53 protein-coding genes and 1 pseudogene (1 of these 54 running past the window's edge) are annotated in these 57,671 nt (G+C 33.4%); 27 read left to right on the top strand and 27 right to left on the bottom strand.

The window, feature by feature from the left end:
• Positions 1-165: 165 nt before the first annotated feature.
• The 5 genes from CLU83_RS10135 (at position 166) to CLU83_RS10160 (ending at position 6,683) form a co-directional block, all read left to right on the top strand.
• Positions 166-1,227, top strand: a complete 1,062-nt coding sequence (locus tag CLU83_RS10135; protein WP_100431501.1) for a HEAT repeat domain-containing protein — start codon at positions 166-168, stop codon at positions 1,225-1,227.
• On the top strand, positions 1,224-2,654 hold the full coding sequence (locus CLU83_RS10140) for a glycosyltransferase family 2 protein (protein ID WP_100431502.1): 1,431 nt from the start codon (positions 1,224-1,226) through the stop codon (positions 2,652-2,654). The genes CLU83_RS10135 and CLU83_RS10140 overlap by 4 nt, the downstream gene beginning before the upstream one ends.
• A 2-nt stretch (positions 2,655-2,656) precedes the next feature.
• Positions 2,657-3,928, top strand: a complete 1,272-nt coding sequence (locus CLU83_RS10145) for a YaiO family outer membrane beta-barrel protein (protein WP_100431503.1) — start codon at positions 2,657-2,659, stop codon at positions 3,926-3,928.
• Positions 3,929-4,750: 822 nt separating this feature from the next.
• Positions 4,751-5,176: a response regulator transcription factor gene (locus CLU83_RS10155; protein ID WP_100431505.1), complete on the top strand. Its 426-nt coding sequence runs from the start codon at positions 4,751-4,753 to the stop codon at positions 5,174-5,176.
• A 157-nt stretch (positions 5,177-5,333) separates the two neighbouring features.
• Positions 5,334-6,683 carry a DEAD/DEAH box helicase gene (locus CLU83_RS10160; protein WP_100431506.1) on the top strand — a complete coding sequence of 450 codons (1,350 nt, stop codon included), beginning with the start codon at positions 5,334-5,336 and terminating at the stop codon, positions 6,681-6,683.
• Between the two features lie 80 nt (positions 6,684-6,763).
• Here the strand turns inward: CLU83_RS10160 and CLU83_RS10165 are convergent, their stop codons facing one another.
• Genes CLU83_RS10165 through CLU83_RS10175 form a run of 3 tightly spaced genes read right to left on the bottom strand, consistent with a single transcriptional unit; the run spans position 6,764 to position 9,471 of the window.
• Positions 6,764-7,900 carry a lactonase family protein gene (locus CLU83_RS10165; protein ID WP_100431507.1) on the bottom strand — a complete coding sequence of 379 codons (1,137 nt, stop codon included), beginning with the start codon at positions 7,898-7,900 and terminating at the stop codon, positions 6,764-6,766.
• Positions 7,901-7,932: 32 nt separating this feature from the next.
• The gene (locus CLU83_RS10170; protein ID WP_100431508.1) at positions 7,933-8,754 is read right to left on the bottom strand and encodes a Bro-N domain-containing protein; all 822 of its coding nucleotides are present in this window, start codon (positions 8,752-8,754) and stop codon (positions 7,933-7,935) included.
• Between the two features lie 60 nt (positions 8,755-8,814).
• Entirely contained in the window at positions 8,815-9,471 is a 657-nt protein-coding gene (locus CLU83_RS10175) for an ion transporter (protein ID WP_100431509.1), read from the bottom strand.
• A gap of 108 nt (positions 9,472-9,579) precedes the next feature.
• On the opposite strand from CLU83_RS10175, the gene CLU83_RS10180 reads away from it, so the two are divergent.
• From CLU83_RS10180 to CLU83_RS10195, 4 genes are all read left to right on the top strand, one after another.
• A complete protein-coding gene (locus CLU83_RS10180) occupies positions 9,580-11,508 on the top strand; it encodes a BatA and WFA domain-containing protein (protein ID WP_100431510.1) in 1,929 nt (642 codons plus the stop codon).
• Positions 11,509-11,639: 131 nt separating this feature from the next.
• Positions 11,640-12,893: a dihydroorotase family protein gene (locus CLU83_RS10185; protein WP_100431511.1), complete on the top strand. Its 1,254-nt coding sequence runs from the start codon at positions 11,640-11,642 to the stop codon at positions 12,891-12,893.
• Positions 12,894-12,902: 9 nt separating this feature from the next.
• Positions 12,903-13,229: a hypothetical protein gene (locus CLU83_RS10190; protein WP_100431512.1), complete on the top strand. Its 327-nt coding sequence runs from the start codon at positions 12,903-12,905 to the stop codon at positions 13,227-13,229.
• 53 nt (positions 13,230-13,282) lie between these two features.
• Complete coding sequence (locus tag CLU83_RS10195; RefSeq protein WP_100431513.1) at positions 13,283-13,930, top strand: alpha/beta hydrolase; 648 nt, start codon at positions 13,283-13,285, stop codon at positions 13,928-13,930.
• A 58-nt stretch (positions 13,931-13,988) separates the two neighbouring features.
• Here the strand turns inward: CLU83_RS10195 and CLU83_RS10200 are convergent, their stop codons facing one another.
• Entirely contained in the window at positions 13,989-14,489 is a 501-nt protein-coding gene (locus CLU83_RS10200; RefSeq protein WP_100431514.1) for a hypothetical protein, read from the bottom strand.
• Positions 14,490-14,496: 7 nt separating this feature from the next.
• Positions 14,497-15,261: an MBL fold metallo-hydrolase gene (locus tag CLU83_RS10205; protein WP_100431515.1), complete on the bottom strand. Its 765-nt coding sequence runs from the start codon at positions 15,259-15,261 to the stop codon at positions 14,497-14,499.
• A 97-nt stretch (positions 15,262-15,358) separates the two neighbouring features.
• Here CLU83_RS10205 and CLU83_RS10210 point away from each other — a divergent pair, with 97 nt between their 5' ends.
• Both CLU83_RS10210 and CLU83_RS10215 read left to right on the top strand, forming a co-directional pair.
• Entirely contained in the window at positions 15,359-16,822 is a 1,464-nt protein-coding gene (locus CLU83_RS10210) for a nicotinate-nucleotide adenylyltransferase (RefSeq protein WP_100431516.1), read from the top strand.
• 364 nt (positions 16,823-17,186) lie between these two features.
• Positions 17,187-17,591, top strand: a complete 405-nt coding sequence (locus CLU83_RS10215) for a hypothetical protein (RefSeq protein ID WP_198512277.1) — start codon at positions 17,187-17,189, stop codon at positions 17,589-17,591.
• A gap of 38 nt (positions 17,592-17,629) precedes the next feature.
• Here CLU83_RS10215 and bcp read toward each other — a convergent pair whose 3' ends face one another.
• On the bottom strand, positions 17,630-18,082 hold the full coding sequence (bcp, locus tag CLU83_RS10220; RefSeq protein WP_100431518.1) for a thioredoxin-dependent thiol peroxidase: 453 nt from the start codon (positions 18,080-18,082) through the stop codon (positions 17,630-17,632).
• Between the two features lie 143 nt (positions 18,083-18,225).
• On the opposite strand from bcp, the gene nth reads away from it, so the two are divergent.
• Positions 18,226-18,876: an endonuclease III gene (gene nth / locus CLU83_RS10225; protein WP_100431519.1), complete on the top strand. Its 651-nt coding sequence runs from the start codon at positions 18,226-18,228 to the stop codon at positions 18,874-18,876.
• Positions 18,877-18,972: 96 nt separating this feature from the next.
• On the opposite strand, the gene CLU83_RS22260 is transcribed toward nth, so the two are convergent.
• A complete protein-coding gene (locus CLU83_RS22260; protein WP_198512278.1) occupies positions 18,973-19,116 on the bottom strand; it encodes a hypothetical protein in 144 nt (47 codons plus the stop codon).
• A gap of 46 nt (positions 19,117-19,162) precedes the next feature.
• Positions 19,163-19,747, bottom strand: coding sequence for an RNA polymerase sigma factor (locus CLU83_RS10230; RefSeq protein ID WP_100431520.1), 585 nt, complete (start codon positions 19,745-19,747; stop codon positions 19,163-19,165).
• Between the two features lie 509 nt (positions 19,748-20,256).
• Here CLU83_RS10230 and uvrA point away from each other — a divergent pair.
• Positions 20,257-23,052: an excinuclease ABC subunit UvrA gene (uvrA, locus tag CLU83_RS10235; protein WP_100431521.1), complete on the top strand. Its 2,796-nt coding sequence runs from the start codon at positions 20,257-20,259 to the stop codon at positions 23,050-23,052.
• Positions 23,053-23,234: 182 nt separating this feature from the next.
• Here the strand turns inward: uvrA and CLU83_RS10240 are convergent, their stop codons facing one another.
• The 7 genes from CLU83_RS10240 to CLU83_RS10265 form a co-directional block, all read right to left on the bottom strand.
• On the bottom strand, positions 23,235-23,531 hold the full coding sequence (locus CLU83_RS10240) for a hypothetical protein (RefSeq protein ID WP_100431522.1): 297 nt from the start codon (positions 23,529-23,531) through the stop codon (positions 23,235-23,237).
• A gap of 626 nt (positions 23,532-24,157) precedes the next feature.
• Positions 24,158-25,627 carry an oligosaccharide flippase family protein gene (locus CLU83_RS10245; RefSeq protein ID WP_100431523.1) on the bottom strand — a complete coding sequence of 490 codons (1,470 nt, stop codon included), beginning with the start codon at positions 25,625-25,627 and terminating at the stop codon, positions 24,158-24,160.
• 48 nt (positions 25,628-25,675) lie between these two features.
• The gene (locus CLU83_RS10250) at positions 25,676-26,968 is read right to left on the bottom strand and encodes a glycosyltransferase (RefSeq protein ID WP_100431524.1); all 1,293 of its coding nucleotides are present in this window, start codon (positions 26,966-26,968) and stop codon (positions 25,676-25,678) included.
• Positions 26,969-27,085: 117 nt separating this feature from the next.
• Entirely contained in the window at positions 27,086-27,550 is a 465-nt protein-coding gene (locus CLU83_RS10255) for a hypothetical protein (RefSeq protein WP_100431525.1), read from the bottom strand.
• Positions 27,547-27,714: a hypothetical protein gene (locus CLU83_RS22090; protein ID WP_198512279.1), complete on the bottom strand. Its 168-nt coding sequence runs from the start codon at positions 27,712-27,714 to the stop codon at positions 27,547-27,549. The genes CLU83_RS10255 and CLU83_RS22090 overlap by 4 nt, the downstream gene beginning before the upstream one ends.
• Before the next feature lie 65 nt (positions 27,715-27,779).
• A complete protein-coding gene (locus tag CLU83_RS10260) occupies positions 27,780-30,194 on the bottom strand; it encodes a YfhO family protein (RefSeq protein WP_100431526.1) in 2,415 nt (804 codons plus the stop codon).
• Positions 30,195-30,340: 146 nt separating this feature from the next.
• On the bottom strand, positions 30,341-30,625 hold the full coding sequence (locus CLU83_RS10265) for a DUF4834 family protein (RefSeq protein WP_100433694.1): 285 nt from the start codon (positions 30,623-30,625) through the stop codon (positions 30,341-30,343).
• 384 nt (positions 30,626-31,009) lie between these two features.
• Between CLU83_RS10265 and CLU83_RS10270 the strand changes: the two genes are divergently transcribed.
• Both CLU83_RS10270 and CLU83_RS10275 read left to right on the top strand, forming a co-directional pair.
• Entirely contained in the window at positions 31,010-32,941 is a 1,932-nt protein-coding gene (locus tag CLU83_RS10270; RefSeq protein WP_100431527.1) for a DEAD/DEAH box helicase, read from the top strand.
• A 287-nt stretch (positions 32,942-33,228) separates the two neighbouring features.
• Positions 33,229-33,996 (top strand): carboxypeptidase-like regulatory domain-containing protein, encoded by a 768-nt coding sequence (locus tag CLU83_RS10275; protein WP_100431528.1) that lies wholly within the window; start codon positions 33,229-33,231, stop codon positions 33,994-33,996.
• Positions 33,997-34,271: 275 nt separating this feature from the next.
• Here the strand turns inward: CLU83_RS10275 and CLU83_RS10280 are convergent, their stop codons facing one another.
• A complete protein-coding gene (locus tag CLU83_RS10280) occupies positions 34,272-35,147 on the bottom strand; it encodes a phosphotransferase (RefSeq protein ID WP_232727050.1) in 876 nt (291 codons plus the stop codon).
• 151 nt (positions 35,148-35,298) lie between these two features.
• Complete coding sequence (locus CLU83_RS10285) at positions 35,299-35,958, bottom strand: RNA methyltransferase (protein ID WP_100431529.1); 660 nt, start codon at positions 35,956-35,958, stop codon at positions 35,299-35,301.
• Positions 35,959-36,022: 64 nt separating this feature from the next.
• On the opposite strand from CLU83_RS10285, the gene CLU83_RS10290 reads away from it, so the two are divergent.
• Positions 36,023-36,715 carry an NAD-dependent deacylase gene (locus CLU83_RS10290; protein ID WP_100431530.1) on the top strand — a complete coding sequence of 231 codons (693 nt, stop codon included), beginning with the start codon at positions 36,023-36,025 and terminating at the stop codon, positions 36,713-36,715.
• On the opposite strand, the gene CLU83_RS10295 is transcribed toward CLU83_RS10290, so the two are convergent.
• Positions 36,705-37,667, bottom strand: a complete 963-nt coding sequence (locus tag CLU83_RS10295; protein ID WP_100431531.1) for an ion channel — start codon at positions 37,665-37,667, stop codon at positions 36,705-36,707. The two genes, CLU83_RS10290 and CLU83_RS10295, sit on opposite strands and share 11 nt — an antisense overlap.
• 194 nt (positions 37,668-37,861) lie before the next feature.
• Here CLU83_RS10295 and CLU83_RS10300 point away from each other — a divergent pair, with 194 nt between their 5' ends.
• The 4 genes from CLU83_RS10300 to CLU83_RS10315 all read left to right on the top strand — a co-directional run bounded on the left by CLU83_RS10300 (position 37,862) and on the right by CLU83_RS10315 (position 42,818).
• Positions 37,862-39,775, top strand: a complete 1,914-nt coding sequence (locus CLU83_RS10300) for an SPFH domain-containing protein (protein WP_100431532.1) — start codon at positions 37,862-37,864, stop codon at positions 39,773-39,775.
• A 281-nt stretch (positions 39,776-40,056) separates the two neighbouring features.
• Positions 40,057-40,824 carry a hypothetical protein gene (locus CLU83_RS10305; RefSeq protein WP_157802061.1) on the top strand — a complete coding sequence of 256 codons (768 nt, stop codon included), beginning with the start codon at positions 40,057-40,059 and terminating at the stop codon, positions 40,822-40,824.
• 158 nt (positions 40,825-40,982) lie between these two features.
• The gene (pepT, locus tag CLU83_RS10310) at positions 40,983-42,236 is read left to right on the top strand and encodes a peptidase T (protein WP_100431534.1); all 1,254 of its coding nucleotides are present in this window, start codon (positions 40,983-40,985) and stop codon (positions 42,234-42,236) included.
• 18 nt (positions 42,237-42,254) lie between these two features.
• The gene (locus CLU83_RS10315) at positions 42,255-42,818 is read left to right on the top strand and encodes a YdeI family protein (RefSeq protein ID WP_100431535.1); all 564 of its coding nucleotides are present in this window, start codon (positions 42,255-42,257) and stop codon (positions 42,816-42,818) included.
• A 263-nt stretch (positions 42,819-43,081) separates the two neighbouring features.
• Here CLU83_RS10315 and CLU83_RS22095 read toward each other — a convergent pair whose 3' ends face one another.
• The 4 genes from CLU83_RS22095 to CLU83_RS10335 form a co-directional block, all read right to left on the bottom strand.
• A complete protein-coding gene (locus CLU83_RS22095; RefSeq protein WP_157802063.1) occupies positions 43,082-43,378 on the bottom strand; it encodes a hypothetical protein in 297 nt (98 codons plus the stop codon).
• Between the two features lie 349 nt (positions 43,379-43,727).
• On the bottom strand, positions 43,728-44,003 hold the full coding sequence (gene yajC / locus CLU83_RS10325) for a preprotein translocase subunit YajC (protein WP_100431537.1): 276 nt from the start codon (positions 44,001-44,003) through the stop codon (positions 43,728-43,730).
• A 61-nt stretch (positions 44,004-44,064) separates the two neighbouring features.
• Entirely contained in the window at positions 44,065-44,976 is a 912-nt protein-coding gene (gene nusB, locus CLU83_RS10330) for a transcription antitermination factor NusB (RefSeq protein ID WP_100433695.1), read from the bottom strand.
• A 261-nt stretch (positions 44,977-45,237) separates the two neighbouring features.
• A complete protein-coding gene (locus tag CLU83_RS10335; protein WP_100431538.1) occupies positions 45,238-46,344 on the bottom strand; it encodes a Glu/Leu/Phe/Val dehydrogenase in 1,107 nt (368 codons plus the stop codon).
• 201 nt (positions 46,345-46,545) lie between these two features.
• Here CLU83_RS10335 and CLU83_RS10340 point away from each other — a divergent pair, with 201 nt between their 5' ends.
• The 3 genes from CLU83_RS10340 (at position 46,546) to CLU83_RS10350 (ending at position 49,322) form a co-directional block, all read left to right on the top strand.
• Entirely contained in the window at positions 46,546-48,306 is a 1,761-nt protein-coding gene (locus CLU83_RS10340; RefSeq protein ID WP_100431539.1) for an ABC transporter ATP-binding protein, read from the top strand.
• 66 nt (positions 48,307-48,372) lie between these two features.
• Positions 48,373-48,753, top strand: coding sequence for a PUR family DNA/RNA-binding protein (locus CLU83_RS10345; protein WP_100431540.1), 381 nt, complete (start codon positions 48,373-48,375; stop codon positions 48,751-48,753).
• A gap of 248 nt (positions 48,754-49,001) precedes the next feature.
• The gene (locus CLU83_RS10350; protein ID WP_100431541.1) at positions 49,002-49,322 is read left to right on the top strand and encodes a panthothenate synthetase; all 321 of its coding nucleotides are present in this window, start codon (positions 49,002-49,004) and stop codon (positions 49,320-49,322) included.
• Between the two features lie 79 nt (positions 49,323-49,401).
• On the opposite strand, the pseudogene CLU83_RS10355 reads toward CLU83_RS10350, so the two are convergent.
• The 3 genes and pseudogenes from CLU83_RS10355 to CLU83_RS10365 form a co-directional block, all read right to left on the bottom strand.
• Positions 49,402-50,519, bottom strand: a pseudogene (locus CLU83_RS10355) (GTP cyclohydrolase).
• 23 nt (positions 50,520-50,542) lie between these two features.
• Positions 50,543-51,493, bottom strand: a complete 951-nt coding sequence (locus CLU83_RS10360) for a transporter (protein WP_100431542.1) — start codon at positions 51,491-51,493, stop codon at positions 50,543-50,545.
• 98 nt (positions 51,494-51,591) lie between these two features.
• A complete protein-coding gene (locus CLU83_RS10365) occupies positions 51,592-52,173 on the bottom strand; it encodes a non-canonical purine NTP diphosphatase (protein ID WP_100431543.1) in 582 nt (193 codons plus the stop codon).
• Between the two features lie 125 nt (positions 52,174-52,298).
• Here CLU83_RS10365 and CLU83_RS10370 point away from each other — a divergent pair, with 125 nt between their 5' ends.
• Positions 52,299-52,745, top strand: a complete 447-nt coding sequence (locus tag CLU83_RS10370; RefSeq protein WP_100431544.1) for a YhcH/YjgK/YiaL family protein — start codon at positions 52,299-52,301, stop codon at positions 52,743-52,745.
• Between the two features lie 277 nt (positions 52,746-53,022).
• Here CLU83_RS10370 and CLU83_RS10375 read toward each other — a convergent pair whose 3' ends face one another.
• The gene (locus tag CLU83_RS10375; protein ID WP_100431545.1) at positions 53,023-54,531 is read right to left on the bottom strand and encodes an FMN-binding glutamate synthase family protein; all 1,509 of its coding nucleotides are present in this window, start codon (positions 54,529-54,531) and stop codon (positions 53,023-53,025) included.
• A gap of 217 nt (positions 54,532-54,748) precedes the next feature.
• Positions 54,749-55,555 carry an NYN domain-containing protein gene (locus tag CLU83_RS10380; RefSeq protein ID WP_100431546.1) on the bottom strand — a complete coding sequence of 269 codons (807 nt, stop codon included), beginning with the start codon at positions 55,553-55,555 and terminating at the stop codon, positions 54,749-54,751.
• 47 nt (positions 55,556-55,602) lie between these two features.
• Here CLU83_RS10380 and CLU83_RS10385 point away from each other — a divergent pair, with 47 nt between their 5' ends.
• From CLU83_RS10385 to CLU83_RS10395, 3 genes are all read left to right on the top strand, one after another.
• Positions 55,603-55,794 carry a hypothetical protein gene (locus CLU83_RS10385; RefSeq protein WP_157802065.1) on the top strand — a complete coding sequence of 64 codons (192 nt, stop codon included), beginning with the start codon at positions 55,603-55,605 and terminating at the stop codon, positions 55,792-55,794.
• A gap of 149 nt (positions 55,795-55,943) precedes the next feature.
• On the top strand, positions 55,944-57,206 hold the full coding sequence (locus tag CLU83_RS10390; RefSeq protein ID WP_100431548.1) for an aminotransferase class I/II-fold pyridoxal phosphate-dependent enzyme: 1,263 nt from the start codon (positions 55,944-55,946) through the stop codon (positions 57,204-57,206).
• A gap of 257 nt (positions 57,207-57,463) precedes the next feature.
• Positions 57,464-57,671: the 5' end (the start) of an alpha/beta hydrolase gene (locus CLU83_RS10395; protein WP_100431549.1), read on the top strand. 341 nt of this gene lie beyond the right edge of the window; the window shows 208 of its 549 coding nt (coding positions 1-208); it begins with the start codon at positions 57,464-57,466; its stop codon lies off the right edge, out of view.

A 57,671-nucleotide genomic window follows, 5' to 3' on the forward strand; every position in this document is an offset into this window, starting at 1 on the left:
TAATACTCACAAAAAAAATCTATCCTAAATTCATTCTAATTTAGAATATGCTGTTTTTAATTTATACCTTTAAAATATTGATTATCTTTATGTAAATCTTAACTAAAGAAGAATAGAATTTTTGTTACATTTTTAAGTTAACAGCCGAAAACGAAATTTTTATTAATGGAAGTATCTGTCTATTACTTTATCCGAATCTTATTGCCCATACTAATTTTCGGGTGCATTATATTAATAGCAGTTTTAATTGGTAATAGATATAATTACGACCTATTCAAACCAAAATTTGAAGCGACAAAAAATGAAATTGAGAACTTCTTAACCAATATAATTTTTTCGTCTTTTGATGAAATACAAATTCAAACTGAAATAAAACAGTTTAAAAAAACAATTCCTTTTGATAAAAATTGGTGCAAAAAATTATTGCTTAATCAGATTATTTTTTTAAAACTAAATTTGAAAGGAAATATCACTAATAAATTTCATTTTATATACGAACAATTTGATCTGTTTAGGTATACCAAAAGACTTTTAAAAAGCCGTCGCTATTATTTAAAATGTCTCGGATTATTTCAATTGGAATCTTTGAATTATAAAAAAGGAAAAGACTACATTGCCCCTCTATTAAATCATAAAAACAGAAATATAAAATCTAGGGCTTTTTTGTCAATAATCTCATTAAGACCTAATAAACTAGAATCATTAATTGATTTCTCACATCAGATTACCACTGCAGAAGAAATCAATATTATGGACATTTTACACCATAAAAAAACAAAAATGCCAGCCAATCTGCATGAATGGATTGTTTCAGAAAATGATTCTATAGTTAAATTAGGAATTAAACTAATGATGTTTTACAACTATACCAATGAGAATGAAACTATTGTTAAATTATTAAAGCATAACAATAAATCTATTCGTTATGAAGCAATTACTGCTGTATCTTTTTTATTCATTCATGAAGCTGAAGATGAACTGATTGAACAATTTAGTAATGAAGACACCCAAAATAAATTAGAAATTTTCAGCACTCTTTCTAAAATTGGAACAACAGAATCCGAGAATTTTATCGCCCAATTATTAGAAAATAAAACAGATGAAAACATCAAACTAGATGCAGTTTATTGTCTCAACAAAATAAATTCCAGCTATTTTGATAATCACTTTTTGAATAATGAAGATGTAAAAAAAATGGTTAAACATGTTAAAACAATTAACAGATGATACATGATATCTTATCCGTATATGCTAATTTTATAGGTGTGTTTTCAATCACTTACATTATCTTTTATTCTATATTAGCCGGATTATCCTATTATGCAATAAAGAAAAACCTTAATACAAAATATTTTATTCCTAATAATGTCATTATAAAATCCAATTATATACCTGGTGTTTCTGTTGTGGCACCAGCATTCAACGAAGGGGCTACTGTTGTCAATAATGTTAAATCATTGCTTTCATTAACCTATCCCAAATTTGAAGTTGTGTTAGTAAACGATGGCAGTTCAGACGATACACTACAAAAATTAATTGACGAATTCGAACTCATCAAAGTTGATTTTTATTATCAGGAAAAAATTAAAACCGCTGCAATTAGAGGTCATTATAAATCTACTAATCCCCTTTATTATAAATTATTAGTCGTTGATAAAGAAAATGCAAAAAGTAAAGCTGATGCAGCCAATGCCGGAATTAATTCGACCAAATATCCTTTGTTTATCTGCACTGACGTGGATTGTATCTTAAAAAATGATACCATTATCAAATTAGCAAAACCATTTATAGAAGCCCAAAAAAGAGTTATTGCAACTGGCGCGGGTATAAGGATATCCAATTCCTGCGAAGTAAAAAATGGTTTTTTGGTAAAAATCCATTTCCCAAAAGGCTGGTATCCAAGGTTTCAGGAATTGGAATATGTCCGTGCTTTTCTTTTTGGCAGAATGGCTTGGAGTCAGATTAACGGATTACTGTTAGTTTCGGGCGGTTTAGGCATGTTTGACAAAGAAATTGCGGTTGCCGCTGGTGGTTATTGGCATAAATCATTAGGGGAAGATATGGAACTTGTAACCCGAATGAGAAAATATATGTATGATAATAAATTGCCTTTTTCCATACAATACATACCAGAATCACTTTGCTGGACAGAAGTTCCATCGACAAAAGAGGTTCTGATTCGGCAGCGTGTACGCTGGTCTCGAGGATTAATACAAACATTATACTTGCATAAAAATGTTTTTTTCAATCCAAAATACCAAAGAACAGGATTCCTAATATTTCCTTATTTCTTTTTCTTTGAGTTTCTAATTCCAATTTTAGAAGTTATTGGAGTCATTGTCTTAATTATTGGTTTTTTTATTTACCATGTGGATTACGCTAATTTCCTCTACCTAACGCTGACAATCTATTTATTTTATATCATTATAACTTTTATATCTATCCTATTAGATGATATTATTTATAAAAATTATGCCAATGCCAAGGAAATTGTCACTCTGGTAATGATGGCAATAATAGAGCCTTTTTGCTATCACCCTGTGAATGTATATGCCTCAATAAAAGGATATTACCATTTTTTTAGACAAAAGGAACAAGTTTGGGGAAATATGCAGCGGCAAGGTTTTAGTAACCCAACCGAAAAGAAAAAATAAGCATGAAAAAACGCCGCTACACTAAAACATTTTTTATTCTATTGCTACTTTTAGGAGTGGCAGAGAACAATTCAGTTTGGTCACAAAAAACAGACGTTGACAGTCTTTTGAATGCAGCAATTAATGAAGTCAATAAGGATAAAAATTATGATTCGGCTTTAAAGAAAACCCATAAAGGAATAAAATTAGCCCCTGATTATTTAGATTTTCATTTGCTGGCAGGAAGAATTCACCAATTAAACAATACAAAAGACAGTGCCAGATACTATTACAATTATGTCATCGACAGGAATCCTGTTTATGAAGATGCTTTTTCCTATCTCATCAATATGGATATTGAAGATAAAAATTACAGTGATGCCGAAATCACTGTGAATAAAGCCATTGAAGCACATTCTGGCAAAAAAGATTTTAGATACAAAAAACTCGCTATCTATGAACTTCAGGGCGAAAAGAAAAAAAGCGAAGATTACTTAAAAGAAATGCAGGCTCAATACCCAAAAGACACTGGTTTTAAACTGCATTACTTTATTGCGGACACTCGACAAAAATCGGATCGCATTGGTGTAAATTACAATTTCACAACGTTTGACAGATCTGGGTATGGTCCTTGGCATTATGGAAGTGCACAATACATCAGACAACGAGATTGGGGTTCTGCCATTGCCAGAATAAATTATTCAAACCGATATGCTGATGGTCAAACCGTTGCCGAAGGATTACAATACGAGGCCGAATCTTACTTATTTACTGGCAAAAACAGTTATTCTTATATTGGCGGCAGTTATAGCAATGATCCGGTATTTCCAAAATTCAGGCTTGGATATTCTTTTTTTCATAATTTCGAAAAAGGCTGGGAAGGCGATCTGGGAATTAGATATATTGATACCAAAGATTCTGGAATTACTACTGCAGTTGCTGGAGTTGGTAAGTATTTAGGTTCATATTGGCTTAATTTAAGATCCTTTTTTCAATTTAATGAAAGTGATATGTATCCTGCCTTTACATTAACAGCCCGCTATTATTTCAACACTCGATTTGATTACATAACATTGATAGCTGGATATGGAACTTCCCCAGACGAACGAACAACAATTGGCCAAATACAACCGCGCCTTTCATTAGATTCTTACAGACTTGGAGCTGGCTATTATAAAATCATTGGAGGTCATTATATAACAGGGCTTCAATTGAATTATAACAATCAAGAATATACTCCTGACAAAAAGCAAAACGAAACCGAAATTGCATTGATGTTCCAATATCAATTCTAAAAAAATGCAGACGAAACAATTTATTATCTCCATTATTGTTTTTTCCTGTTTTTTTCAAATTGCAAAATTATGGCTGAAAACTTCTTAAAATTAACAAATTCAAAAAGAAGCGAAGTCATTATCTATTCATCTGGGATGATACTAAAGAATCTGCTGCATTATTAAATAAAACATAATTTAGTATAGAAAAATCATTACAGTGAAGGTATTTGTTTCAAAAAAAATGTGAAAAAATTTGCATAAAAAAATTAAAAAACGTAATTTTAACGGTGTTTCAATACATTTTAAAGATTAAATAGAAAATTCCTAAGGAATGTAATTACAAAACTCTAATTTTTATTTATAGGCATTGACTTAAGAAATCATTCATTTTCCGCAGTTTTATTTCAAATAAAAATTAGTTACCCCCACTTTGTAAAAACTCTATTTAATCAAACTAATTCATACATATTGTCTATTTAGTTTACAGCCCAATGATTAAATCATTGAACTGCATAATTAAAAATCCATGCTTTTATAAATATTAGCAGCATTTTATTTTACTATTTAAAACCAAGTGAAAAAACATTCTCAGATACAATTTTTGAGAAAATATTTTGTTTTATGATTATTTCTGCCAAAAAAGAAAACACTAACGCCATTAATAGAAATTTCAACAACATAATTAATAAACAACGATTTAAACTTAAACAAAACATAAAAATCATTTTGGCACAGTTGCTAAAAACAACCGAAACTATAGTTTTCAAAAAATGTTCTTTTCCATTTTTTAAAACATGCTAATCCAGAAAAGAGGGATTAAAAACATTAAAAGAAAAAAACATGAACAATTCAGACATCAAAATATTAATTGCTGAAGATGACATATTAATGATTAAAATTCTTGAATTCATCCTTAAAAAAGAAGGTTATCAAGTGGTCTCCTGTAAAGATGGTTTGAGTGCTATCGAAAAAATACCTGTGCTCATACCCGACTTAGTTATTACTGATATTATGCTGCCATTTCGCTCTGGATTAGAAATAATAAGCTATTCAAAAGAACATTTTGGAAGCATCCCAGTTATCGTAGTTTCATCATTAGGAGAAGAAGAAAGCACTGTTGTTGAAGCATTTAATCTTGGTGCAGATGATTTTGTTTCTAAACCATTTAATCCGAATGAATTGTTGCTGAGAGTAAAGCGATTATTCGCCAAAACAAAGCATAGCATAAAACCAAATGAAATTTCTACTATAAATATTAGTGCCTAAAAAAAACTAATTTCATAAAAATCATCAGCCTCTATACGCTATCTCAAAATAGTAGCATAGAGGTTTTTTTTATCTCAATTTCGAAATAAAGTCAAAGTTTGCATGACTTTCTAACCTTAGTTTCAAAAAACCTATCTTTGCACAAAATTTACATACAATGAGCACTTTCGAACAATTCAATCTCCCTAAATCAGTACAAAAAGCAATTGATGATTTAGGCTTTACGACCCCGACTCCTATTCAGGAAAAGACTTTTTCTGTGATAATGTCTGGTCGTGATATGATGGGAATTGCACAAACGGGTACGGGTAAAACATTTGCCTATTTACTGCCTTTATTAAAATTATACAAATTCACTCCTGGTCATACTCCAAAAATTGTAATCCTTGTGCCGACACGCGAGCTGGTTGTCCAGGTTGTGGAAGAGGTTGAAAAACTGACTAAATATATGTCGGTCCGAACCATAGGGATTTTTGGCGGTGTCAACATCAATACACAAAAAACGACTGTTTATCAGGGTTGCGATATCTTGGTGGGAACTCCTGGAAGAATTATGGATTTAACGCTGGATAATGTAATCCGCTTTGAAGAAATGCAAAAACTGGTTATTGACGAGTTTGACGAAATGCTGAATTTAGGTTTTCGCACGCAGTTAACTTCAATCTTGGCTATGATGCCAAAAAAGCGCCAAAACATATTGTTCTCGGCAACAATGACCGATGAAGTTGATGCGATTTTGAATGATTATTTTGATTATCCGGAAGAAATTACGCTTTCAGCATCTGGAACTCCTCTTGAAAACATTACCCAAATTACCTATCAGATTCCTAATTTCAATACCAAAATCAATCTTTTAAAACATTTATTGGAAACCAATGAAGACATGAGCCGCGTATTGGTTTTTGTGAACAACAAAAAGATTTCCGACATGGTTCACCAACGCATTGAGGAAGATTTTGAAGGTCAGTTTGGTGTTATCCACTCCAATAAATCACAGAATTACCGTTTGAGTACGATGGCTGAATTTCAGGAAGGAAATCTCCGCGGATTAATTACCACCGACATTATGGCGAGAGGTTTGGATATTTCGAATATCACGCACGTCGTCAACTTTGAAATGCCGGAATTACCAGAATTATATATGCACCGTATTGGTAGAACAGGCCGTGCAGATGCAACCGGTACAGCCATAAGTCTAATTACTCCTCGTGAAGAAGAATCAAAAATTGCCATTGAAATTTTGATGGATACCGAATTACCTATTGAATCTTTCCCTGAAGAAGTTGAAGTTTCGGCTAAATTAATCGAACCTGAGAAAGACAGACAGCCCATTAAGTTTTTGATGAAAAAACAAAAACTGGAAGGTGATGGGGCTTTTCACGAAAAAAGCAAAAAGAATAAAAAAGTCAATTTAGGTGGTCCTGGTGTTACCAAGAAAAAAACACATGGCTCAGTAAATAGAAATATGCTGAAAAACCAAGCTAAAAAGAGGAAAGATAAGAAATAGAATTTCTGTTTTTCTTTAAAAAAATAACCCGTGATCGATCGAATCACGGGTTATTTTTTTAAAGAAAATGTATTATCCTTTTATTTCCTTTTTTTAACGTCAGTCACAGTCTCACCAAAAATCAAACAGACAGGAGAACACAAATCAAAACTTTTTCCTGAATCTGTTAATGTTCCTTTGCTTTCGTTAATCTTAAAAATTACAATATTGTTAGTATATTGATGTCCAACCAAAAGAAATTTTCCTGTAGGGTCAATTACAAAACTCCTTGGCCCTTTGCCTAATGTACCGGTTTGCCCTTTCAATTGCAATTTTCCTTTCTTTAAAATCTTAAAAACTGAAATATTGTTTGCTTCTCCTCTATTGGATGCATATAAAAACTTTCCATTTGGAGAAATTTCAATAGCTGCAGAGCTAAATGCACCCTTAAAATCTTTTGCCAAAACTGTCGTTTCAAAAACTTTTGCAAGCTTTCCGTCCTTATAGCTGAAAGAAGTTATTGAACCATCTAATTCTTGCAATAGATATACATATTTTCCGTTTTTACTAAACTTTAGATGCCTAGGACCACTTCCAGAAGTTACAGAAACACTATCTTTTAGCGTTAAAACATCGGTAGGAGCAGTGGCATTATAGTTATACACGTAAACTTTGTCAGTACCTAAATCATTGCTCAAGACATATTTTTTATCTGGCGAAAAATAAACCATGTGTACATGTGCTTTTTCTTGCCGATCAGGATTTACTCCTTTCCCATAATGCTGCACTACTTGCTTAGCTTCGGTTAAGCTGCCATCTGCATTTTTTCCAAAAACAGCAATATTTCCTCCTGAATAATTAGCTACAATCACATTATTATCATCATTGATAAGATAACAGGGATCTGCACCTTTAGAGTCAACTTTATTTATAGAGCTTGGTTTTCCGCTTGCCGGATCAAAACTAAAAGAACTTACCGTACTATCATTTCCGTTTTCATTAACTGCGTATAAAAACTTACCATCTTTAGAAAGCGATACATAACTAGGGCTGGAAATACTATCTGAACTTTTTTTCAATCGGATTTGAGCGTTTTTAGTATTAAACTCATATACATAAATTCCCCTGCTGCTGCATGAATTAGTATAAGTCCCAACAATAAGATTTAGGATGTTTTTTTGAGCCTGCATTGAGACAACCGAAGAAATTAATAGAATAAATAAATAGATTTGTTTCATTTGCTGTTGAAATTGTTATTGAAATTGATTTTTTATTGATTGTCCAAAAGTTTTTTAGCAGAAATATCCGTTATAACTTTTTTTCCTGTTTTAGCTTCCAATTCTTTCAAAGCAACTTTAGCTACATTTCCACCTTGTTGTGCAACTTTCTGACTTTCTTGAAATGATTTTGGATTAACCGCTTGTGAAATATCTTTGGTAGAAGCTTCGGCAAGCATATTTAAAATTAATTCGGTATTTGTCATATTGTCCCGAAGATTTTCCTTTTTCAATCCTTTCAAAATTTTATATTCTTTAGTCGTTTTATCGGACCACGCTTTGGTTATAATATCGGTTAATATAGCAAATTGGCTTCCTTCTTTTAACCCTCGGCTTTTCCATTCATCAGTAAGTTCTTTTCGAATTTCAATACTTTTTAAGCGCTGATTAATCCAACTTTCTGAATAGCCTAATTGCAGATAATGCTGTAATGCTCTGTCTATGCCTATTTCTGGATCCTGCATTTCATCAAGTCGTTCGCTCCCCACTTGAGCCAACCAAAGTTTGAAAGGTTCTGCTTTTGGAGAAGGGACAGATTGAATTAATCTAAATAATTGTTCAGTATCAGCAACATCTGTTTTATAATATTTACCATCAGATGAAACCATTTTCAGTTGGTTACAATTTGTAACCAACTGACTTCCTTCTTTTTTTAGACGGTTTTTCAAAACTTTCCAATAATTATTCGGATTTGGGCTTTCGGATAATATCCCAATAACATCAACAATAGAAAAATACCATTTCTCCACCTCTTCGTTCCATAAAGAACGAACTTGCTTTTGTTCAAATAATTGCAATGCGGTTTCTTTTGTCATAATTACGTAATATTAATATTTTTAGTATTAAAAACATGACTTTTTAAAGAATATTATTTATTACTCACTCTTTTTCCCTTCCACAAACAAAGATGATGCATAAGCCGTAAAGGTTCCGAAAAGTCCTACTCCTGCTGTCATTAATATAACTGCAATAATTCTTCCTTCCGTTGTTACCGGGAATTTATCTCCATAACCAACAGTCGTTATCGTAACATACGCCCACCACAAAGCATCTTCAGCCGTTTTTATATTTCCATCATTTGTATTTTCAACCTGTAAAATTGCTATTGATGAAAATATTATCAACATTATAGCAAAAATTGAAACAGTTGTAAGTGCCCCTTTTGCCCTATTTTTAAAAATATGATTTAAAAGTAATCTTGAAGAACGGAAAGCTCTAACAATTCTGAACAACCTAATTAATCTTAATAATCTTCCTGTTCTAAAAAAATTTATCATAGGAATACTCGAAATTAAATCAATCCAACCCCAACGCATAAATCTTAATTTATTATCTGCCTTAAAAAATCGAACTGTAAAATCAATAAAGAAGATTAAACAAATAGCATTATCGATAAACTTTAAAAGTTTGGAAGTTTCTGATGGCAGAACAAAAATTGTTTCTAATAATAAAGCACTTAAAACATAAATTGTAAGAACCATTATTACAATATTAAAGTATCCTAATTTATCACTATTTTCAGTTGTATTCATTAATTATTAAATTTATTCTTCAAATATAACCTAAATCCGAACAAAATCTGAAATCCGAATTCTGAAATCTTAATTCAAAATACTATCTTTGACAAACTCATTTTCAGAATGCATTTTAAACAACCCGAAATTCTATACTTTCTTTTCCTGTTGATTGTTCCAATTTTGGTGCATTTATTCCAATTAAGACGTTTCAAAAAAGAATATTTTACCAATGTCCGATTTCTAAAAGCCCTTTCGATCCAAACCCGAAAAAGTTCTAAAATCAAAAAATGGTTACTTTTGGCATGCCGTCTTCTTTTATTGACATGTATAATTCTGGCTTTTACACAGCCTTTTTTCGAATCCAAAGACAGTAAAAACGTTAACAATGAAATGTATATTATTCTGGACAATTCCTTTAGTATGCAGGCCAAAGGAAAAAAAGGGGAATTATTAAAACGGGCAATTCAAGAACTATTAGAAGAAACTCCTGAAAACGCTAACTTTTCATTACTTACCAATACCGACAGTTACTGGGATACTGATATCAGAACTATTCGGAATGAGCTGCAAAACCTGAAATACAGTGCAGTCCCCTTTCAATTAGACAATATTTTAGCTAAAGTAAAAGCACATAAATCGGCATTCAAAAAAGATATTGTGGTAATTACTGATGCTGTGGGGCTAACTCCAAATCAATTAAAGAATATTGAAACAGATGATATTCCGTATTTCATTATTCCAAAGGCAGAACAAAAAAACAATGTAGCAATAGACAGTGTTTTTATCCGTCAAACTCTTGATGATTTTTACGAATTAAGCATCAATACAACCAATTACAGTGAGGATTTCAAACCTGTTTCAATGGCTTTATACAATCAAAACAAACTGATTGCAAAAACCATCATTAATTTTAAAAATAAAAAAGAAACCATCAATTTCACTATTCCAAAACAAGCTTTTCACGGATATGTCTCCATTGAAGACAATGATTTAGGATATGATAATAAATTATTTTTTAGTATTTCAAAAATCAAAAAGAATAACATCATCAGTATTGGAACACCCGAAAAAAATAATTTCCTGAGCCGAATTTACACCAATGATGAATTCAATTATAGTTCATTTACGTTAAATACTTTGGATTACAACAGTATCGAAAAGCAAGATGCTATTATTTTAAATGAATTGGACGAAATTCCTCAAGCACTGCAAACCACTTTGAAAGCATTTGTCAAAAAAGGAGGAAACCTAATTGTAATTCCATCAGAAACAGCGTCAGTTTCTAGTTTAAATGCGTTATTAAATCAATTTGGCAGCACTCAATTCAAATCATTGGAATCGAATGAAAAGCTGATTACAAAAATTAATTTCAGTCATCCGTTATTTGCTGGTGTTTTCGAAAATAAAACCAATAACTTTCAATATCCAAAAATCAAAAAAGATTTTACTGTTTCCACCACGAATCCGGCCATTTTAATTTTTGATGATAAATCTCCGTTTTTAATAGGATTACAGAATACTGCTTCATCAGTTTATGTGTTTTCAGCTCCTTTAAACACGTTGAATTCAAATTTTCAGCAATCTCCATTGATTGTTCCTGTTTTTTATAAAATGGCTTTAAGCAAGCTAAATAACGGAATTAATTCAAACATCATTGGAAATAACACCTCCTATCTCGTTTCTGTCAATTTGGCAAAAGATGAAATCCTGACGGTAAAAAATCAAGATGAACAATTTATTCCAGTGCAGCAATTATTGAATAATAAAGTGCAGCTATTCTTTAATGATTATCCTGAAAAGGCAGGCAATTATACAATATATGATTCCAAAAAACCAATAGAAAATATCAGTTTTAATTATCCAAGAACCGAAAGTAATCTGGATCAAGTAAACGAAACTCTATTATCCGATTATAAAACAAGTGATTCCATTTCAACCATTTTTGACACGCTGCAAAGCAACCGAAACGATAATCAAATTTGGAAATGGTTTATTATCTTTGCACTGCTTTTTCTGGCATTGGAAATGGCAATTATCAAATTTGTGAAATAATTTTTTTCACCATTAAGACATTAAGAATATTAAGTTTTTCTTTATTAACTTATTCTTAATGGTTCAAGAAAATTAAGTTTTAATTTTCTAAACATAAATTTTATTGTTTCAACTAAAGTAAATTATCTAACATGAAAATAATCATCCGAGACGCCAAAATTATCGATTCGAAAAGTCCCTTTAACAACCAGACTCTAGATCTTTTAATTGCAGATGGTTTTATAAAAAAGATAGGAACGGCACTTCCAAATACCGATAATACCGAAGAACTAAGGCTTGATAATCTTCATATTTCACAAGGATGGTTTGACAGCAGCGTTTCCCTTGGAGAACCTGGTTTTGAAGACAGGGAAACAATTTCAAACGGACTGGATGTTGCTGCAAAAAGCGGTTTTACAGCCATCGTACTGCAACCCAACTCCTTTCCTGTTATAGACAATCAAGCACAAATCAATTTTGTGAAAAATAAAGCCAACGGTTTTGCAGCACAGCTTTTTCCAATTGGAGCTTTAACCAAAGAAAGCGAAGGTAAAGACATGGCCGAATTGTATGATATGAAAAATGCTGGAGCAGTTGCCTTTGGAGATTATACAAAAAGCTTGGACAATGCCAATTTGCTAAAAATAGCTTTGCAATACGTACAGGATTTTGACGGATTAGTTGTCGCTTTTGCGCAAGATGACAAAATAAAAGGAAACGGCGTAGCTAATGAAGGCGTTGTTTCCACCCGATTGGGGCTAAAAGGTATTCCAGACTTAGCCGAAGAATTACAAATTGCCAGAAACTTATTTTTATTGGAATACACCGGAGGTAAAATGCATATTCCAACCATTTCTTCAGCAAAATCTGTACAGTTAATTAAAGAAGCTAAAGCAAAAGGGCTAAACGTTACCTGCAGTGTAACCGTTCATCATTTGGTATTAACCGATGAAAAACTGGAAGAATTTGACACGCGTTTTAAAGTAACTCCGCCACTAAAAACTGAAAGCGACAGACTAGCATTGATTAATGGAGTTTTGGATGGAACTATCGATTTAATCACTTCCGATCACAATCCAATTGACATTGAACACAAAAAAATGGAATTTGATTTGGCAAAAAACGGAACCATAGGTCTAGAAAGCGCTTTTGGAGCTTTAATGACAGTGCTTCCATTAGAAACTATAATTGAAAAATTTACCGCAGGAAAAGTGATTTTTAGCATCCCAACCAACAGCATCAGCGAAGGCGAAATCGCCAATATCACTTTATTCAACCCAGAAGGCTCTAGTATTTTCACAAAAGAAAACATACTTTCAAAATCCAAAAATTCAGCATTTTTAGGCACCTCTCTAAAAGGAAAGGCTTATGGAATTCTGAACCAAGGAAAATTAATTTTAGGATAACAAATCAGTATGAACAACAATATCGAAGCTGGAAAAACAGCAGCTATTACCAGTTATATTTTAGGCATTGGCGTATTTATAGCCATGTCAATGAATAGCGAAGACAAAAATGAATTTGCATCGTTTCATATTCGACAAGGACTAGGACTTACACTTACTTTTATTTCTTTGGGCTTAATCATTAATAACTTTGACAGCCTAATGATCTCTGCACCTATGTGGATTTTCATTTCTGTTTTGTGGACTTATGGCATATTCAGCGCTATTAAAGGCGAAACAAAACCGGTACCATTACTTGGAGAATACTTTCAGAAATGGCTTAAAAGCATCTCATAAAGTTCACATCTTAAAACTGAATACTAAATAAACTGAATACTGAACACTAATTTATGAATCTATCTTTAGAATATAAAATAAGAGAACCTAAAGTGATTCTCGATAAAAATCCTGTATTGCTTTTACTTCACGGCTACGGCAGTAACGAAGCCGATTTATTTTCGTTTGCGACAGAATTGCCAAACGAGTATTATATCATTTCAGCTCGTGCTCCTTATGACCTTCAATACGGTAGTTATGCTTGGTATGCCATAAATTTCGATGCTGACCAAAATAAATTTTCAGATAACGACCAAGCACGGATTTCAAGAGATGTAATTGCCGGTTTCATTGATGAATTAGTCGCTAACTACCCTATTGATATCCAAAATGTCAATCTGATTGGTTTTAGCCAAGGTTCAATTTTAAGTTATGCCGTTGCACTTTCGTATCCTGAAAAAGTGAACAAAGTAGTAGCAATGAGCGGTTATCTAAATTTAGAAATTGTTACCGAAGATTACTTAAAAAATAATTTAAGCAAACTCAAAATATTTGCCTCTCACGGAACAGTAGATCAGGTAATCCCTGTTGATTGGGCAAGAAAAACACCTGGGATTTTAGAAAAACTGGGCGTTGCAATAACCTATAAAGAATATCCTGTAGGTCATGGAGTAGCTCCGCAAAACTTTTTTGATTTCAAAAATTGGCTTTCTGGGAAATAAGTTCTCAGTCTCAGTTTTCAGTCACTGCCAATACTGAAAACTGAGACTGAAAACTTAATTATTTCTGATAAATAACAGACTGATTCACTTCAAAAGAAACACTTTCATCATCATTGATAAAGTACTTCAGCAATACTTCTCCCCAATATTCTCCGTCACTATAGTCAGCTATTATCCAACGATGATTTAACACTTTTACTTTATTAATAATAAACTTATTTGCTCCCAATTGGTCTTGTCCCGTATAAGGATTTCCTTTTGGATTAGCATTCAAATCCAATAATTGAGCGGTAACATAAGGAACTAAAGTCGTATAATTTCTGATTTTATCAGATTTAGCCGAGTCGAAATAATTTTGGGCATTTTCATTTCTTTCCAATGAAAAATAATCAGCATCGGAGAGTTTATTGGTAACCAACTGTAAAGTATCTTTTAGCTTGGCTGTGTTTTTTTTATATTTTTCCTGTTCAAAAGTCACTTCTTTGCTTAAATACATATACGTATAAACATTAAAGACCAAAGACAGAATTAAAGCGTAAAGGAGTAATGATTTTTTCATTTGTAGATTAAATTGTAATTTCTAAATTATCGTAGGCCAAGAAAACGTTTTCCGGCAGTTTCTTTTGAACTTCTTCATGAAAACCAAGCATGTGGCTAATATGTGTCAGATAGGCTTTTTCGGGTTTTAGCAAAGCTATAAAATCAAGTGCTTCCTGCAAATTAAAATGCGTATCATGAGGCTGTTCCCGCAATGCATTAACAACCAAAACCTTGAGACCTTTTAACTTAGCTATTTCTGCTTCATCAATAGTTTTCACATCTGTTAAATAAGCAAAATTATCAATTCTAAATCCAAAAACCTGCAAATCTCCATGCCACACATTTATTGGAACAGCTGTTTTATTACCAATTGAAAAAGGCTGGTTATTTCCGATTTCGAAAGTTTTTACAGAAGGTGCGCCAGGATATCTATTGACAGTTTCGAATATGTAATCAAAACGCTTTTCAATATTGGCAAGCACCCTTTTATGAGCATAAATTGGAATCGCTCCCTGCCTGAAATTAAAAGGCCGAATATCATCCAAACCAGCCGTATGATCAGCATGTTCATGAGTAAATAAGATACCGTCCAATTTTCTGCAGTTAGACGACAACATCTGCTGTCTGAAATCAGGTCCGCAATCGATTACGTATGAATGGTCTTCCCATGTAATCCAAACCGAAACCCGGAGCCTTTTATCCTTAAAATCAGTGCTTTTGCAAACTTCATGATCAATTCCTATAATTGGAATCCCTTGGGATGTGCCAGTACCTAAAAAATATACCTTCAATTTGTTTCTTTTTTTTACAAAAATAGAATTAATTCTCTTTTATGAGAAGCCTAATTAGTTAACTTTGTGACATAATTGCCGAATTTAAACAAAAAAAATGGAAGCCAAAAAGATAAAACTAAAAGGAGACAAAGTTATCGAGCAAATCCCTTCCTTAAAGGACAAAGCACTTCGTATTAATTTAAACGAAAATATATACGGAACTTTTGCTGAAATTGGAGCTGGTCAAGAAACAGTCAGGCATTTTTTTAGATCTGGTGGATCATCTGGGACAATCGCAAAAGCTATGTCTGCCTATGACAAAGATTTTAGTGATGCCGTTTATGGAACTGAAGAAGACGGTCGTTATGTAACTGAAAGCCGACTGAAAAAAATGTTGACTTTTGAAGGCGAATTGATTGAAGAACGATTAAGCCGGACAAAACATCCTAACAAAATGTTTTTCAGTTACGCCAACACCGTTGCCACCATAGATTTTGCAAAACAGTTTAAAGGCCATGGCTGGGTTGGAATTCGATACCAACTGGATCCAACTGAAGACTATAACGAAATTATCATCCACATTCGTTTCAAAGAAACGGATTCTAGATTACAACAAGAAACCTTAGGTGTTTTAGGAGTTAACCTTATTTATGGTGCTTTCTACAAATACAATGACCCAAAAAAATTACTGCGTTATTTATACGACCATCTTGACAAAGATCAATTAGAAATTGACACCATTAATTTCTCAGGTCCTCGTTTTGCTGATGTTGATAATCGTTTAATGAGTCTGCAACTGGTAAAAAACGGCATGACCGATGCCGTAATGTTCAACCCAAAAGGCAAAAATGTTCTCCCAGCTGCTATTCTGTACAAAAAAAATATACTTGCTTTTAGAGGAAGTTTCCGTCCAGTTACCAAAGTAAACATGGATATGTATGCCAATTCCTTAAAAATGTTTTTGGCCGAAAATAAGGTAGAGAAGGAAAACACTTTGGTAATTTTCGAAATAACACTATCTAATCTTAGATCTGATGGCGAAATTGACGAAAGAGATTTTATGGATCGTGCCGAATTGCTATGTTCATTGGGACAAACCGTAATGATATCCAATTTCCAAGAATACTACAAAGTAGTTGAATATTTCTCTAATTATACCAAAGCCAGAATGGGACTTGCTATGGGAGTAAACAACTTAGTAGATATATTTGACGAGAAATACTACCGCCATTTGAGCGGCGGAATTTTAGAAGCCTTTGGAAAATTATTTTACCGCGATATGAAAGTCTTTTTATATCCAATGCTGGGTGAAGAGGGAGAAATCATTACTTCCAAAAACTTAAAAGTACATCCTAGAATGAAAGAATTATACAAATTCTTTAAATTCAATGGAAAAGTAGTCGATATCGAAGATTACAACCCCGAAATATTAGAAGTATTCTCTCGCGAAGTCTTAAAAATGATTAGTGCTGGAAAACCTGGCTGGGAACCAATGCTTCCTCCAGGAGTAGCCGAAATTATTAAAGAAAAACATCTTTTTGGATATCAGCCCAATACGCTTTTGGAAGCGAGTAAATAATTTGAGCTAAAAAAAATCTATCCATAATTAATAAAATCCAAGGAAGACTAATTGTTTTTCTTGGTTTTTTTTTTAAATATCAAGAAAAACTTAAATACCAAAAAGTTATATATATTTGATAAAAAGTATTAAAACCAAAATAATTTAAGCATAAATAACAAAAATGAAATTGCCAATTGTAATTCACCAAAAGCCAACTATACTAGAAATATTTTTAATTATAATCATACTATCAATTACTTTTATTCCTTTCGTTTACGGGATAAATACCAAACACCCCATATTTTGTCTTAGCATCATTTTTGGTATCATCTGCTTTATGCAATTTAATAGAATTACAAAAGGTAAATTCACTCCTTTGAAAATGATTCAAAAAACAATAGTAGTTGGTTTTTCTGAAAACAACATTGAAATTAACGAAAATCAAAATACTATGATTCACAAATGGAGAGATTTACAGGAAATAGAAATCAATATATTCGCTTATAAAGGTCGGTTTTATGGTGGTGACAATATGACATATAATGGAATTGAGAATTCAATAAAATTCATCGAAAACGGACAAAAATTTAAATATCAATTTTACATCGAAAATGTTAATCAATTTAAATCATTAAAAGAACAATTTACCACAACAATTCTACCTCAATTAAAACAATTCCAGAATCTAAAAAAATTAAGCTGTTTACAATCTCAATTAAAGTTTTCTAGAGACAACAACAACCTTAATAATGACATTGATTATCTGGACGTTACAGATTACCTATAAAATCATCACAAAAGGAATTCTCTTGTGGTGATTTTGATTTATTTTAAAATTTGCCCAGCGTGTTCTTTAGTTTTTACAGCAGAGATAACATCGCTAATGATTCCGTTTTCATCAATTACAAAAGTGGTTCTGTGAATACCGTCATATTCCCTTCCCATAAACTTTTTTGGTCCCCAAACTCCGAAAGCATTTATTACTGACTTATCTTCATCAGCCAATAGCGGAAAAGGAAAATCATGTTTATCTCTAAACTTTGCTTGTGCTTTGGCACTATCAGCACTTACTCCAAGAAGTACATAATTATTAGCCTGAAAACGCTCGAAATTATCCCTTAAATCACAAACCTCTGCCGTGCATCCAGGTGTTGAAGCTTTTGGATAAAAGAAAACCACCAGTTTTTTTCCTTTATAATCTGCTAATTGATGTGATTTCCCATCTTGATCTATCCCTGAAAATTGTGGTGCTTGATCTCCTATTTTTAATGTAGTCATGTTATTTAGATTCTAAGTTACTAAGAAGCTAAGGTACTAAGTTTTGTAAAAAATGACATTCAAATTCAATTCAAAAACTAAATAATATTATTTTTACATCCAAAAACAGTCTTAAAAACTCAGATTCTTAGCAACTCAAAAAAATGACCAAACAGGAACGCGTAACATTTGTTATCAATACACTAAATGAATTATATCCTACTATTCCAATTCCGTTAGACCATAAAGATCCATATACTTTACTGATTGCCGTTTTACTTTCGGCACAATGCACAGATGTTCGGGTTAATCAAATTACTCCCATACTTTTTGCTAAAGCCGACAATCCGTATGATATGGTTAAAATGTCGATAGAAGAAATCAAGGCAATCATTCGCCCTTGCGGTTTATCTCCAATGAAATCGAAAGGTATTCATGGCTTGTCACAAATTTTGATTCAAAAACACAATGGGCTTGTACCTCAGAGTTTTGAGTATTTAGAAGAATTGCCAGCAGTTGGGCATAAAACAGCCAGCGTTGTAATGTCACAAGCTTTTGGAGTTCCTGCTTTTCCAGTTGATACCCACATTCACCGGTTAATGTACCGCTGGAACTTGACAAATGGCAAAAATGTAGTTCAAACTGAAAAGGATGCCAAACGTATTTTCCCTGAAGAATTATGGAATGATCTTCACCTGCAGATTATTTGGTATGGACGTGAATATTCGCCTGCGAGGGGATGGAATTTGGAGAAAGACATTATTACCAGAACAATTGGGCGAAAATCGGTTTTGAGTGAATTTGATAAAAAATAATCACAGCTATAAATAACAAATTTCACTAATTTTATAAAAAAATTAGTGAAATTTGCGGGAATCTGGTATAGATTAAAATACTTTTAACTTATAAAATTAATTTACTACAATTTCAAAAACCTTTTCCTCTATTTTAAACATTTTCAATGCTTTAGAGTAATTCAATAAAAAAGAAACAACTTCTTTATCCGGTTTCATTTTTTTGACAATTTTTAATTCTTTAGAGTAATTCTTTTCCATATCAATATAAATTTTATATTATAACGGATTAATAACCCTTTTATTATCAATTAGTCAAAACAATTTGATGCTTATCTATAATTTTCCTCAAATTCATTATTGCATAACGCATTCTGCCTAATGCCGTATTGATGCTGACCCCTGTAATTTCTGAGATTTCTTTAAAACTCATATCCTGATACATACGCATGATTAAAACTTCTTTTTGATCCAAAGGAAGCTCTTCAACTAGTCTGCGTACATCAACCTCAACCTGTTCTGCAATAATTTGATTTTCGACAGTAAGTGAATCATCAGACATTATAGAAAAAATAGAAAATTCCTCTGTCTCTCTGTACATCGGCATTTTTTTTAACTTTCTAAAATGATCAATAATTAAGTTATGGGCAATACGCATAACCCAAGGCAAAAATTTTCCTTCTTCGTTATATGAATTTAATTTTAAGGTTTTGATTACTTTGATAAAAGTATCTTGAAAAATGTCGTTGGAAACGTCTTTATCTGAAACTTTAGAATAAATAAATCCAAACACTTTGGACTCATGCCTTCTTATTAATATAGCCAATGCGTTTTCATCGCCAGCCATATAATCCTTTACTAATAAAGCATCTGTTTTTTGAATATTTGCCATAGCTATTCCTTTTTAGATTGTTAGTTCTTGGGGGTAGTCTTTCTAAAAGGTAGTTCTGTGCTATAGGCTTACAAGGTTTTGTTTAAGTTAAACATTTGTCAAATTTAACAATTTTTTATTAAAAGAAGCAAGAAAAAAGATAATAAATGTCATTTTTAAAAATTAAAGCTACATTTTTCAACAAATTATTCTGCCCTCACAAAAGGCAAAACATTGTTACACATTGAAATTAAGCTAAATAGAATAAAGCAATATAAATCTTTTACGCATTATAAAATAACAGGAGAGCGATTTTTTATTTCAAAATGACATGTAATATTTATATTATGATTAATAAATAAAGAACAAACCATCTATACCGTTTAAAACAACAATTTGGCGCTAACTCAATTATTATTAGAAAATACAGATTGCAGAACAAAAACAGGTTTAAAAAGTAAGTTCTGATTATAATTCTTTAGAGGCATTCATATTAAAATTGAGTACTTTTGTGAAAATTCATTTTTAGTATGCCAGTTGACATTTCCAAACTCGATCCAAAGAAAAATATCATAATAAAAGGAGCTCAAGTACATAATTTAAAAAATGTAGATGTAGCAATTCCTAGGAACAAACTCGTAGTCATTACAGGGCTTTCCGGTTCTGGAAAATCCAGTTTAGCATTTGACACCTTATATGCCGAAGGACAACGCCGTTATGTAGAAAGTCTGTCTTCATACGCCAGACAATTCTTAGGTCGTTTGGATAAACCAAAAGTAGAATACATTAAAGGAATTGCCCCTGCTATCGCTATTGAACAAAAAGTAAATACGACAAATGCGCGTTCAACCGTAGGAACTTCAACCGAAATATACGATTACATTAAACTATTATTTGCCCGAATTGGAAGAACCTATTCTCCTATATCAGGACAAGAAGTTAAAAAAAATACGGTTACCGATGTAGTCAGTGAAGTTAAAAAATTTGAGCAGGACAGTAAATGGCTTCTCCTCGCTCCTATTCATCTTGAAGAAGGAAGACAATTGGAAGACAAACTAAAAGTCTTATTACAGCAAGGTTTCGCTAGGATTTTGGTTAATAATGAGATGGTTCGTTTGGATGATTTTTCTTTAAAAGAACAACATTCATTAGATCATAAAGACATCTTGCTCATTATTGACAGAATTATTGTCAAAGACGAAGAAGAATTCTATAACCGATTATCCGATGCTGTGCAGACTGCTTTTTTTGAAGGAAAAGGAATTTGCTATTTACAAGAATTAAACACTGATAAAAAGCTTTCGTTTTCTAATAATTTTGAATTGGACGGAATTACTTTTCTGGAACCAAACGTACATTTATTCAGTTTCAATAATCCGTATGGCGCATGCCCTGTTTGTGAAGGTTACGGAAACATTATAGGAATCGATAGCGAATTAGTCATTCCAAACACTTCACTTTCGATTTTTGAAAATGCCATTTTTCCTTGGCGTGGCGAAAGCATGGGATGGTTTCGGGATGAATTAGTAAATCATGCCTACAAATTTGATTTCCCGATACACAAACCTTTCTTCCAGCTTACAGAAGAACAAAAGGACTTAATTTGGACAGGAAATGAATATTTTCAGGGACTGAATGATTTTTTTAAAGAACTCGAAGAGAAAAATTATAAAATTCAAAACCGGGTAATGCTTTCCCGTTATCGAGGTAAAACCAGATGCCATGTCTGTAAAGGTAAACGTTTGAGAATTGAAGCTTCTTATGTAAAAATAAATGGAAAGACGGTATCCGATTTAGTCGATTTACCAATCAAACACTTAGTTGAATTTTTCAAGAACATTGATTTGGATGAGTATGAAAAACAAATTGCCAAACGATTATTAATCGAAATCAATAATAGATTGTCTTTTTTAACCGAAGTAGGTTTGAATTATTTGACTTTAAACCGAAATTCATCCACGCTTTCGGGAGGGGAATCACAGCGGATTAATTTGGCAACTTCTCTAGGCAGCAGTCTTGTCGGATCTATGTATATTTTGGATGAACCAAGTATTGGTTTACATCCAAAAGACACCGAACGCTTAATTAAAGTCTTATTGTCATTGCGAGACATAGGCAACACGGTGATTGTAGTAGAACACGATGAAGATATTATGAAAGCCGCCGACATGATTATCGATATTGGCCCTGAAGCAGGAACACAAGGCGGAAATCTTGTCGCGCAAGGCACTTATGACGAAATCTTAAAATCAAGCTCGCTAACCGCCAAATATTTGAATGGTGAACTAGAAATTAGTGTCCCAAAGAAAAGACGAACATCAAAAAGTTTCATTGAAATAAAAGGCGCGAGAGAAAACAATTTACAAAATATAGATGTTACCATTCCTCTTGAAGTTTTAACAGTCATTACAGGAGTTTCAGGCAGTGGAAAAAGTACACTTGTCAAGAAAATTCTTTTTCCCGCCATGCAGAAAAAACTAGACAATGCAGGTGAAAAGGCAGGACAGTTCAGTGAACTTTCTGGTTCTTTTTCTCAAATAAAGCACATAGAATACGTAGATCAAAATCCAATTGGAAGAAGTTCCAGATCTAATCCTGTAACCTATATCAAAGCTTATGATGATATTCGAGAATTATACGCCAAAGAAAAACTATCTAAGGTAAGAGGCTATCAAGCCAAGCATTTCTCTTTTAATGTTGATGGCGGTAGATGTGAAACCTGTAAAGGTGAAGGCTCGATAAACGTTGAAATGGTTTTCATGGCCGATGTCCAGCTCCCATGCGAAACCTGTAACGGAAAACGTTTCAAAAAAGAAGTATTAGAAGTAGCCTTTGACGGCAAAAATATTCATGATATTCTAACGATGACTATTGATGATTCCATTATTTTCTTTGAAAAAAATAAGCAGACAAAAATCATACAAAAACTGCAGCCTTTGCAGGATGTTGGTTTGGGATACGTACAATTGGGACAATCATCATCGACGCTTTCCGGAGGTGAAGCACAACGCATCAAACTTGCTTCTTTTTTGGTTAAAGGAACCATCAAAGAGAAAGCTCTTTTTGTTTTTGATGAGCCAACAACTGGATTGCATTTTCATGACATCAAAAAACTAATGGCTTCGTTTGACGCTTTGATAGAGAAAGGACATTCAATACTGGTAATAGAACATAATCTCGACTTAATAAAATGTGCTGACTGGGTCATAGATTTAGGCCCTGAAGGAGGTGAGAATGGAGGTCAGTTACTCGCTGTAGGAACTCCTGAAGAAATAACAAAAAACAAAAAGTCAATTACTGCAAAATATTTAAAAGAAAAATTATAAAAGATTTCAATTAGTTTTTTTTTCCAAACTAAAAAAACTAAAAAGCCATGAAGTTTTATATTGCTTCATGGCTTTTTCTATTAATATATTTAACTCATATATTGTTTTTTAATAAATAATTTACAAATACTACAGAGATCCACTAATTTTCTCTAATACAATCTTTGTAAGACTTTAAAAAATCAGCCTAAATAACAGTTTTCCTCAAAAACACCCCCTTCCTCATCTATTGCAATCAAAACTTTTTTATCTTTAGCAGTAACCTGTGTCATATATAACCAAGGCAATGACCACATACCAAGAGTTGCGCAACAAATCAAAAAATTTAAACTATGGTTAACTTTTTTACCCTCTTTATAGAGTACGGTAAAAGGTGTTTTTTCATTTTGCTCTACAACTACAAAACCATTTTGAATTTTATTCGCAATAACTTTTGTAAAGAGATGTAATTTTTCTTGTTTAATAAACTGATTTTTCATCTTTTGACATTTAAGTTAATAAACATTCCTATTATATTTTTTGTTAACCTTACAAATGTACCCTGCCTTTAATAATTCTACAATACCCACTTTTAGGGATATTTAAAAATACATTTTATAAGTTATTGATTTTCAACAACTTATAAAACAACAAATTTAAAAAGAGTAAAAAAAATCGTCAGAATAAAGTTAAAGGCAAAATAAACAATATTTAACTTACAGAAAAAACAAACCAAAATAAAAAATTAACAAGTCAATAATTATTAATTTACATTTATTTGAAAAAATTAAATTAAATAACTCATTTTTTTTTCAAATAATACCATTTAGAAATATAAACAACAGTTTTACTCCCATTTCACAGATAACTGTCATGGTCCGCATAATTTTAAATTTTACACAGCAGAAACTATCAAAATTCCGATGAGGTTCAAGATAGATTAACACAGCAGATTTGAATGTCTTGGTATATACATTAATCATAAACCAAATTAATCCAAACTGGTTAGCAAAACAAAAGGAGTTTGAAGACTGTTATAACAATTCAGTTCATCATAGCTGTTTCACTAAGTGCAGCATGGGGAAATACCAACCGGAAAACGGCATAAATTTACTCTCAATAAATTTTATTTGTTTCTTCTGATTTTTAAAATAACCTTATCCAAAGCCTGATTTATTTCTGGCGAAACAACAAATTTATAATTGATGAATACATACACAAAAGTCACCAAAACAGATTTTAAAACTATTGCTATAATTGGGCTCATTGGAAACTTCCAAAAATAAAACAATAGAAAAACAGCAAATGTAATCCAGATGGAATACAGCGTTTGTTTTGTAAATGGATACAGATGCATTCGTTTTACAACAAAAAGCAATTTGGCAACACTATAACAGGTAATAGATAATAAAGTAGCAAATGCAGAGCCTATAATCCCATATAAAGGAATAAAAATCATGTTTAATATCACTGTTAACACTACCAAACCTACTCCCAAAAACAATACGGCTCTATAATATTTTGAATTGAAAATAATGGCATTATTATTTCCTAAAATCAGATCAAAATATTTTGAAAGCCCAATCATAAATACAACTGCTATACCGCCGGAGTAATCTTTTGGAACAATCTCATACAGCTGATTGATATTAACAAAAATACAAAGCATTACAAACCCTCCAACAATTTGAAGATTTATAGAAGTCTTTTTATACAAATCGTTCAGTTCATCATGCTTGTTCTGATGCATTAATTTCGCAGTAATAGGATAAACAATCTGATGCATGGCACGGCTTGGAACAGAAATCACCAAAGCAATATAAGTTGCAACCGAATAATATGCAATATTTTCAATCTTCATATATTGATTCAGCATTATTTTATCACCGTCCAAAAGCAAATTTGCTACACTGCCTGACAAAATAATGTAAAAAGTATAAACCAAGATATCCTTAACATTTAAAGGAATAACAAATTGAAAAACAGGTTTTTTTATGTAAAAAGCATAACCCATAGTAACTATTAAAGCTAATAAATAAATTCCAGCTGTTACATACACAAACTGCACAACTGTAATCCAATTATAATATACTCCTATCAAAGTAATTAACGAAAACAAACGCAAACCTACTTCCTTAATGAAATTCCCAAAAACCGAATGCATATGAACTCTTGCCCAAGCATAAAATATTTCAAAATAGGCCATACACAAACCAGTGAACGGAATTAGCAAAATAAAGGTTTTAACAACTGGATTTTTCTTTGAAACAAAAGCTAAAATATCATCAAAGAAAAAAACACCAATTATAGCTAATGGAATACACATCAGCAGCGGAAATAATACCGTAAACGACAAAAACTGTGAACGTTCTTTCTCTGTCTGATATTGGGCGTAAAATTTAACTAACGTATTTTGCATCCCAATGGCAAATAGCGGCATAATCACATTAGCTGCCGAAAGAATATAATTTGTTAATGCATAATAAGTCGCCCCAAGAAAAATAGGATACAAATACAAAGTATTAATAGCTCCAATTCCAAAACCGATATAAGTTATTATGGTGTTTTTTAATGACTGATTTAATACTATGCCCATTAATAGGAGGTTAAAGTTTAAGATTAAAAAGTTTAAAGTTGGAACACTTTAAACTTTTGGATGAATCAATTGTGCCAATTCTTTGGTTAAATTCTTTCTGGAATATTTTTGCAAACCTACACCATACGATTGTAATTTCCCATCTAAAAACTGATTATAATAACTTATAATGGTGTTTTTCAGTTTATCTTTTTGAGTATAGTCAAAAAACACGCCCGTATTTGTATCGGTAATGATTTCGGCAAAATCAGATCGTTTTGGTCCAATAGCTATAATAGGCCTATTCGAAACCATATATTCAAATAATTTACCAGGGATAATACTTTTAGTTTCTTCAGAATTTATTTCGATAAGCAGCAAAACCTGAGAATTTCTTTGATGTGCCACTGCTTTCGAATGGGAAACATATCCTAAATTATTCAGATACAGATTCAAATTAAATTGAGAAATAGTATCCAATACTTCCTGACTGACAGCTCCAATTAATTTTAATTCTAAATGCGACTTAAAATCCGGTATTTCATGAATTAATTCTGTCAAAGATTCCCATAAAATAACGGGGTTTCGTTCTGAAAGAAAAGAACCAATATGTGCTAAGCTAAACTTAGAATCAAGAGTTACTTCTGTTGCTGGCTCATTATCATAACCATTGGTAATAATGCTTATAGGCTTATTAGTTATTCCCTCAAACTCAGTTTTTGTAGTTTTACTCGTTACAATAACCCTATCAGCAGTATTAAGCACTCTATATTCTTGTGCTCTATGCTTTCTCTCTGCTTTAACAGATAACCGCAATGCTTTGTGATACCCTATTGTAGTCCAAGGATCACGAAAATCGGCAAACCAGGTTAAATTGATTTTTTGTTTTAAATCCAATCCAATCAAATGCAGACTATGCGGCGGTCCCGAAGTAATAATAGTATCAATATTATTTTCGATGATGTACTTTTTTAAATAAGCAACAGATGGTTTTACCCAAAAAACACGTGCATCTGGAATAAAGAGATTTCCGCGTATCCATAATAAAGCCTTTTCCAAAAAAGTTTGCTTCTTCTTATTGGGAATAATACCAGAGCTAATTTTTTTAGTTTTATTTTTAGAAAAAAAAGAAGCTAGCTGATAGGGTTCAAAAATTTTATTTTTTAAAATAATCGTTTTCTCCGAAACTTCTTTTTCTAAATTAGCATCAACAATTGGATATGTCGGATTCTCCGGAATATATACAATCGGCTGAATATCAAAATCAGGTAAATATTTCACAAACTTAAGCCAACGCTGTACTCCTGGACCTCCAGCAGGTGGCCAATAATATGTTATAATAAGGATTTTTTTTGAGTTCAAAACAGTAATTTATGAATTATGATTGTCTAATAAGATTACATGCAAAAGCAGAATGCACTTGAAGATTTCAGTATTTAAATTTCAAGAAAATCAACAATCTTATATTCATTTTTATAATTATATGTCTTCATCATTCAGTTTTTCAAGTTCTTCGATATCCAAAATATCCTTTGGTCTGTTTGTAGCTTTCTTTGCAATTATCAAATTGTTGTAATCAATAAATTTCACAGGAATGTCTTCAATCATTACAATTTTGGCTGCATCAAATAATTCCTGAAAGGACTTATCCTCCAAGCCTTTTACACTTGACATAATATCCAATCTCAAACCATAATCCAATGTAAAATCTGTCCGGCCAGGAATAAATTGCATTGTTTCAATAGATTCAAAATCTCCTAAGCCAATTTTAATAAAAGCGTCCCTAAGATTAATCCTGTTCTCAATACTATCATCAATATAAATGTCTATATCACCAGTGTTTCTGTTATATCCGTATATATTTACTGCAAAACCGCCAATAGTTATATACTTTACATTGTATTGAAAAAAATATTTCCAAATATCAATTATCTGCTGGTTCATTTTTTATCTTTTTGAATTTTAGCAGCATTTCTCATCATATAGGAAACTTCAATAATTGTAAACAACCGTTCTAACCGCTCTACATAAGAAAGTGATTTGATTTCGGCAATTCGTTTGGCTTCTAAAACTTCAGGAGAACCGTGATTTAAAATACTTTTTCCCATCATTTCCCATTAGATAAATTAAACCTACCATCAAAGTTACAAAATAATACCGCTGAAATCTATTGTTAAGCAATCCCCTGTTTCTTTCTCTCAACATACAAACCGCCTGCTAAAAGAAACAACATTCCAATACAGCTGACTAATGTAATTGTACCTCCTGTTTTTACAACTTGAGGATCAAATCTAAACTCAATACTATGCTTTCCTGCTGGAACTACGATAGCTCGTAATGTATAATCAGCTCTCATAATGGGAGTTTCTTTACCATCTATAAGTGCTGTCCAGCCTTTTTCATAATACATTTCAGAAAAAACAGCTAGACCTTCTTTTGAATTAACAGAAGTATATTTCAAATCATTCGGTTGGTATGAATCCAAAGTTATAGTAGCCGAACTGTCTTTAACGAAAGTCTTACCTTTAATAGCAGTAAACTCATTTTCATTAATCACAGCCACTTCTTTAGAATTAAACTTATCTAAAGCCTTCATTTCTCCATCAGCATTTTTCACAAATTGCACTTTATTTACAAACCAAGCATTCCCATTAGCGTCTGGATTTATAATTGGAGATTCTTTTCCTTCCTTATCTGTTTGTATCACGTATTTTACATTCAGCATGTTAAGAATTTCCATATTGTTTTTGGCAATTTGATAATCAAACAGCTGCTGAATACGTTTAGGACGTACTGCACTATATCCTCCAATAGCTTTATGAAAATAAGAGGTTCTGGCCTGCATCAGTCCTTGTACATCAAACACACGGTAATTAGTAGGATCTTCCAGAATCTTCGCATCGGTTGGAGTTTCTTGGAATGGAACTTCAACATCTCTGGCATTTATAAAATCTTTATTGGATACATAATTTTTATCTACAAAAAATAAATCTGCGACCATAAATAAACCTACCAAAATGATAGCTGTATTTTGGGCTATTTTATTTTTAATAAATAACCATAAAGTTCCTGACGCTATCAGAATAAAAAAACCAGAGCGTAACAAATCTGCACTATATAATGATTTTCTATCGGCAACTAAAGCATCAACAAAACTAGGTCCGTAATTTTGAAGAAAATAACTATCATTAGCAGCCGAGAAACTAAATAAGCTTTTAGATAAAAATAAAACTAAAACCAATCCTACACCTACAGCTCCTGAATACAATAATGGCTTTAATTGTTTTTCTTTTTCTAATTTAAAGAAAGACTGCAAACCCATAATAGCCAATACAGGAAAACACAATTCCAGAATCACTTGAATCGAAGAAACAGCTCTAAACTTATTATACATTGGAATATGATCGATGCAAAAATCCGTCAACGCAGGGAAGTTTTTCCCCCAAGAAAGAATTAATGACACGAATGCTCCACCTAAGAAAGCATATTTAATTTTTCTTTCATCTGTAAATAAAGCCAAAATCCCTAAAAAGAAAACTACTGCACCAATATACGCCGGAGCAGACACAATAGGCTGATCTCCCCAATACGTTGGCATAGCCGAAACAAAATCTGTAGCTTGAGCTTCCGGCACACCTTGTGAAATCATAAACTCAAACATACTGCTGTCTGTCCCAACCTTTTCATTATTGGAACCGCCAAATAATCTCGGAGCAATAAGATTAAAACTTTCGGCAATTCCATAGCTGTACTCCGTTATGTAATCTCTGGTCATAGCTCCATCTGAAGTACTTTTGGAACCGTCGGGATTAAACGTTAAATCACTCTTTCCTCTAATACTAAAATTTGCATATTCAACTGTTGCCAATAAATTACCCGCATTAGAACCAATCGCTATTATTCCTGCACCAAAAAGCGTTCCTACAGAAATTAAAAGCGGTTTATATTCTTTTGATTTGATTCCTTCATAAATAAAATATCCCGAAAGAATCAACAGCAATATCAATAGATAAAAGGTCATTTGAAAGTGGTTGGCATTGACTTCCAATGCTACCGCAAACATAGTGAGCAAACCTCCCAAAATATATTTCCTTTGAAAAACCATTATAAAACCAGCAACTACCATTGGCATATAAGCGATGGCATGTGCCTTGGCATTATGCCCAACTCCTAGTATAATAATTAAATAGGTAGAGAAACCAAAAGCGACTGCTCCGAAAAAAGCCTTTAGCGGATCGGCTTTTAAACCCAGCATTAAAATATAGAAACTCAAAAAGTACAAAAACAAATAATCAGCCGGACGCGGTAAAAAACGCAATACATCATCAATAGCACCTACATAATCATGAGGATATTTCGCTCCCAATTGGTATGTCGGCATTCCTCCAAAAGCTGAGTTTGTCCAATACGGCTCTTCATGATGGGTTGCTCTAAAATCATTTTGTTCCTTGGCCATACCCGTATATTGAGCTATGTCCGATTGAAAAATTTGTTTCCCCTGTAAAACAGGAAAGAAATATAGTGTAGAAACGAGAACAAAACCAAGAATGGCAAGTGCGTGCGGAAAGAACTTTTGAAGTTGCTTCATTATATATTATTAAGGTTTTGGATTTTTAAGATTTTTTTCAATCTCAAATATACTAGATTGGTTTTGATTTTTAGCGTTAGCACATTATTTTACATTATAAACCCCAAATGAAATTTGAGATTTATATTTTTTTAAGTAAAAAATAGCTAATCTATTTCTTCATAATCAACATAATCCCCAACTTTTTTGGTTTCGCGAGGATTTTTACTATTGGCTGTATCGATTATAATTTCATCATTATTAGACGTTTTACGCCAAGAAGACTGTTGTTGATATTGTTGCTGTTGCTGCTGAAAATTTTGTCCCGCTTTTTCCACTACCTTTTTTACTACTAAAGGCAAAAACAATCGAGCCAAAAATTTAAAAATATAATAGAACGCTATCATATAAAATAACATTTCTATAAAACCCGAAAAAGAGGCTGTTTGCATAATCAAATAATTTTTAAGCAAAATTAATAAATCAATATGGAAACTACAGAGCAAATTAAAAATATCATTCTTAAAGAAATGATAAAAAACAGTCATATACATACAAAATAAGAATAAAATGCAGATTCTTGACAGTTCCAAAAACTTTTTTGAAGAATAGAAAAAAACGGATGTGCCTCATAAACAGTTTTATATTCTTTTTTTTAACAAAAACACTAAATTCAAGACATAATTTCACATCAAAAATTAATTTAAAAATTTAAAAAGCGAAATTAAAATCATAACAAATTGATTTTCAAAACATAATAAAAACCTAATTCTTAAAATTGCATTAGTTTTTATCGATTATAAACAGTAATTTTGCACCCTATTTTAAAAATATATATGAATAAATTTGAACAATTAGGATTGAGTGAATCGTTACTGAAGGCGATTTTAGATCTAGGATTTGAGAATCCGACCGAAGTACAGGAGAAAGCGATTCCCCTATTATTGGAAAAAGACACAGATTTAGTTGCGTTGGCTCAGACAGGGACAGGGAAAACGGCAGCATTTGGATTTCCAGTCATTCAGAAAATTGATGCCAACAACAGAAATACGCAAGCATTGATTTTATCTCCAACACGTGAATTGTGTTTGCAGATTACCAACGAACTTAAAAACTACTCTAAATACGAAAAAGGTATTAATGTGGTAGCAGTTTACGGTGGGGCTAGCATTACAGAACAAGCGAGAGACATTAAAAGAGGCGCACAGATTATAGTAGCGACTCCAGGCAGAATGCAGGATATGATTAACAGAGGATTGGTAAACATCTCTCAAATTAACTATTGCATCCTTGACGAAGCAGACGAAATGTTGAACATGGGTTTCTACGAAGATATCGTAAACATCCTTTCTACTACGCCTGACGAAAAAAGCACATGGTTGTTTTCTGCAACTATGCCTGCTGAAGTAGCACGAATTGGAAAACAATTCATGACCGATCCTGTTGAAATTACAGTTGGTACCAAAAACTCTGGTTCAGCTACCGTATCACACGAATTTTACTTAGTAAACGCTCGTGACCGCTACGAAGCTTTGAAAAGATTAGCAGATGCTAACCCAGACATTTTCTCGGTAGTTTTCTGCAGAACAAAACGTGATACACAAGCTGTTGCCGAAAAATTAATCGAAGACGGATACAGCGCTGCTGCATTGCACGGAGATTTATCCCAAGCGCAGCGTGATGGTGTTATGAAATCTTTTAGAGGAAGACAAATCCAAATGCTTGTTGCGACTGACGTTGCAGCTCGTGGAATTGACGTTGATAATATAACCCACGTAGTAAACTATCAATTACCGGACGAAATCGAAACTTACAATCACCGTTCCGGACGTACTGGACGTGCTGGTAAATTAGGTACTTCTATCGTAATTGTAACTAAAAGTGAATTGCGCAAGATTTCTTCTATCGAAAGAATCATCAAACAAAAATTTGAAGAAAAAACAATCCCTTCTGGAATTGAAATCTGCGAAATCCAATTATTACACTTAGCAACTAAAATTAAAGATACTGAAGTTGATCACGAAATTGACAACTACTTACCTGCTATAAACAATGTTCTTGAAGGATTATCAAAAGAAGAGTTAATTAAGAAAATGGTATCCGTAGAATTTAACCGTTTTATTGCTTACTACAAAAAGAACAGAGACATCTCTAATCAGTCTTCAGGTTCTGAAAGACGTGATCGTGATGACAGAGATGGAGCTCCAAGAGAAAACAACAATGGCGGTGCTACAAGATATTTTGTAAACATCGGTTCAAGAGACAATTTCGATTGGATGACATTAAAAGACTACTTGAAAGAAACATTAGACTTAGGACGTGATGACGTTTTCAAAGTAGATGTAAAAGAAGGTTTCTCTTTCTTTAACACTGATCCGGAACATACTGATAAGGTAATGGAAATATTGAACAACGTACAATTAGAAGGACGCCGTATCAATGTTGAAATCTCTAAAAATGACGGTGGCGGAAGACGTGATCATAACGGAAGAAGCTCAGGTGGCGGATTTGGTGGCGGAAGAAGTTCTGCACCAAGAAGAGAAGGAAGTTTTGCTCCAAGAAGAGAAGGTTCTGGCGGATTTAGAAGCGACAGAAGTTCTGCTCCTAGAGAAGGCGGTTTCAGATCAGAAAGAAGTTCATCTGCTCCAAGAAGAGAAGGCGGTTTTTCATCTGACAGAGCTTCAAGAGACGGTTCTTCAGAAAGAGCGCCAAGACGTTCTGAAAATTTTGGTGATTCATCAAGACCAAGAAGACCAAGAAAAGACTAATACAATTAGCAATTTCAATATAAATCTCCCGAACAATTCGGGAGATTTTTTTTTATTATTACGGCAATATTATCAAAAATACCAAATTGAAAAAACATCTATTTATTTGATAAAAAACCTTTAAATAAAAGCATCGTTTTTTTAACAAGCCATTAAACTATTTAGAATATATCAAGTCTAAACCTAAAATGGTATAAAAATTACAGATTGTTAATTTTCTTATAATTATAATCGAACAAGAAAATATTTAATGTCGTTTTACTACTTTTAAAGCTTTAAATCAGTTTATGAAATATTTTATACTTTTTTTATTCTTTGTTGCCTCTCTAAATTCAGTTGCTCAAACTGTTGAAATTCCCCAAAAAATATCTGGTACTATTATCAGTGACAATACAGGCACTCCTTTGGCTGATGTGAATATTATCAATATCAATCAGGTAACTGGAACCACAACTGACAATAAAGGTCACTTTGAACTCTCAGTCACACAAAGCGATACTTTACACATAACTCTTCTAGGCTTCGAATCATTGCGTGTTCGTGTTACCAATGACTGGATAAAAAACAAAACGACTACAATCCAGCTTACCCAAAAAGCAATTCCATTAAACGAAGTTGTTATCAGTCCATATTACCTAACAGGCTATCTTGAAATTGACGCCAAATTAATCCCGATAAAAGAGGATTACCGCTATAGTATCTCTGGCTTAGGTCAAGGTTATGAAGCTGGACAATACGCTCCCGAAGCTTTTGGAAAAGTATTGGGATCAATTTTCAATCCAGCTGATATGCTCTATAATTTCTTCGGAAAAAGACCCCAGCAGCTCAAAAAACTTCGTGAGATGCGAAAGGATGATACCGTAAGAAAACTATTGGAAACAAAATACGATCGAGAAACCATCTCGTTGCTTCTAGGAGTTTCACAAGATGAAATTGCCGAAATCTTAAACCGTTGCAGTTATTCCGAAGCATTCATAAAATCCGCCAATGACCTTCAAATCATGGATGCCATAAGCGGTTGTTATGAACAATACAAAATCTTGAAAAAGAAATAATTCGCAGTTTCCAAAAATAATTTACTTCGTCAGTTCGCAAAAGCTCGTGTGGGCGTGCCACCATAAAGAAAAGGGACCAACTCATCGCAACGGTGAGTTGGCTCCTTTCCTTTATGGTGTCGGGCTATCTAGGCTACTTTGGTAGCTTCCGTCTATCCCTCACGCAAGCATTTCCGCTATCAAAGAAATTTAACATAAAATCAGAAAAACATTTCATCTGAAATAACTGCCTCATATCATTCTCTTGCCAAAATAATCATATGCCTAAATCAAACCTATTCAATTTCGATTTCATTATAAACAATCCATCGTTTCAAATTACCAACAAATCTTTTTAAATGGTCTTCATTTAAAAAAATGTTTGTCCAATTATCATACCTGTCACATTGCATACTTATAAAGTATGTCATAATTCCGAGACAGACAAAAGGCAAAATACGTTTTTCTTCTTTACTGATTTCAGATATAGCTTCATATCCTTTTAGAAAACTTTCTGCTTTTACCTGATAATCATTCTCATCTAAATTTGTGCTGAATAACTGAAACAAAAAATACGAAATATCCAAACACAGCCATCCGTTGCCGCAGAAATCAAAATCAAAAAGGGTTACTTTATTGTCATCATTAAAATGCATATTATCAAACCACACATCAAGGTGAACTGCCCCATATCGAATTTGTTCTTTATCAATTTTATTAAATTTATTATGAAGAAAATTGGCAGTTCTCTCTAAAAATTTTATTTCATCCGTTTCTTTTTTAAAGAATTTACGTGTTCGTTCGAGGGAATCTACAAGCAAAACTTTATCATCATATACTATTCTTTTTAATACAAAATTCTCTGTAGCCTTATGAACTTTTGCTAAGGCCTGCCCAATAAAAAAACTTGTTTCAGCAGTAAATCTTGCCGATTTTGCACCTTCTGCAAACGAAAACAACACACCAAATCTTTTTCCTTCCGGAGCATTAAATTCTTGAATATACTCATTTAAATTATCAGCTATTGGGAATGAAACTGGAGTTTTGTTTTTATTTAAGTGAATTAACAATCTTAATTCCTCGGCAATTTCAGTTTTTGTTCTCCAATCAAAAGTATAGACACGAAAAACATATTTCTCATTGATATCCGTAACCATATAAACATGATTCATTCCAGCTCTAAAAAGTTTACATTCGGTACTTTCACTTAAATTATACTTCCGCTGAATAAATTCACCAAGTTTTTTTTGCAGAAAGTGTCGAGTTTGTTACCGGGAATTCTGTTGTCATTTATTTTATTTTTTTCTGTTATCAGCAGTCTGATTACTTCTCACTATTATAATACCTTGCTTCAATCCGCTTAATATCCTTAATCGACTTCTTCGCCCAATCTAGTCTTTTTTCCAGAATCTCTTCTTCAGTCAATTGCCAATCAATATCTGAATTGCGCAATCGATTCGTCAGATTCTGAATAATAATCGCCGCCGAAACCGAAATATTTAAACTCTCTGTAAAACCCACCATCGGAATTTTAAGAAAACCATCCGCTCTGCGAAGAATTTCTTCAGACAATCCATCTCTTTCAGTTCCAAAAAACAGCGCACTGGGTTTCGAAATATCAAAATCTTCAAGCAGGCAATCATTCTCATGCGGTGTAGTCGCAATGATTTGATATCCTTTATCTTTCAACGTATCTATACAATTTGTAACACTGTCATAAGTTGAGATATCAACCCATTTTTGCGCTCCCATCGCAATTTCCTTGTCGATTCGTTTACCATAACGTTCCTCAATAACATGCAGTTCTTGGATTCCAAAAACCTCGCAACTGCGCATCACCGCACTTGCGTTATGCATCTGAAAAACATCTTCAACAGCAATCGTAAAATGCTTGGTTCTGTCTTTCAAAACCTTCAAAAATTTTTCTTTTCGGTTATCTGTTATAATATTTTCCAAAAAATCAAGATAATCAGTATCAATCATTGCACATTATTTTTTTGGCAAAAATACTAAAAAAGAGTAGTTTTATAATCTAATGTTTTTACAGATGAAAAAGAAATTAGTAGTTCTTACCGGTGCAGGAATCAGCGCCGAAAGCGGTATCAAAACCTTTCGCGACAGCGATGGATTATGGGAAGGACATAATGTAATGGACGTAGCTACTCCCGAAGGCTGGCACAAAAACCCGGCATTGGTACTTGATTTTTACAACCAAAGACGCCAACAATTAAAAAAGGTGCAACCCAATTTAGGGCATCAAATTTTGGCTGAATTAGAAAATGATTTTGACGTTTACATCATCACGCAAAATGTGGATGATTTGCACGAACGCGCTGGTAGTACAAAAATTACTCATTTGCATGGGCAATTATTAAAAGTGCGTAGTTCCAAAAATGAAAACTACATCTTGGATTGGCATGAGGATTTAAATTTTGGAGATACTGACCAGCATGGAAATCAGCTTCGCCCCCATATTGTTTGGTTCGGAGAACAGGTTCCTGCCTTGGAAGAAGCCATTACAATAACAGAACAAGCCGATTATTTTGCTGTTATCGGCACTTCGCTTCAGGTTTATCCAGCAGCTGGATTAATTGATTTTACACCAAAAAATACACCAATTTATTATATCGATCCAAAACCCATAAAAATCCCTAACATTAGAAATTCCCTTGAAGTAATTCCGAGTATCGCTTCAGAAGGTGTACCTATTTTAAAAGAAAAACTGCAAACTAATCTATAACAGCTTTATCAAAAACATTTAATAAGCCCAAATCCAAAACAGTACTTCGATGATTTTCGCTTTGGGAATACATCGGCTTGAATTTTGCACCATAAACTACTTCTTCAAAAACATAAGAAGTCCGGGTTGCAACTGTGGTGCTGAACATATCATCAAATGTTTTGATAATCACAATAATTTCACCCGAAATGGAATCATAATCCGAAGCACCCAATCCATATAAAGGACTTTCATTTGTTATAGGATGAACTAATGTCCAACTCAGTGCCAACGAATTTATTTTTTGATATTCCAAATCCAAAGTATAAAATTTATTCGTCATAACTCCATTTTCCTCAATTCGCATTCCAAGAGTTACATTAACTTCTGCATCAATATAATTGGCATTTTTATAAGGAGCAAGCCTAAACATCAATGCTTTTCCATCATTAAAAGGTGCAATGATAGCGTGGTGAGAAAATTTCAAAAAAATGGAAGGCTTACTAAATCTTCCAAAAAACAAACCTGTGGCAATAGCAAAACTCAACAACCCCATTAAAGCTTCGGCAGAAGACAAGGCACTCGTATAAAAACCTGTTGGGCTGATATGTCCATACCCCACTGTGGTAAATGTTTGTGCGCTAAAAAAATAAGCTTGTCCAAATTGCTCCAATACATTATCTGTCGTTTGAATACCGTTGAGATGTTCAATCCCTATCCCAAAATACAGCAGCGCAAAAACAAAATTAATATTTATATAAAACAGCAAAAGAATCGAAAAAAATTTCCAAGAAGACATATCCAGCATGGTATGATACCAACTAATCCTGTCCAGAAACCCAATACCTTTTTTAACCGCATTTACCGAACCGTCCTTATTAATGAAACGACCGCCATAACTGGATGCGCTGGTACCAAAACCTGTGTTAACGAGGGATTTTGCTCTTAAATTTAATTTAGTAAATAATGCCATAAACTAGTTCCTAATAATCTGCAAATTAATTAATAAATTCTATTCCACAACAATTAAAAACCCACATTGAATTAACCTCAAAAACTAAAAAGAAACGAGTATAATTTAATTGCAAAAACTAAAAAAAATAGTTACACATTAGAATCAAATTACAAGAAAAATAAATTATGTTTGTAATCTAAACCCTAACCTATATGTCATTTTTTCTTACCAACTGGTGGATATTCTTAATTGTTTTATCTATTCTTTTTTACAAATTTGTTTTACGCGTATTCTTTGGAATGGTCATAGTTCCAGAAAACAAAATCGGATTAGTCACCAAAAAATTCGTTCTTTTTGGTGCCGATAAATCATTGCCGGACGGCAGAATAATCGCTACCAAAGGAGAAGCAGGTTATCAGGCCAAAACACTTGCTCCTGGATTGTATTGGGCTATGTGGCCTTGGCAATTTGCCATAGATATGGCTTCGTTCACTATTATCCCAGAAGGAAATATCGGTTTGCTATTGAGTAAAGACGGGGCTGAAATTCCAACAGGACGTATTCTTGCCCAAAAAGTAAATTCAGACAATTTTCAAGATGCAACGATGTTTCTTGACAATGGCGGACAAAAAGGAAGACAATCAGCCTTTGTAACTACAGGATCTTATCGTATCAACACTCATTTATTCGAAGTAGTTATTTCTCCTCAAGTAGTTATTTCGGAAAACATGGTCGGAATTGTAACCGCCATGGACGGAGAACCAATCCCAATCGGACAAATAGCTGGTAAATTTGTAGATGGACACAATAACTTTCAGGATTTTGATCAATTCTTAAAAAATGGAGGAAATAGAGGTTTGCAACCACAGGTGATGCTTGCCGGTTCCTATTACATAAACTCATGGGCGGTTCAAATTGAACAAACCCCAATGACCGATGTTCCGATTGGATATGTTGGCGTGGTGATTTCTTATATCGGAGAAGACGGACAAGATGTGACCGGCGACACTTTCAAACATGGAAATATCGTTTCAAAAGGACAGCGCGGTGTTTGGATGGAGCCTTTTGGACCAGGAAAATATGCTCTTAACAAATACACTACCAAATTAGAACCAGTACCAACTACAAACTTAGTATTAAACTGGGCTGATGCAAGAAGTGAATCTCATAACTTGGATAAAAACCTTTCAACGATTACTGTACGTTCAAAAGATGGTTTCCCATTTAATCTTGATGTATCACAAATCATTCACGTTCCTGCGAACGAAGCACCAAAAGTTATTGCGCGTTTTGGAAGCATGAATAACTTGGTTTCTCAAGTATTGGAACCTACCATTGGTAATTATTTTAGAAACTCTGCACAGGAAAGCGATGTGATTTCATTCCTTTCCACCAGAAAAGAAAGACAGGAATCGGCTAAAAACCACATCAAAGTAGTTTTGGACGAATACAATGTTAATGCTGTTGACACCTTAATTGGAGACATTGTTCCTCCAGAATCATTGATGAAAACTTTGACCGATAGAAAAATTGCCGAGGAAGAGCAAAAAACCTATCAAACCCAAAAAATGGCGCAAGAACAACGCCAAGGAATGGAAAAAGAAACGGCAATTGCCGATATGCAAAAAGAAATTGTAAAAGCTTCACAAAGTGTTGAGATTGCACAACGAACTGCCGATGCCACTGTTAAAAAAGCCGAAGGAGATGCTACGAGTTTAAAACTTAATGTAAATGCTGAAGCAGAAGCTACAAAAATGAGAGCCAATGCAGAAGCAGAAGCTACAAAAGCAAGAGCTGGCGCACAAGCCGAAGCCACCAAACTTACCGCCAGTGCCGAAGCCGAAAGAATCTCCAAAACGGGCCTTGCCGAAGCCGAAAAAATCATGGCAATAGGTAAATCAACAGCCGAGGCTTATCAGCTTCAAGTTTCTGCAATGGGTGGTGATAACTTTACAAAATATAAAATCACGGAAGAAATAGGAAAAGGAAAAATCAAAGTAATCCCAGACGTTCTTATCTCTGGAAGCAATGGAACCGATGGATCCATGAGCGGTTTATTAGGACTAAAACTTATGGAAATGATGGATACCGATAAAAGTAAAGGAAACATCAAAAAAGGAGAATAAATTTTAATCCAATGTATTTAAAAATCTGCTGTAACAGGCAGATTTTTTTATGCAGCCTTATCAAACTTTTTACTTAATACACACATTCAGCAATATTCTGCAACTAAAAAAAACAGAAAATTCAACATACAAAATGTAAGACTTATAAATTAAATTTTCGAATAAAAGAAATTAAAACCCAACTTTAACAAAAATTTAAAATATTTCATTTGAAAAAAATTTTAAAATTTAAAAAAAAAGTTATATTTGTTTATCCTAAATCAACTAAATACCGCTAACCTATGAATCTAAAATTACTTTTTAGTATTGTCCTTCTCGTGTTTTCACAAACTTTCTTCGCACAAGAAACTAAAACTGAAACCGCAGGCACCGAGACCTCTCCCACAACAACTGCACCTAATGTAACCGCAGCAAAAACTCCTGATTTTAAAAAACAAATGCAGGATTTAAAGAATCAGGAAAAAGCGTATTTAGCCCAACTGGAAGCTGATAAAAAAGCTGCCAAAATCAAAGCTGACTTTGATAAAAAAGCAGCTGAAGAAGCGCAAAAAGCTGCCGAAAAAGCAAATAGCCAAGCAAAAGAAGCCGAGGCGAAAGCTGCTGCAGAAGCAAAAGAAGCTACCGAAAAAGCAGCTAAAGAAAAAGCTATTGCAGACAAAGCTCAAGCCGAAGCAGACAAAAAAGCTGCAGAAGCTGCCAAAGATGTTGCAAACAAAACCGCAAAAGAAGCTGCTATTGCCGCGAAAGTCCAAGCTGAAGCTGATAAAAAAGCTTCTGAAGAATCTGAGAAAATTTCCAAAGAAAAAATAGCGACTTATAAAAAAGAAGTTGACGCTGCAAAAGATGCTCAAGACAAATTTTCAAAAGATGTTGCAAAACTAAAAAAGGAAAAAGAAGAAGCTGATAAAAAATTAGCAGAGTCAGCAAAATTAGCATTGGAAAAATCAACAATGTTAGAAGAGCAAATTGCTAAAGCTACTGCAGAAGCAGAGAAAGCAGCAGCCGCTGAAGCTAAAATAGCTGCTGAAAAAGCAGCAAAAACCAATTAATTCCCCTAACCCAAAATAAAAAAAACCTAACCTATTTTTAACTAACCGCCCTTAAACTAAAATCCGTTGAAAAACGGATTTTTTATTTAAATTATACAACAAAATCCCTTTACCAGCTCTTTTTTAAAAATGCCTATCTTTACCAAAAAATAAATACCATGCAACATATAATCGACCGCTTTGTAAGTTATGTCACTATAGACACCGAATCGGATGCCAGCTCAAATTCAACGCCCAGTACAGCAAAACAATGGGATTTAGCCAATAAATTAGTTGAAGAACTAAAAAACATTGGACTGGAAGATGTTACTATCGATGACAAAGCTTATATCATGGCAACTCTGCCCAGTAATGTCGATCATGAAGTACCTACAATTGGATTTATATCACACTTTGACACAACTCCCGACTTTACAGGCGCCAATGTAAAGCCTCAAATTATTCCAAATTATGACGGTAAAGACATTATTTTAAACGCAGAACAAAATATCATTTTATCCCCATCCTATTTTAAGGATTTATTGCAATACAAAGGACAAACATTAATCACTACAGACGGGACAACCCTATTAGGAGCTGATGACAAGGCAGGCATTACAGAGATTGTAACAGCTATGGAATTTCTGGTTAAAAATCCAGAAATTAAACACGGAAAAATCAGAATTGGATTCACTCCAGATGAAGAAATTGGCCGAGGTGCACATCATTTTAACGTGGAAAAATTTGGGGCAGAATGGGCTTATACTATGGACGGAAGTCAAGTAGGCGAATTAGAATATGAAAATTTCAACGCAGCAGGAGCTAAAATTACTTTCAAAGGAAAAAGTGTTCATCCTGGTTATGCCAAAGGAAAAATGATCAATTCCATGCTTATTGCCAATGACTTTATTAATGAATTACCCAAAGGCGAAACTCCACAGGAAACCAGAGGATATCAAGGTTTTTTTCACATACATCACTTATCCGGAAGTATTGAAGAGACAGTTTTGGAACTGATTATTCGTGATCATAACAAATTAAAATTTGAAAAACGAAAAGAATTAATTCAAAAAATAGCTAAAAAAATAAACAAAAAATTTGCTAAGCAATTTGGGTCAGCTATTGTTATTGCCGAAGTAAACGATCAATATTACAATATGAAAGAAAAGGTCGTTCCTGTAAAATATATTGTAAATATTGCTGAAACTGCAATGAGAGAACTTGGCATTAAACCTATTATCAAGCCAATTAGAGGCGGAACAGACGGATGTCAGTTATCTTATAAAGGATTGCCGTGCCCGAATATATTTGCCGGCGGTCATAATTTTCACGGAAAATACGAGTATGTTCCTGTAGAAAGCATGCAAAAAGCCGTAGATGTAATTATACGAATTGCTGAACTTACCGCTAAAGGTGATTATTTAAAAAAGTAGGACACAAAGCACTGCAGTATGGACATGATCAATCATTGGGAAACTGAATTGGATATTTTGAAAACAATTATATCCAAAACAGCATTGGTTGAAACTAATAAATGGGGAGGCTGTGTTTATGTATTTGATAACAAAAATATTGTGGGCATTGGCGGATTTAAAAATTTTTTTTCGCTTTGGTTTTTTAATGGTGCATATCTAAAAGATGACAAAAAACACTTGATTAATGCTAATGAAGGAGTCACCAAATCATTGCGCCAATGGCGATTTACGTCAAAAGAAGAAATCATTAAAGAGGAGATTCTAGCCTATATCCAAGAAGCTATCGAAAACGAAAAAGAGGGCAAAATTATCAAACCTAAAAAGACAAAAGAAACCATTGCAGTACCTGATATTTTACAAAAAGAACTTGATAACGACCTCCTGTTAAACAATGCTTTTTCGAATTTCGCTCCCTATAAACAAAAGGAATTCATTGAATATATTGAAACTGCCAAACGGGAAGAAACCAAACTTTCGAGGATTGAAAAAATAAAACCCTTGATTTTAGACAATATTGGTCTAAATGATAAATACAGGTAAAAGGAATTTTAAACTCCAATTACAAAATCCCAAATTCCAAAAATACCGGAATTTGGGATTTTTTTATTCAAAAAGATGCAATTTCACACTTTACACAATTTATTAGTCCTTCAAAAATCAGTAAAACCTTAACATTGCAACATTAAATTATTCCTTATATTTGTTAACATCTGCTAAACATTTTATTAACATTGAAATAATTTACAGAAAAATCTCCTATTTCGACATCAACATAAAATTATATAATTCCTAAAAATCATTAATTATGATAGAAAAAAAGAAGAAGAAAAGGCTGTTACTGAAAAAGCAACACCTCCTGAGTTGCCAAAAAATGAAAATCCAGAAATCCCAAAGACAGCTGTGCCCAAACCAGCACCAAGAAATAGGACAGCTAGAACAGTTGCAGCTAAACCAGCCACAACTAAATCAGTGACGGCAAAACCGGTAGCTGCAAAATCTGCTCCTGCAAAACCAGCCGTTTCAAGAGCAACATCTGTCAAAACATCAAGCCCAAGCAGTACTAAAACTGCGACACCGCCAGCTGGAGTTGTTAAGAACACTACAATTGAAGAAATAAAAACAGAAACTGCAGTTTCTCAAGAAGAAAAAAAGATAAAAAGAAGAAAAAAAACAAATCAAAAATGAAAGAAAAAGAGAAAGAGAAAGAAAAAAAGCTAAAGCCAAGGCTAAAGAAAAAGCCAAGAAGAAAGCAAAGAAAGCTAAAAAGGCCAAAAAAGAAAAAGCTAAAAAAGCAAAGCTAAAGACTAAAATCAAAGAGAAAAAAGCAAAGGCTAAAGCAAAAAAAAGCAAAAAGAGCAAGAAAAAATAATATTCGTTTCCAAATAAAAAAAATCCCAAATTCCAATTACTAAATCGGAATTTGGGATTTTAGGTTTTATGATTTTTGGATTACTCCTTTTTATTCAAAGTAGCGCTTAACTCCAAAGAAATAGAAGAACGCTCCATTTTTAATTTTCCAGCCATAGTTTCAATAACTACAGTAGAATCAGCAAGTTCTGATATCTTTCCGTGAATACCGCTTTTAGTGATTATTTTATCACCAACTTTTAAGCTGCTTTCAAATTCTTTTTCGTTTTTTGCACGTTTTTGCTGCGGTCTGATCATAAAGAAATAAATGACTACAAACATCAATAAGAACGGTAAAAACTGTTGTATCTGTCCCATAATTTTAAATTTAGTTTTTGTTAATTAATTTTATTTTTAATGTGAAATTGGCGTCTAATTATTACATCAAACCTCTTCCGATTTTCACAATTCTTTTCTTTGCTTCCAGCTCTTTTACCAAATTATCCAATATTCCGTTAATAAAAATGCTGCTCTTTGGAGTTGAATATTCTTTGGCCAATTCTAAATACTCATTCAAAGTTACTTTCACTGGTATAGAAGGGAATTTTAAGAACTCGCAAATTGCCATTTTAAGGATAATCGTATCAATTTCGGCAATACGTTCGCTGTCCCAGTTTGGTGTTTTATCAACGTATTCTTTGGCTAATTCAGGTTCGTTCAAAACAGTTTTTCTGAATAAATCTTTTACATAAGCCTTATCTTCATTGTCTTTATATAATTTTGGAACTCTAAAATTATCGTCTTCTCCTTGTTTTATCCCTTTCAGCTGTTTAATGATATGCGTGTTTACCAATGGGATATCATCAATCCAAGTCAGCTTATCATCTTCAAGATATTCGTATAATTTTTCATTTGGAACAATAATATCCGAAAAAATATCAACAATAAAAGCTTTATCTTCCTCAAAAGAATTCACCGTATTACTCATGTATTTTACATACAGTTCGCTCTCTTTAATAGCATTAAGCAGCAAAATAATGTAATCATCATTTAGAGTCCAATTGTTGATTGAACGATTTTCCAAAGCAATACTAAGAGAATTATTTTCGGCAAGAATTTGAAAAATACTGTTTTTAATAAATTTTTCGTTAGGATTGCGTTCTTCTTTTGTCGCCAAATGTTTCTGGCTTGAAAGATGCAAAAAGACAGTTTCTTTTTTACAGATTTCAATCAATGAAGAAAGCATGATAAGGTATAAATCTTGAATGGCGTCAATACTATGCATAAGGAATTTTTCCTCTTTTTCTAAATTATCAGAACCATTTTGATGCATTGCATAAATGGATTGCATGACTTTAACGCGTATGTGTCTTCTGTTTACCACCTTGTAAGAACTTTTAAAATTAAGTCTGCAAAATTAGTACTTTCATCTCTTAAATGAAAATTTATAGTGGCTTTATTTGATATAGTTTTCAGCTGCAGTCGCAGTTTGCAGAAAAAAAACAATGATAAAGTCACTGTTTTAATAGTTTACAAACAATCAAAAAATAAGAATCTCAGTTTACAGCCCCAAACTGAGACTGCAAACTGAGACTATAAACTGCAAACTATTTTATTTTCTGCTGTTTTCTATTTTTCTTAAATCGATACGATTTTGGGCAATAGTTAAAGCTGCTTGATGAGTCGTTATTCCATTTGCAACAGCGTAATCAAAAATTTCTAAAGTTGTGTTATAGATATTTTCCGTTTTACGCATAATTTCTGCTTTATCATAATGAGCCAGCTCAGCATAAACATTGATAATTCCACCCGCATTAATCAGGAAATCCGGAGCATAAAGAATACCTCTTTCCTGCAAGATTAAACCATGTGTATTCTCATTTGCCAATTGATTATTAGCTGCACCAGCAATTACTTTTGCTTTTATTTTATTTACGGTAGCATCATTGATTGTTGCTCCCATCGCACAAGGCGCATAAATATCAACATCAGCACTATACAAATCATCTCCTGTAAATACCTGAGCACTATATTTAGAAGCTACCTGATACAATTTTTCTTCATTGATATCAGCGATAAAAACTATCGCTCCTTCTTTTGTCAAATACTCAACTAAAGTTTCTCCTACGTGTCCAATTCCTTGAACCAATATTTTTTTACCTTCTAATTTATCTGAACCAAACTGCTGTTTTGCCGCTGCTTTCATCCCCATATACACCCCGAAAGCTGTAACAGGCGATGGATTTCCAGATCCGCCTCTTTCTTCAGAAATCCCAGTAACATAAGGAGTTACATCTCTTACTAAATCCATGTCAGATGTTTCCATTCCAACATCTTCAGCCGTAATATATCTTCCGCTTAGCGAGTGTACAAACTCACCAAATTTACGCATCAATTCAGGTGTCTTTTGAATTTTGGCATCACCGATAATCACTGCTTTTCCTCCGCCAATGTTCAATCCTGTAATCGCGGCTTTATATGTCATCCCTCTGGAAAGACGCAAAACATCATTCAAAGCTTCCCACTCATTAGCATAATTAAACATACGGGTTCCCCCTAAAGCTGGCCCCATAACCGAATTATGAATACCAATAATTGCTTTTAATCCTGTATCTTTGTCATTGCAAAAAACAATTTGCTCATGATCATTAAAAGACAATTGTCCGAAAACAGGATCCATTTTTTGAAGTTCTTTCCCAGTTGTAACAGTAGCATTCATAATACTATTTTTATTAGTTAAAAAATACGAATTTATCAAAAAGACACTTCAAACATACATAAAAAATAAATATATAGCAATGAAATTATTTAAAAATAAATATTTATTAATAATACTTGAAAATATTTATTTTAATACAATTGTTAAAATTTAAACATTAAATAAAAGAACACAAACAATTCAATACCGAATCCTCATAATATGAAAGAATTAAGCTATTTAAATAAATATTTCATCAAATACAAATTCAGCTTTTCACTAGGTATATTTATCACTATAATCGCACAAATATTTTCATTGTTTACTCCAAAACTCATTAGTAAATCATTTAATGAAATCGAAGCCTTTTCTAAAAGCGGCTCCGCCGACTCCAGTATTATAAGCCACCAATTGATTTCCAATATTTTATTAATAATTGCCACCACAATAGTTGCAGGTTTTTTGACTTTCCTGATGAGACAGACTCTAATTGTAATGTCCCGCCATATTGAATTTGATTTAAAAAATGAAGTCTTTCATCAATACGAAAAGCTATCTCAAAACTTTTACAAACAGAACAGAACAGGGGATTTAATGAACCGTATCAGCGAAGATGTCTCCAAAGTAAGAATGTACGTGGGGCCAGCGGTAATGTACTCCATAAACACCTTTATCCGCTTTGCAATCGTGATTGGATATATGTACAATGTTTCGCCAAGATTAACTTTATACACAATACTCCCCTTGCCTATTTTGTCATACTGCATTTTTAAACTGAGTTCTGAAATCAATAAAAGATCCACTACTTTTCAGCAGTATTTATCAAAAATATCCAGTTATACTCAAGAAGTTTTCTCTGGAATCAGAGTTATAAAAGCCTATTCATTAGAGAATCAGCATCAAGAAAACATTGCCGACTTAGCCAATGAAAGCAAAAGCAAAAGTTTAAGCCTCGCTAAAGTACAGGCACTTTTTGGCCCATTAATGATTGCTTTGATTGGAGTAAGCAACTTGGTTGTCATTTATTTTGGAGGTTTAATGTATATAAACGGCACCATCAAAAGCATAGGAACTATTGCAGAATTTATCTTGTATGTCAACATGCTGACTTGGCCTGTTGCCTCATTGGGCTGGGTTTCATCAATGGTTCAGGAAGCAGAAGCTTCGCAAAAAAGACTCAATGAATTTCTAAAAATTGCACCCGAAATACAAAATAAGAACCCCAATCATTCCAAAATAGAAGGAAGTATTACATTCAGCAATGTTAGTTTTACTTATGAAGACACTAATATAAAAGCACTTCAAAACGTCACTTTTACAGTAAACAAAGGAGAAACATTGGCAATTTTAGGAAAAACCGGTTCTGGTAAATCGACAATTTTAGCACTGCTATCGAGACTTTACGATGTTACAAACGGTCAAATTCTGATTGATAATAATGAAATCAGCCAGATTAACTTATTTGATTTAAGAAATAGCATTGGTGCTGTACCGCAAGATGCTTTTTTATTTTCAGACACCATCAAAAACAATATTAAGTTCGGAAAAGAGAATGCTGCCGATCACGAAATAGAAGACGCAGCAAAAAGTGCTGTTGTTCATGATAATATTATCGGCTTTAAGAATGGATATGAAACGATATTAGGCGAAAGAGGAATTACGCTGTCAGGCGGTCAGAAACAGCGTGTATCTATCGCAAGAGCCATTATAAAAAATCCGCCAATTTTACTTTTTGACGATTGCTTATCGGCGGTTGATACCGAGACCGAAGAAGCGATTCTGAACAATCTGCACGAGATATGCAGGAACAAAACGACCATTATTGTGAGCCATAGAGTATCCTCGGCCAAGAATGCCGATAAAATCATGATTCTTGAAGAAGGCAGGATCATCGAACAAGGCTCTCATAATCAATTAATAAACCAAAACGGGTATTATGCGGCACTGTATTTAAAACAACTTTCAGAAAAAGAATTGCTTTAATTGTTGGATAATACATATATTTTTATGATTTTTGATTGCTATTAAATAAAAAATGACGAAAAGATTATGAGAGAAAATGATATGTTAGAAAAAGAAGAAATATTCTCAAAAGTTTTAAGAGCTGGAAGAAGAACCTATTTCTTTGATGTTAGAGCTACCAAAGCTGATGATTATTATATTACAATTACCGAAAGTAAAAAATTCACAGAAGAAGACGGTTCTTTTCATTTTAAAAAGCATAAAATCTATTTATACAAAGAAGATTTTACTGCATTTTCAGAAATTTTAGAGGACATGACTTCTTACGTTTTAAACCACAAAGGTGAAGAAGTAATCTCCGAAAGACACCAAAAAGATTTCAAAAAAGAATATGCTTCAGACAAAACAGACGAAGACAGTGTACCAAACACTTCCAGTTTTACCGATATCGAATTTGATGATATTTAATTAGAGAAAACTTATTAAAAAAGTCCAAGAATCACATGATTTTTGGACTTTTTTTATGCTTTAAAACAAGCAAAAAAACAAATTATATCTATAAGAATTAAAAGCTCCATTTTGGCTTTTCAAATTAAAAAACAAGAAAATACTCTAATTAAAACTTGAACAAAAAATATTGATTATCAGTTATTTACATATATTTTTAATGTAATTATTTTGTACCTTTAGAAGTATTAACTTTAAATCCAGTCACAATGAAAATGTTAATTAATGTTATCTTTCCTATTGAGCCTTTCAACTCAATGGTTAGAAATGGTACAGCTGGCGAAATCATTGGTCGCGTTATTGATGATATCAAACCAGAAAGCATTTATTTTTCTGAACAAGAAGGAAACAGAGGTGCTGTTATGATTGTTAATATTCCAGATTCCTCAGCAATTCCCGCTATTTGCGAACCTTGGTTTTTAAATTTTGAAGCACATTGCGAAATCAGAATTGCAATGACACCTGATGATTTGATGAAAGCTAACCTCAACAAACTAGCTGAAAAATGGAGTGATGTACATGTCAACTAAAAAAAGGTGTGGCATATTAAACTTAAAAACCTCTTCATATAAATTGAATGAAGAGGTTTCTTTTTTTTAAACGAATGCTTTACAGTGATTTCCTAAACGTTTTTCTGCGGCAATGAACCACTGGATTAAAATTTTTCCAAATCAGCTGAATAGCAATATTATCAGCTAACTCAGGTGTTCTAAAGCAATTTTCAACATCATTCTCAGTAAAAGTTTTGTGATATTCATTAAAAATAACAGCCGTTACTCCCTTATTCTGATAATCTGGATGCACTCCGATAAGATAAAACAAAACATCTTTACTGCTGCGTTTCGCTTTTAATAAATGTAAAAAACCAAAAGGAAATAATTTTCCATTAGCTTTCTGAAGTGCTTTAGAAAAACTGGGCATTACAATCGCAAAAGCTACAAGTTTACCATCTTTATCCTCAACATACTTTATATATTCGGGATTGATAAAACTGATGTATTTTTTCTTGAAATATTCTTTTTGAACATCAGATATAGCAACAAATGAAGACAATTTAGCATACGATTCATTAAACAAATCAAACATTTTATCAACATAAGGCATTACATCCTTAGCAGATTTAAAGTTAATCGGTTTAAGCTGGTATCTTTTTTTAACCAGTTCATTTACTTTCTCAAAAAATTCGGGTTTAGCATTCGCAAATGGGAATTTATTTTCAACATACTCCTTCTCCGTTACATATCCTAATTCTTCAAAATGTGCAGCGTAATAAGAATGATTATACCAGGTAATCATGGTTCCTAATTCATCAAAACCTTCCGTTAAAACACCCACTTTGTCCAGATTCGAAAATCCCATTGGCCCTTCAGCATATTCCAGATTATTTTTTCGGCCGATTTCATATACTTTTTCAAGCAGCGCTTTAGTTACCTCAATATCATCGATAACATCAAACCATCCAAAACGGACTTTCTTTTTTCCTGCTGATTTACCTCATCCCAATTAATAATTACTGCAATTCTGCCGACGACAGCATTGTTCCTGTACGCCAGATAAAAATTAGCTTCAGCACTGTTAAATGCAGGATTTTTGGTTTTATCAAACGTAGCCAGCTCATCCGAAATTAATGGCGGAACCCAGTATGGATTGCCTTTGTATAAGGAAAAAGGAAATTTTATGAATTCGGTTAACTCATTTTTGGTTTTGGCTTCTTGTATGGTGATCATTGATGTTTTTATGAAATATTATTTTATTTCTTCGCTTTTTTAGCTCCTTGCTGCGTATTCGTTTTTTTAGCTATTTTATCAGCAGTCTCTTCTTCTTTGGTCAAAAGATACACATCTTTATAACGCCCATCATATCGCCATGACACCCCTACACCTCCGTAAAGCACAGAAGGAGTATCCTTAAAATTACCGCTTATTGAGGCATCTACCTGAAGGTTTCTGTTAATTAAATAAGCTGCACCGCCACGAACGATAGCATCACTGTAAAAATCACTTTTTATCCCTTGATTTTCAACAAAAGCAGACCAGTTTTTATTAATCCCTTTAGTTAACGTCAAAATATAACTCAAGCTGGGATAATCTGTTCCTATATAATTACCTATAATATTAGTCACAAAAACCCATGAACCATCACCTAAATGGTTTTGCAAAATCAAAGCAACTTTTGGAGAGATTTCAGACTTAGGAGAAAAATAAAAAGGGTTGTGATTTCCTGTAAAATTGGCTCCTGCAAAAACAGCTACAGCAGGAATAACCTGATGCCAATTGAATTTATGATTGGCTTTCCAACTATGTATATTCACTTCTCTTTTATAGCCTTTATTGGGATCATACAGTAAATATTTGGCTCCTAAAACCGATTGTTTAAAATCAGATTTATCCACAATATTCATAGGATAATCAAAAGTTTCGATTACATATTGAGCATCAGCAATAAATTCTAAATTTTCAAGAAATGCTCCATACCTAAATTCCAAATCCATTCCGAAACCATAGGCATCATATCTTGACAGGCTGTGATTTTCTTTAATACCAAACACGCCAGTTTCTACCTGCATGACTGTTTTTCCGACAGCAAAAGCCGACATAGATTCTCCAGGCCTGTTAGAATTTATCTCGTCGGTATGCTGACCATACTGAACTATTGGAAATAAAAAAAGAGAGACTAAAAATACTTTTTTAATATTGAGCATACTGAATTATTTGAGTGAGAAGGTATAACGTGTTTCAAATGTACTATATTTTATTGTAACTATCATTTGGTTAAAAATTACTTAAGATATAGTTAAGCTTAACTTGAACTTTTATTCAAAAAAGCAATTAGCTCCTGCGTTGCTTTGCCACGATGACTTATAGCATTTTTGGTTTCTAACGAAAGCTGTGCAAAAGTTTCTTGAAAACCTTCAGGCTTAAAAATAGGATCATAGCCAAAACCCTGATCTCCAATTTTTTCCAAAATGATTACACCGCGGGCAATACCGGTAAAAAGATGCTGTTCACCATTTAAATTTAAAGTAATAACAGTTTTAAATTGAGCATTTCTATTAGCTTCATTTTCTAAATTCAGAAGCAGTTTATCCATATTATCTTCAGCCGATTTTTGCTCACCAGCATATCGTGCCGAGAAAACGCCAGGCTCTCCATTTAAAGCTTCTACTTCAAGTCCAGTATCATCGGCGAAACAGTCATAACCATATTTTTGGGTTACATAATTGGCTTTCATTACAGCATTCCCTTCGATAGTATCGGCAGTTTCGGGAATATCTTCATGACAGCCGATACTTTCTAAACTGATAATCTCAATACTTAGAGGGAGCATGCTTTGTATTTCTTTGATTTTATTTTTGTTATTGGTAGCAAAAACGATTTTCATATCGGCAATATTAAAATGAGAAGTCAAAAATACGGTTTGTAATTTACTAATGAAAGAAAACCTATTTGTATAAGTCTGAATTCTGCATTATTTTTACATTCAATTAATTCAATCCAACAGAAATTATGATTATAGATTTTATAGAAAATTCAGCCCAATACGAAGCGGTGCATCCGTCATTTAAAACGGCTTTTGATTATTTAAAGCAAAGTGACAAAGAAGCTTTAGACGGCTTAATCAATGAAGAAGCAGGTGTGAAAATGTTTGCCTACAAAGGAGAAGGAAAAAGCAAAGCGAAAAGTCTGGAAACATTTGAATGTCATGACAAAAATATTGACATCCAGTTTTGCATCAGCGGGCGTGAGGGCTTTTTGTGGAAACCAAGAGCGAAATGCATCTCTCCAAACGGAGATTACAATACTGAAAAAGACGTCCGTTTTTTTAACGACGAACCTGATACTTATTTTGAACTACTGACCAATCAGTTTGTTATCTTTTTCCCGGAAGATGTTCATGCTCCTATGATCAGCGAAAACGATCTGGATAAAATAGTAGTAAAAGTATTGATTTAAAAAATATTTTAATATTATTCTTATGACTAATAAAGTCAGAAAAACTCCGACACGTTAAAATATAGTTAAAACACTTATTTTCAATATTTTAAAATAAATAAGTTGTAAATTTGGATGTGGTTTTGATTAATTACTTGAGATATAATATCACAAATATTTAAGTATTAGAAAAAGTATCTCAATAGTCAGCTATACCGAATTATAGTAACGTATAAGTTAGATAATGATAAATCAGAACTACAAAATTGGAGAGCCCTGAAAAGCTCTCCTTTTTTGTTTAATAACTGCTTACATTCGTTAAATTATCTGGGAAATAGCCATCTGATAAGTTTGTGAACTCATCCCCTCTCATAAAGATATTAATGTCAACTTCACTAAAACTATTCTTTCCAGCTGCAGCCAAAAGTTCGTTCGCAGCGTGCAGCGTATTTTTATGAAAATGATACACTCTTTCGGATTTATCAGTTACAACCAATCCTTTCATCAGCATTTTGTTTTGTGTGGCAACTCCTGTCGGGCATTCGTTATTATTGCATCTCAAAGCCTGAATACAGCCCAGAGAAAACATAAATCCACGAGCCGAATTACACATATCAGCACCCAAAGCTATAGCCCGCAGAATAGAATATCCCGAAATGATTTTACCGCTACAAATCACTCTTATCTTGTCTCTAATTCCTAAACGGACTAATGTTTTGTTTACAAAAATAAGTGCTGGCTCAAAAGGCATCCCTACTCCATCGGCAAATTCAAGCGGTGCAGCTCCTGTTCCTCCTTCGGCTCCGTCGACTGTGATGAAATCGGGATAGCAATTTTGATGAATCATTTCACTGCAAAGATTTTCAAAGTCGGAAGTGTCACCGATACAGAGTTTAAATCCGATAGGTTTCCCATTGGACAACTCACGCAAGAGGGCAATAAATTCAATTAATTCTTTAAAATTTGAAAAAGCATTATGACTTGGAGGTGATAAAATAGTTGTATGTGGCTGAACACCTCTTATTTTCGCAATTTGTTCTGTATTTTTTTGAGCCGGAAGAACACCGCCATGACCTGGTTTTGCACCTTGCGACAGTTTTATTTCAATCATTTTTACCTCAGGGAGATTGGCTTTTTCTGCAAATTTTCCGCCGTCAAAACCGCCGCGGTCATCACGGCATCCAAAATATCCTGTTCCTATCTGCCAGGTAATATCACCGCCGTTTTGATGATATTCAGTCAAACCGCCTTCTCCTGTGTTGTGATAAAATTTACCTTTCTCTGCTCCTTTATTGAGTGCAACTATCGCATTCTCACTTAAAGATCCAAAACTCATTGCCGAAATATTTAGCAAAGAAGCTGAGTACGGCTGTTTACAATCTGGACCGCCAACGAGAACACGAGGCAATTCATGATTGACAGATGCTGGAAACATAGAATGTTTGATCCCTTCGTAACTCGATTGGTTTAAAACCAGCTGAGTTCCGAATGGCGAAGTTGCATCAATATTTTTGGCTCTTTGATAGACTAAGGAACGCTGATTTCTTGAAAACGGTTTTCCATCGGTGGTGCGCTCTATGAAATATTGCTGAATTTCGGGAGCAATCATTTCAAACAAATAACGAAAATATCCTAGAATTGGAAAGTTTCTTAAAATAGCGTGTTTTTGCTGAATGGTATTATAAAAGCCAACAATTATAAGGATTATCATTATTGCCGAAAAGACAAATCCCGTTTTTAGGAAGTAATTAAAACAGAAGGAAATTAGTAATAATGTAATACTGATAATGAATAACTGCTTTCTCATTAATGAAATGATTTAAAAGTTAATTAAGATTTAATTTATTGGTCTCAGGTATAGTTAAAACTATGTCCTTTAGTGAATTTTGATTTAGCTTCTGCAATTATTTTAACCACAAATTACACAAATTAATTAGTGATAGATCGTGTAATTTGTCGCTAACAAAAGTGTCGTAACCTTGCAGATTTTCAGTCCAAAATGGTTTAATTTTTATACTAAATAACTACGTATAACGCAATCTGACAAAAACATGTTTGATTCCTTTTTTATCTGAATCTCTTTCGTCTATTTCAAGGATATCGGTTAGCGATTTGAGCATGGGAGTTAGCTTGGCAAAGCCATAATTTCTAGGATCAAATTCGGGTTTTTTCTTTACAATGAGGTTACCTACATCACCAAGGAAAGCCCAGCCGTCATCATCGCCAATAGCATCGAGAGTATCTTCAATGAGTTCGATGGTTTCGCCGTCAATTTTATTAGGAGCTTCTTTTTCGACCGCTTTTTTAATTTCAGTAATGGTAGTGGTGGTAGTTTGTTTTGGTGATTTAGTTTGAGCATTAGTAGTTTTACGAGTCTTTTTGATAGCACCGTCTAAAACTTCAATAAAAATAAACCGGTCGCATGCACTAATAAAAGGTTTTGGCGTTTTTTGTTCACCTATTCCTATCACTTTCATACCGGATTCTCTTAATCGAATTGCTAATCTGGTAAAATCGCTGTCACTGGAAACGATGCAAAACCCGTCTAATTTACCAGAATACAATAAATCCATAGCATCAATAATCAAAGCTGAATCGGAGGAATTTTTTCCAACAGTGTAACTGTATTGCTGTATGGGCGTAATGGCATGCTCTAGTAAAACATTTTTCCAACCGTTAGCATTTGGCTTAGTCCAATCGGCATAAATACGTTTGGTTGTTGGAGTTCCGAACTTGGCAATTTCTTCCATCATGCCTTTTACATTGCTGTAGGGAACATTGTCGGCATCAATAAGTACGGCGAGTTTTAATTCTTTTATGGTTTGTGACATGAATTTTTAAAATGACAGGTTTTATATTCAAAGATACAAAGTTTATTATGAAAACAACAGCCCTAGCCCTGATGGAAATGGAAAGCCTCGATGGAATAAACCTATTTTTTCCTGAGCTGGCAGAGCGACCTCCTCAGCCCCCGCCCCTCTCCAAAAGAAAGGGTAGCCAAATACCCCTTGCCAGAACAATGGAAAAAAAGGTTTATGACGGAGAGCTTGTAATGGACTGCAGGAAATAACTCCCGCATCTGACATCTCTAAAAATGACTTCATTAGTAATGATGGTTGCTTAGATTTGGAAAAATAAATTTACTTTCAAGATGCTAATACATTATAAATAATTATTTTTGCAACTTCTTAAAATTAATAGCAGTAGATATTATATATTATGGTAAAAGATTTATTCGAAAGAATTCAAAACAATAAAGGACCATTAGGAAAATGGGCTTCACAAGCAGAAGGTTATTTTGTATTTCCAAAATTAGAAGGAGACTTAGGGCCGAGAATGAAATTTCAAGGAAAAGAGGTTTTGAACTGGAGTTTGAATGACTATTTGGGTCTTGCAAACCACCCGGAAGTTCGTAAAGCCGATGCGGATGCAGCGTTAGAATTTGGTGCTGCTGCCCCAATGGGTGCGCGTATGATGAGCGGTCACACTAAATATCACGAACAGTTAGAGAATGAATTGGCTGCTTTTGTAATGAAAGAATCAGCTTATTTATTGAATTTTGGTTACCAAGGAATGGTATCTACCATTGATGCTTTGGTTACCAGAAATGACGTAATTGTATACGATGTGGATGCCCATGCTTGTATTATTGACGGTGTTCGCCTGCATAGCGGAAAACGTTTTACGTACAAGCACAACGACATCGAAAGCATGGAGAAAAACCTTGCTCGTGCTACAAAATTGGCAAAAACAACTGGCGGCGGTATCTTGTTTATTACTGAAGGTGTTTTTGGAATGCGCGGACAGCAAGGAAAACTGAAAGAGATTGTAGCGATGAAAGAAAAATACAATTTCCGTTTGCTTGTAGATGATGCGCACGGTTTTGGAACACTTGGAAAAACAGGTGCCGGAGCTGGTGAAGAGCAAAACTGTCAAGACGGAATTGATGTTTATTTCTCTACGTTTGCCAAATCAATGGCTAATATTGGAGCTTTTATAGCAGCAGATAAAGACATTATCGATTACTTAAAATACAACTTGCGTTCTCAAATGTTTGCCAAAGCATTACCGATGATCCAAACTATCGGTTCTTTGAAACGTTTACAATTGTTACGTGATAACCCAGGATTGAAAGGCAAATTATGGGAAAATGTAAATACTTTGCAAAACGGTTTGAGAAGCAAAGGATTTAATATTGGCGACACCAATACTTGTGTTACGCCGGTTTATCTTGAAGGAAGCGTGCCGGAAGCGATGGTGATGGTGAATGACTTAAGAGAAAATTACGGTATTTTCCTTTCGATAGTAATTTATCCGGTTATACCAAAAGGAATGATTTTATTGCGCGTTATACCTACTGCTTCACATACATTGGAAGATATTGCTCTAACACTTACTGCTTTCGAAGCGATTCGTGAAAAATTAGTAAACGGTACTTACAAAGAAATTGCCAGCAGAACTAAAGTAGATTTGGATGCATAATTTTTAGCAATCCTTTTAAATATAGAAAATCCATCAGCCTTTCGACCGATGGATTTTTTTTTGGAGCAAAACTATGCTGCATTTCATCAAGTTCAGTCCCGCTGTCCATTATATCTTTTTATAAAGTAAAGAAAAATTACTTTATAAAAAGGATGCCATTTCCATCGGGGCTATGCTACAACTTTAATTTTCATGAGAACCATTACTAAAAACGTATAAAAAATTCTGTATTTTTATACCATCAAAATAACGTAGAAATGACCCCGCACTTATTAATTATACCAGGACTTGGAGATTCCGGCGAAAAACACTGGCAAAACTTTTGGTTGCAAAAATTCACCAATTCTACCAAAGTCATACAAGACAATTGGGATGCACCACAGCTTCATGAATGGCTTACCCGACTTGATGAAAACATCCAGCAAATTAATGAACCAACAATTTTAGTCGCTCATAGCCTTGCCG

This window comes from Flavobacterium sp. 1 (genome assembly GCF_002797935.1).
Taxonomy (GTDB): domain Bacteria; phylum Bacteroidota; class Bacteroidia; order Flavobacteriales; family Flavobacteriaceae; genus Flavobacterium.

Excerpts from the sequence above, each read along its gene's own strand:
- CLU83_RS10135 (WP_100431501.1), top strand. The coding sequence starts at position 166 with ATGGAAGTATCTGTCTATTACTTTATCCGAATCTTATTGCCCATACTA.
- CLU83_RS10140 (WP_100431502.1), top strand. The coding sequence starts at position 1,224 with ATGATACATGATATCTTATCCGTATATGCTAATTTTATAGGTGTGTTT.
- CLU83_RS10145 (WP_100431503.1), top strand. The coding sequence starts at position 2,657 with ATGAAAAAACGCCGCTACACTAAAACATTTTTTATTCTATTGCTACTT.
- CLU83_RS10155 (WP_100431505.1), top strand. The coding sequence starts at position 4,751 with ATGAACAATTCAGACATCAAAATATTAATTGCTGAAGATGACATATTA.
- CLU83_RS10160 (WP_100431506.1), top strand. The coding sequence starts at position 5,334 with ATGAGCACTTTCGAACAATTCAATCTCCCTAAATCAGTACAAAAAGCA.
- CLU83_RS10165 (WP_100431507.1), bottom strand. The coding sequence starts at position 7,900 with ATGAAACAAATCTATTTATTTATTCTATTAATTTCTTCGGTTGTCTCA.
- CLU83_RS10170 (WP_100431508.1), bottom strand. The coding sequence starts at position 8,754 with ATGACAAAAGAAACCGCATTGCAATTATTTGAACAAAAGCAAGTTCGT.
- CLU83_RS10175 (WP_100431509.1), bottom strand. The coding sequence starts at position 9,471 with ATGAATACAACTGAAAATAGTGATAAATTAGGATACTTTAATATTGTA.
- CLU83_RS10180 (WP_100431510.1), top strand. The coding sequence starts at position 9,580 with ATGCATTTTAAACAACCCGAAATTCTATACTTTCTTTTCCTGTTGATT.
- CLU83_RS10185 (WP_100431511.1), top strand. The coding sequence starts at position 11,640 with ATGAAAATAATCATCCGAGACGCCAAAATTATCGATTCGAAAAGTCCC.
- CLU83_RS10190 (WP_100431512.1), top strand. The coding sequence starts at position 12,903 with ATGAACAACAATATCGAAGCTGGAAAAACAGCAGCTATTACCAGTTAT.
- CLU83_RS10195 (WP_100431513.1), top strand. The coding sequence starts at position 13,283 with ATGAATCTATCTTTAGAATATAAAATAAGAGAACCTAAAGTGATTCTC.
- CLU83_RS10200 (WP_100431514.1), bottom strand. The coding sequence starts at position 14,489 with ATGAAAAAATCATTACTCCTTTACGCTTTAATTCTGTCTTTGGTCTTT.
- CLU83_RS10210 (WP_100431516.1), top strand. The coding sequence starts at position 15,359 with ATGGAAGCCAAAAAGATAAAACTAAAAGGAGACAAAGTTATCGAGCAA.
- CLU83_RS10215 (WP_198512277.1), top strand. The coding sequence starts at position 17,187 with ATGATTCAAAAAACAATAGTAGTTGGTTTTTCTGAAAACAACATTGAA.
- bcp (WP_100431518.1), bottom strand. The coding sequence starts at position 18,082 with ATGACTACATTAAAAATAGGAGATCAAGCACCACAATTTTCAGGGATA.
- nth (WP_100431519.1), top strand. The coding sequence starts at position 18,226 with ATGACCAAACAGGAACGCGTAACATTTGTTATCAATACACTAAATGAA.
- CLU83_RS22260 (WP_198512278.1), bottom strand. The coding sequence starts at position 19,116 with ATGGAAAAGAATTACTCTAAAGAATTAAAAATTGTCAAAAAAATGAAA.
- CLU83_RS10230 (WP_100431520.1), bottom strand. The coding sequence starts at position 19,747 with ATGGCAAATATTCAAAAAACAGATGCTTTATTAGTAAAGGATTATATG.
- uvrA (WP_100431521.1), top strand. The coding sequence starts at position 20,257 with ATGCCAGTTGACATTTCCAAACTCGATCCAAAGAAAAATATCATAATA.
- CLU83_RS10240 (WP_100431522.1), bottom strand. The coding sequence starts at position 23,531 with ATGAAAAATCAGTTTATTAAACAAGAAAAATTACATCTCTTTACAAAA.
- CLU83_RS10245 (WP_100431523.1), bottom strand. The coding sequence starts at position 25,627 with ATGGGCATAGTATTAAATCAGTCATTAAAAAACACCATAATAACTTAT.
- CLU83_RS10255 (WP_100431525.1), bottom strand. The coding sequence starts at position 27,550 with ATGAACCAGCAGATAATTGATATTTGGAAATATTTTTTTCAATACAAT.
- CLU83_RS22090 (WP_198512279.1), bottom strand. The coding sequence starts at position 27,714 with ATGGGAAAAAGTATTTTAAATCACGGTTCTCCTGAAGTTTTAGAAGCC.
- CLU83_RS10260 (WP_100431526.1), bottom strand. The coding sequence starts at position 30,194 with ATGAAGCAACTTCAAAAGTTCTTTCCGCACGCACTTGCCATTCTTGGT.
- CLU83_RS10265 (WP_100433694.1), bottom strand. The coding sequence starts at position 30,625 with ATGCAAACAGCCTCTTTTTCGGGTTTTATAGAAATGTTATTTTATATG.
- CLU83_RS10270 (WP_100431527.1), top strand. The coding sequence starts at position 31,010 with ATGAATAAATTTGAACAATTAGGATTGAGTGAATCGTTACTGAAGGCG.
- CLU83_RS10275 (WP_100431528.1), top strand. The coding sequence starts at position 33,229 with ATGAAATATTTTATACTTTTTTTATTCTTTGTTGCCTCTCTAAATTCA.
- CLU83_RS10280 (WP_232727050.1), bottom strand. The coding sequence starts at position 35,147 with ATGAATCATGTTTATATGGTTACGGATATCAATGAGAAATATGTTTTT.
- CLU83_RS10285 (WP_100431529.1), bottom strand. The coding sequence starts at position 35,958 with ATGATTGATACTGATTATCTTGATTTTTTGGAAAATATTATAACAGAT.
- CLU83_RS10290 (WP_100431530.1), top strand. The coding sequence starts at position 36,023 with ATGAAAAAGAAATTAGTAGTTCTTACCGGTGCAGGAATCAGCGCCGAA.
- CLU83_RS10295 (WP_100431531.1), bottom strand. The coding sequence starts at position 37,667 with ATGGCATTATTTACTAAATTAAATTTAAGAGCAAAATCCCTCGTTAAC.
- CLU83_RS10300 (WP_100431532.1), top strand. The coding sequence starts at position 37,862 with ATGTCATTTTTTCTTACCAACTGGTGGATATTCTTAATTGTTTTATCT.
- CLU83_RS10305 (WP_157802061.1), top strand. The coding sequence starts at position 40,057 with ATGAATCTAAAATTACTTTTTAGTATTGTCCTTCTCGTGTTTTCACAA.
- pepT (WP_100431534.1), top strand. The coding sequence starts at position 40,983 with ATGCAACATATAATCGACCGCTTTGTAAGTTATGTCACTATAGACACC.
- CLU83_RS10315 (WP_100431535.1), top strand. The coding sequence starts at position 42,255 with ATGGACATGATCAATCATTGGGAAACTGAATTGGATATTTTGAAAACA.
- yajC (WP_100431537.1), bottom strand. The coding sequence starts at position 44,003 with ATGGGACAGATACAACAGTTTTTACCGTTCTTATTGATGTTTGTAGTC.
- nusB (WP_100433695.1), bottom strand. The coding sequence starts at position 44,976 with ATGCAATCCATTTATGCAATGCATCAAAATGGTTCTGATAATTTAGAA.
- CLU83_RS10335 (WP_100431538.1), bottom strand. The coding sequence starts at position 46,344 with ATGAATGCTACTGTTACAACTGGGAAAGAACTTCAAAAAATGGATCCT.
- CLU83_RS10340 (WP_100431539.1), top strand. The coding sequence starts at position 46,546 with ATGAAAGAATTAAGCTATTTAAATAAATATTTCATCAAATACAAATTC.
- CLU83_RS10345 (WP_100431540.1), top strand. The coding sequence starts at position 48,373 with ATGAGAGAAAATGATATGTTAGAAAAAGAAGAAATATTCTCAAAAGTT.
- CLU83_RS10350 (WP_100431541.1), top strand. The coding sequence starts at position 49,002 with ATGAAAATGTTAATTAATGTTATCTTTCCTATTGAGCCTTTCAACTCA.
- CLU83_RS10360 (WP_100431542.1), bottom strand. The coding sequence starts at position 51,493 with ATGCTCAATATTAAAAAAGTATTTTTAGTCTCTCTTTTTTTATTTCCA.
- CLU83_RS10365 (WP_100431543.1), bottom strand. The coding sequence starts at position 52,173 with ATGAAAATCGTTTTTGCTACCAATAACAAAAATAAAATCAAAGAAATA.
- CLU83_RS10370 (WP_100431544.1), top strand. The coding sequence starts at position 52,299 with ATGATTATAGATTTTATAGAAAATTCAGCCCAATACGAAGCGGTGCAT.
- CLU83_RS10375 (WP_100431545.1), bottom strand. The coding sequence starts at position 54,531 with ATGAGAAAGCAGTTATTCATTATCAGTATTACATTATTACTAATTTCC.
- CLU83_RS10380 (WP_100431546.1), bottom strand. The coding sequence starts at position 55,555 with ATGTCACAAACCATAAAAGAATTAAAACTCGCCGTACTTATTGATGCC.
- CLU83_RS10385 (WP_157802065.1), top strand. The coding sequence starts at position 55,603 with ATGAAAACAACAGCCCTAGCCCTGATGGAAATGGAAAGCCTCGATGGA.
- CLU83_RS10390 (WP_100431548.1), top strand. The coding sequence starts at position 55,944 with ATGGTAAAAGATTTATTCGAAAGAATTCAAAACAATAAAGGACCATTA.